At 72.8% G+C, this 57,671-nt stretch carries 45 protein-coding genes, 2 tRNA genes and 1 pseudogene (1 of these 48 running past the window's edge); 28 read left to right on the top strand and 20 right to left on the bottom strand.

All coding sequences use genetic code 11. The features are described from left to right. The 5 genes from MNY60_RS08760 to MNY60_RS08740 all read right to left on the bottom strand — a co-directional run. On the bottom strand, positions 1-52 hold the start of the coding sequence (locus MNY60_RS08760; protein WP_242336026.1) for an NAD-dependent epimerase/dehydratase family protein. The gene continues 983 nt to the left of window position 1, outside the view; only the first 52 of its 1,035 coding nucleotides appear in the window; its start codon is at positions 50-52; the stop codon falls past the left edge of the window. Then, positions 49-4,719 (bottom strand): AMP-binding protein, encoded by a 4,671-nt coding sequence (locus tag MNY60_RS08755; protein ID WP_242360434.1) that lies wholly within the window; start codon positions 4,717-4,719, stop codon positions 49-51. The genes MNY60_RS08760 and MNY60_RS08755 overlap by 4 nt, the downstream gene beginning before the upstream one ends. After that, on the bottom strand, positions 4,716-6,329 hold the full coding sequence (locus tag MNY60_RS08750) for a lactate racemase domain-containing protein (protein ID WP_242360433.1): 1,614 nt from the start codon (positions 6,327-6,329) through the stop codon (positions 4,716-4,718). The genes MNY60_RS08755 and MNY60_RS08750 overlap by 4 nt, the downstream gene beginning before the upstream one ends. A gap of 3 nt (positions 6,330-6,332) precedes the next feature. Beyond that, positions 6,333-7,010: an HAD family phosphatase gene (locus MNY60_RS08745; RefSeq protein ID WP_242360432.1), complete on the bottom strand. Its 678-nt coding sequence runs from the start codon at positions 7,008-7,010 to the stop codon at positions 6,333-6,335. Between the two features lie 82 nt (positions 7,011-7,092). Next, positions 7,093-8,064, bottom strand: a complete 972-nt coding sequence (locus MNY60_RS08740) for an NAD(P)-dependent oxidoreductase (RefSeq protein ID WP_242360431.1) — start codon at positions 8,062-8,064, stop codon at positions 7,093-7,095. A 197-nt stretch (positions 8,065-8,261) separates the two neighbouring features. On the opposite strand from MNY60_RS08740, the gene MNY60_RS08735 reads away from it, so the two are divergent. The 11 genes from MNY60_RS08735 (at position 8,262) to ccoS (ending at position 19,363) form a co-directional block, all read left to right on the top strand. Next, entirely contained in the window at positions 8,262-8,666 is a 405-nt protein-coding gene (locus MNY60_RS08735; protein WP_242336013.1) for a hypothetical protein, read from the top strand. Positions 8,667-8,738: 72 nt separating this feature from the next. Then, positions 8,739-10,739 (top strand): molybdopterin oxidoreductase family protein, encoded by a 2,001-nt coding sequence (locus MNY60_RS08730; RefSeq protein WP_242336010.1) that lies wholly within the window; start codon positions 8,739-8,741, stop codon positions 10,737-10,739. Between the two features lie 279 nt (positions 10,740-11,018). Further along, positions 11,019-12,452 (top strand): cbb3-type cytochrome c oxidase subunit I, encoded by a 1,434-nt coding sequence (locus tag MNY60_RS08725; RefSeq protein WP_242336007.1) that lies wholly within the window; start codon positions 11,019-11,021, stop codon positions 12,450-12,452. A 14-nt stretch (positions 12,453-12,466) separates the two neighbouring features. After that, positions 12,467-13,498, top strand: a complete 1,032-nt coding sequence (locus MNY60_RS08720; RefSeq protein ID WP_242336004.1) for a cbb3-type cytochrome c oxidase subunit II — start codon at positions 12,467-12,469, stop codon at positions 13,496-13,498. A 9-nt stretch (positions 13,499-13,507) separates the two neighbouring features. Continuing rightward, positions 13,508-13,819: a cbb3-type cytochrome c oxidase N-terminal domain-containing protein gene (locus MNY60_RS08715; protein ID WP_242353831.1), complete on the top strand. Its 312-nt coding sequence runs from the start codon at positions 13,508-13,510 to the stop codon at positions 13,817-13,819. Continuing rightward, the gene (locus tag MNY60_RS08710) at positions 13,816-13,962 is read left to right on the top strand and encodes an LPXTG cell wall anchor domain-containing protein (protein ID WP_242335999.1); all 147 of its coding nucleotides are present in this window, start codon (positions 13,816-13,818) and stop codon (positions 13,960-13,962) included. Before MNY60_RS08715 ends, MNY60_RS08710 begins: the two co-directional genes overlap by 4 nt. Continuing rightward, on the top strand, positions 13,946-15,172 hold the full coding sequence (locus MNY60_RS08705) for a 4Fe-4S dicluster domain-containing protein (RefSeq protein WP_242353829.1): 1,227 nt from the start codon (positions 13,946-13,948) through the stop codon (positions 15,170-15,172). The genes MNY60_RS08710 and MNY60_RS08705 overlap by 17 nt, the downstream gene beginning before the upstream one ends. Then, positions 15,169-16,014: a FixH family protein gene (locus MNY60_RS08700; RefSeq protein ID WP_242353819.1), complete on the top strand. Its 846-nt coding sequence runs from the start codon at positions 15,169-15,171 to the stop codon at positions 16,012-16,014. The genes MNY60_RS08705 and MNY60_RS08700 overlap by 4 nt, the downstream gene beginning before the upstream one ends. Then, entirely contained in the window at positions 16,011-16,673 is a 663-nt protein-coding gene (locus MNY60_RS08695; RefSeq protein ID WP_242335990.1) for a sulfite exporter TauE/SafE family protein, read from the top strand. Before MNY60_RS08700 ends, MNY60_RS08695 begins: the two co-directional genes overlap by 4 nt. Next, complete coding sequence (locus MNY60_RS08690) at positions 16,670-19,150, top strand: heavy metal translocating P-type ATPase (protein WP_242360430.1); 2,481 nt, start codon at positions 16,670-16,672, stop codon at positions 19,148-19,150. Before MNY60_RS08695 ends, MNY60_RS08690 begins: the two co-directional genes overlap by 4 nt. A 9-nt stretch (positions 19,151-19,159) precedes the next feature. Continuing rightward, positions 19,160-19,363 (top strand): cbb3-type cytochrome oxidase assembly protein CcoS, encoded by a 204-nt coding sequence (gene ccoS / locus MNY60_RS08685; RefSeq protein ID WP_242353806.1) that lies wholly within the window; start codon positions 19,160-19,162, stop codon positions 19,361-19,363. A gap of 21 nt (positions 19,364-19,384) precedes the next feature. Here the strand turns inward: ccoS and MNY60_RS08680 are convergent, their stop codons facing one another. The 3 genes from MNY60_RS08680 to MNY60_RS08670 form a co-directional block, all read right to left on the bottom strand. Beyond that, a complete protein-coding gene (locus tag MNY60_RS08680; protein ID WP_242353804.1) occupies positions 19,385-20,419 on the bottom strand; it encodes an endonuclease/exonuclease/phosphatase family protein in 1,035 nt (344 codons plus the stop codon). Positions 20,420-20,425: 6 nt separating this feature from the next. Then, a complete protein-coding gene (locus MNY60_RS08675; protein WP_242353778.1) occupies positions 20,426-21,151 on the bottom strand; it encodes a GNAT family N-acetyltransferase in 726 nt (241 codons plus the stop codon). 128 nt (positions 21,152-21,279) lie between these two features. Further along, positions 21,280-21,531, bottom strand: a complete 252-nt coding sequence (locus tag MNY60_RS08670) for an acyl carrier protein (RefSeq protein ID WP_242353776.1) — start codon at positions 21,529-21,531, stop codon at positions 21,280-21,282. Between the two features lie 703 nt (positions 21,532-22,234). Between MNY60_RS08670 and MNY60_RS08665 the strand changes: the two genes are divergently transcribed. Further along, positions 22,235-24,526 carry a choice-of-anchor D domain-containing protein gene (locus tag MNY60_RS08665; RefSeq protein WP_242353774.1) on the top strand — a complete coding sequence of 764 codons (2,292 nt, stop codon included), beginning with the start codon at positions 22,235-22,237 and terminating at the stop codon, positions 24,524-24,526. A 71-nt stretch (positions 24,527-24,597) separates the two neighbouring features. Here the strand turns inward: MNY60_RS08665 and MNY60_RS08660 are convergent, their stop codons facing one another. From MNY60_RS08660 to MNY60_RS08645, 4 genes are read right to left on the bottom strand one after another with little or no spacing between them, the layout of a single operon-like run. Continuing rightward, positions 24,598-25,872, bottom strand: a complete 1,275-nt coding sequence (locus tag MNY60_RS08660; RefSeq protein WP_242335969.1) for a glycosyltransferase family 4 protein — start codon at positions 25,870-25,872, stop codon at positions 24,598-24,600. Next, entirely contained in the window at positions 25,869-27,050 is a 1,182-nt protein-coding gene (gene wecB, locus MNY60_RS08655; RefSeq protein WP_242335966.1) for a non-hydrolyzing UDP-N-acetylglucosamine 2-epimerase, read from the bottom strand. Before wecB ends, MNY60_RS08660 begins: the two co-directional genes overlap by 4 nt. 26 nt (positions 27,051-27,076) lie before the next feature. Next, positions 27,077-28,318: an O-antigen ligase gene (locus tag MNY60_RS08650; RefSeq protein WP_242353772.1), complete on the bottom strand. Its 1,242-nt coding sequence runs from the start codon at positions 28,316-28,318 to the stop codon at positions 27,077-27,079. Further along, positions 28,315-29,676, bottom strand: coding sequence for a lipopolysaccharide biosynthesis protein (locus MNY60_RS08645; protein WP_242353761.1), 1,362 nt, complete (start codon positions 29,674-29,676; stop codon positions 28,315-28,317). Before MNY60_RS08645 ends, MNY60_RS08650 begins: the two co-directional genes overlap by 4 nt. 434 nt (positions 29,677-30,110) lie before the next feature. Between MNY60_RS08645 and MNY60_RS08640 the strand changes: the two genes are divergently transcribed. The 3 genes from MNY60_RS08640 to MNY60_RS08630 all read left to right on the top strand — a co-directional run bounded on the left by MNY60_RS08640 (position 30,111) and on the right by MNY60_RS08630 (position 32,615). Further along, on the top strand, positions 30,111-30,836 hold the full coding sequence (locus MNY60_RS08640; protein WP_308197121.1) for a sugar transferase: 726 nt from the start codon (positions 30,111-30,113) through the stop codon (positions 30,834-30,836). Then, positions 30,833-31,897, top strand: a complete 1,065-nt coding sequence (locus MNY60_RS24225; RefSeq protein WP_242335957.1) for a GNAT family N-acetyltransferase — start codon at positions 30,833-30,835, stop codon at positions 31,895-31,897. The genes MNY60_RS08640 and MNY60_RS24225 overlap by 4 nt, the downstream gene beginning before the upstream one ends. A gap of 76 nt (positions 31,898-31,973) precedes the next feature. Next, entirely contained in the window at positions 31,974-32,615 is a 642-nt protein-coding gene (locus MNY60_RS08630) for a hypothetical protein (protein WP_242335954.1), read from the top strand. A gap of 95 nt (positions 32,616-32,710) precedes the next feature. On the opposite strand, the gene MNY60_RS08625 is transcribed toward MNY60_RS08630, so the two are convergent. Genes MNY60_RS08625 through nadE form a run of 3 tightly spaced genes read right to left on the bottom strand, consistent with a single transcriptional unit; the run spans position 32,711 to position 36,007 of the window. Continuing rightward, entirely contained in the window at positions 32,711-32,998 is a 288-nt protein-coding gene (locus tag MNY60_RS08625; protein WP_242335952.1) for an acyl carrier protein, read from the bottom strand. Between the two features lies 1 nt (position 32,999). Then, positions 33,000-35,030: an asparagine synthase (glutamine-hydrolyzing) gene (asnB, locus tag MNY60_RS08620; protein WP_242360429.1), complete on the bottom strand. Its 2,031-nt coding sequence runs from the start codon at positions 35,028-35,030 to the stop codon at positions 33,000-33,002. A 2-nt stretch (positions 35,031-35,032) separates the two neighbouring features. Further along, entirely contained in the window at positions 35,033-36,007 is a 975-nt protein-coding gene (nadE, locus tag MNY60_RS08615; RefSeq protein ID WP_242360428.1) for an NAD(+) synthase, read from the bottom strand. 214 nt (positions 36,008-36,221) lie between these two features. On the opposite strand from nadE, the gene MNY60_RS08610 reads away from it, so the two are divergent. The 6 genes from MNY60_RS08610 to acnB all read left to right on the top strand — a co-directional run bounded on the left by MNY60_RS08610 (position 36,222) and on the right by acnB (position 47,879). Then, entirely contained in the window at positions 36,222-37,781 is a 1,560-nt protein-coding gene (locus tag MNY60_RS08610) for a class I adenylate-forming enzyme family protein (protein ID WP_242360427.1), read from the top strand. 33 nt (positions 37,782-37,814) lie between these two features. Beyond that, positions 37,815-38,978, top strand: coding sequence for a DegT/DnrJ/EryC1/StrS aminotransferase family protein (locus MNY60_RS08605; RefSeq protein ID WP_242360426.1), 1,164 nt, complete (start codon positions 37,815-37,817; stop codon positions 38,976-38,978). 53 nt (positions 38,979-39,031) lie between these two features. Further along, positions 39,032-40,351: a nucleotide sugar dehydrogenase gene (locus MNY60_RS08600; protein ID WP_242360425.1), complete on the top strand. Its 1,320-nt coding sequence runs from the start codon at positions 39,032-39,034 to the stop codon at positions 40,349-40,351. A 368-nt stretch (positions 40,352-40,719) separates the two neighbouring features. Then, on the top strand, positions 40,720-42,756 hold the full coding sequence (locus tag MNY60_RS08595) for a nucleoside-diphosphate sugar epimerase/dehydratase (RefSeq protein ID WP_242360424.1): 2,037 nt from the start codon (positions 40,720-40,722) through the stop codon (positions 42,754-42,756). Between the two features lie 17 nt (positions 42,757-42,773). Continuing rightward, positions 42,774-45,071 carry a polysaccharide biosynthesis tyrosine autokinase gene (locus tag MNY60_RS08590; protein WP_242360423.1) on the top strand — a complete coding sequence of 766 codons (2,298 nt, stop codon included), beginning with the start codon at positions 42,774-42,776 and terminating at the stop codon, positions 45,069-45,071. Between the two features lie 258 nt (positions 45,072-45,329). After that, complete coding sequence (gene acnB, locus MNY60_RS08585) at positions 45,330-47,879, top strand: bifunctional aconitate hydratase 2/2-methylisocitrate dehydratase (RefSeq protein ID WP_242335927.1); 2,550 nt, start codon at positions 45,330-45,332, stop codon at positions 47,877-47,879. A gap of 98 nt (positions 47,880-47,977) precedes the next feature. On the opposite strand, the gene MNY60_RS08580 is transcribed toward acnB, so the two are convergent. Together MNY60_RS08580 and MNY60_RS08575 are read right to left on the bottom strand one after the other, a co-directional pair. Next, on the bottom strand, positions 47,978-48,445 hold the full coding sequence (locus MNY60_RS08580; protein WP_242335923.1) for a ferritin-like domain-containing protein: 468 nt from the start codon (positions 48,443-48,445) through the stop codon (positions 47,978-47,980). 72 nt (positions 48,446-48,517) lie between these two features. Then, complete coding sequence (locus MNY60_RS08575) at positions 48,518-48,994, bottom strand: ferritin-like domain-containing protein (protein WP_242335920.1); 477 nt, start codon at positions 48,992-48,994, stop codon at positions 48,518-48,520. Positions 48,995-49,150: 156 nt separating this feature from the next. Here MNY60_RS08575 and MNY60_RS08570 point away from each other — a divergent pair, with 156 nt between their 5' ends. Next, positions 49,151-49,825 carry an NUDIX hydrolase gene (locus MNY60_RS08570; RefSeq protein ID WP_242353712.1) on the top strand — a complete coding sequence of 225 codons (675 nt, stop codon included), beginning with the start codon at positions 49,151-49,153 and terminating at the stop codon, positions 49,823-49,825. A 22-nt stretch (positions 49,826-49,847) separates the two neighbouring features. Here the strand turns inward: MNY60_RS08570 and MNY60_RS08565 are convergent, their stop codons facing one another. Both MNY60_RS08565 and MNY60_RS08560 read right to left on the bottom strand, forming a co-directional pair. Beyond that, positions 49,848-50,519 carry a hypothetical protein gene (locus tag MNY60_RS08565; RefSeq protein ID WP_242360422.1) on the bottom strand — a complete coding sequence of 224 codons (672 nt, stop codon included), beginning with the start codon at positions 50,517-50,519 and terminating at the stop codon, positions 49,848-49,850. A gap of 144 nt (positions 50,520-50,663) precedes the next feature. After that, on the bottom strand, positions 50,664-52,976 hold the full coding sequence (locus MNY60_RS08560; RefSeq protein ID WP_242360421.1) for an OmcA/MtrC family decaheme c-type cytochrome: 2,313 nt from the start codon (positions 52,974-52,976) through the stop codon (positions 50,664-50,666). Between the two features lie 366 nt (positions 52,977-53,342). Between MNY60_RS08560 and MNY60_RS08555 the strand changes: the two genes are divergently transcribed. From MNY60_RS08555 to MNY60_RS08530, 6 genes are all read left to right on the top strand, one after another. Further along, on the top strand, positions 53,343-54,788 hold the full coding sequence (locus MNY60_RS08555; RefSeq protein WP_242360420.1) for an aspartate ammonia-lyase: 1,446 nt from the start codon (positions 53,343-53,345) through the stop codon (positions 54,786-54,788). Positions 54,789-54,812: 24 nt separating this feature from the next. Continuing rightward, on the top strand, positions 54,813-56,084 hold the full coding sequence (locus MNY60_RS08550; protein ID WP_242360419.1) for a general secretion pathway protein GspE: 1,272 nt from the start codon (positions 54,813-54,815) through the stop codon (positions 56,082-56,084). Between the two features lie 38 nt (positions 56,085-56,122). Further along, positions 56,123-56,668 (top strand): hypothetical protein, encoded by a 546-nt coding sequence (locus MNY60_RS08545; protein WP_242360418.1) that lies wholly within the window; start codon positions 56,123-56,125, stop codon positions 56,666-56,668. A gap of 74 nt (positions 56,669-56,742) precedes the next feature. Continuing rightward, positions 56,743-57,084, top strand: a complete 342-nt coding sequence (locus tag MNY60_RS08540; protein ID WP_242336092.1) for a hypothetical protein — start codon at positions 56,743-56,745, stop codon at positions 57,082-57,084. A 5-nt stretch (positions 57,085-57,089) separates the two neighbouring features. After that, positions 57,090-57,163, top strand: a tRNA-Gln gene (locus MNY60_RS08535). Between the two features lie 67 nt (positions 57,164-57,230). Continuing rightward, positions 57,231-57,305, top strand: a tRNA-Glu gene (locus tag MNY60_RS08530). A gap of 128 nt (positions 57,306-57,433) precedes the next feature. On the opposite strand, the pseudogene MNY60_RS08525 reads toward MNY60_RS08530, so the two are convergent. Next, positions 57,434-57,671 (bottom strand): annotated as a pseudogene (locus MNY60_RS08525) (hypothetical protein); the annotation flags it as partial.

The following is a 57,671-nucleotide window of genomic DNA, read 5'->3' as shown; positions in this document are numbered from 1 at the left end:
GCACGAGGGCCGAGCCGAGGAACCCGGTCGCGCCGGTGACGAGGACGTTCATGGCTCGTCCTTCCGCCGCCGGGCGCGGGTACGCGTGGCGGTCGCGGCGCCGGTCTGGGTGGCGTGCGGAGTCGGACTCGGAGTCGGACTCGGAGTCGCGGGGGAGGGCGGGGCCGGCGCCGGCGTCGCGGTCGCCTTGGGGATCGAGGTCGCGATCGCGCCGCCGGTCGAGGCCTTCCGCTCGCCCTTCGCCGCCTCCCGCAGGGCGCGGACGGCGTCCTCGATCACCCGCGTCGCGACCTTGTACCCCTCGCTCCGCGGCAGGCCGGCGATGCGCTGGCGCAGCTCCTCGACGGCGATGGGGCGGCCGATGCGCACCTCGAGCTCGGCGTTGCGCGGGACGCTCTTGCCCGGCGGCAGCGCCTCGAAGGTGCCGTCGAGGTGGAGCGGCAGCACGTCCACGTTGCACTGCAGCGCGAGGTAGCCCGCGGTCGGGAAGAACGGCCGCAGCGCGCCGTCGCGGGTGCGCGTCCCCTCGGGGAAGATGAGGAGGTGGTACCCGCGGCGGAGCGCCTCGGCCGCGGCCTTGAGGCTCGCCTTGAGCGAGCCCTCGCGCTCCATCGGGATGAGGTTCGTGAAGTTCTCGAAGTAGGCGCGCTTCACGCGGGTGTCGAAGAAGTAGTCCCGCGCGGCGAGCGCGGCGAGGCGCCGGCCCTCCTCGCCGAGCGCGATCTTGACGAGCCCCATGTCGAGGTGGCTCGCGTGGTTCGCGACGACGAGCACGTTGCGATCGTGCGGGATGTTCGCGGCGCCGACGACCTTCGCCTCGTAGAGCCCGTGGTAGAGGGCGCGCTGGCCGAGCCCGAGCAGGCGACGACCGAGCTTCGCCAGCGCCGCCGGCACCGCGATCTCCGCGTCGCCGGCGGGCGGCGGCGGGGCGGCGCGCTCCGGCTCCGGCGCGTGGCGGTGGACCGCCGCCGAGACGACGCGCGCGAGCTCGCCCGCGGTCTGGACGTCCTGCAGGTGCTCGGCGGCGGACGCGGGCACGCCCGCCTCCTCCAGCGCGGCGGTGAGCTCGGTGAGCATCAGGCTGTCGAAGCCGAGATCGGTCGCGAGGTGCGACTCGTGCGTCACCTCGGCCCGCGGGCGGCGCGAGACCTCGGCGAGGAGATCGAGGAGCCAGCCCTCGCCCGCGCCGCGGTCCTTCGCCGACTCCCGCGCGCGCCGCCCCTTCTGCGCGGCCGTCTCGAGCCGGAGCAGCTCCTCGCGCACGAGGCCGCGCTTCACCTTCCGCGTCGCCGTCTTCGGCAGCTCGCCGTCCACGACGTGCCAGACCTTCGCGCGCTTCGCGAACGGGAGGGACGCCGACACCGCGCGCACGTGGGCCTCGAGGCGGGCGCGCACCTCCTCGCGATCGTCCTCGCCGTACTCGGGCACGACGATGAGCGCGACCTTCTCGCCCGTGCCGTCGGGGAGCCCCACGACGCACAGCTCCTTCACGAGCTCCGGCTCGCGGTAGGCGTCCTCGACCTCGTCCGGGTAGACGTTCTTCCCGTTGGCGTCGATGATGACGTCCTTCTTGCGCCCGACGAGGGTGAGGTTGCCGTTCGCGTCGAGCTTGCCGAGGTCGCCGGTCCGCAGCCAGCCGCCCTCGAGCACCTGGCCGGTGAGCTCGGGATCGACGCCGGCGTGCTCGCCGCCGCGCCAGTAGCCGAGCATGACGTTCGGCCCGCGGGCGAGCACCTCGCCGACGCCGTCCGCGTCCGGCTCGGAGATCCTGAGCTCGACGCCGGGCAGCGCCGGACCGACGCTCCCCTTCGGCGCCTCCTCCTCGGGCTGCGACACCGCGAGGACCGGCGCCGCCTCCGTGAGCCCGTAGCCCTCGTACAGGTCGAAGCCGAGCTCGCGGAACGCCTTCTGGACCTCGGGATCGAGCGCGGAGCCGCCCGACACGAGCAGGCGCAGGCGGCCGCCGAAGCGGCGGTGCACCGGCCAGAAGAGGAGCTTGCCGAGGTTCACCCCGAGCTCGGAGTCGCGCAGCGCGGCGTTGCCCTTCATGAGCGCGCGGAACGCGGCCTCGACCACGCCGGGCTTCGCCGCGAGCTCCTGCGTGATGCGGCGGTGGAGGAGCGACCAGAGCGCCGGCACCCCGATCATCGCCGTCACGCGCCCGGCGGAGAGCGCCTCGGAGATGCGGTCCGAGGTGAGCTCGTCGAGGTACTCGATCTCCGCGCCGCGCGAGAGCGGCACGAGCAGCCCGCAGGTGAACTCGAAGGTGTGGTGCAGCGGGAGCACGGACAGCATGCCGTCGCCCGGGCCGAGCTCGAACGTGCCGACGAGCTTCGCGACGAGGCTCGCGAAGTTGCGGTGCGAGAGCATGACGCCCTTGGGCGTGCCGGTCGTCCCGCTCGTGAAGATGAGCGAGGCGAGGTCGTCCGGGCCGATCTTCACGGGCGGCGCGCCCGCGCCGGGGGGGCCGCCCGCGAGCGCCTCCCCGAGGAGCGCGGTGCGCGCGCCGGGCACCGCCGCGGCGGCGAGCGCCGCGAGGCCGGGGCTGCGCTCGGCGGCGTCGTCGGAGAGGAGCGCGAGGCGCGCTCCGGCGGTCCGCCAGAGGTTCGCGAGCTCGCGCTCGGTGAGCTGCGGATCCACCGGGACCGCCGCCGCGCCGGCGCGGAGGATCCCGAAGTAGGCGATCGCCCACTCGGGCCGGTTCTCGCTCGCGAGCAGCACGCGGTCGCCCTTCGCGACCCCGGCCGCGTGCAGGAACGCGGCGACCGCGCCGGCGCCCCGCCGCAGCTCGCCGTACGTGACCCGCGTCTTCGCCGCGCCCTGCATCCGCAGCGCGACGCGGTCCTTCCAGCGCTCGCACCCGGCGTCGAGGAGCTCGAGCAGGTCGCGGTGGGCCTTGGGGGCGTGGACGCGCTTGCCGGACTCCTCCTCGAGCCCCGGGAACACCCACTCCTCCATGCCCTTCATGTGCACGTCGAGCCAGTAGCGCCGCCAGTCGAGCGCCTCCGGATCCCACGGCACGCGCGCGCGGTCCGCGTCGCCGAGCCGCGCGTACAGCGCGCGGATCGCGGCGCAGCGGAAGACGTAGCGGTTGTCCCAGACGAACGGCATGTAGAGGTCCCACATGGCCTTCGTCTTCTCGAGCCGGTTGCCGAGCTCGTCGAGGCTCTCGGCGGCCCCCTCGGCGAGCGCCGTGAGCCGCGGCGCGCCCCAGCGCGGCGACGCCTCCAGGAGGAGCCGCTTCGCCCCGCGGGCGAGCGCGGAGATCGCGGGCGCGCTCGCCGCCTCGTAGTGGGCGCGCGAGACGGAGTAGGGCTCGAGCCGGGAGAGGAGCCGGTTCCAGGTGCGGTTCCCCTCCTCGCGCTCGCGGAAGAAGCGGCGCCGGTAGAGCGCCGTGAGCTCGACCGCGCGCCGCGCCCAGAGGGGGTTCACGTCGCCCGAGGCGAGGTGGTAGACGCGGCCCTCCGGGAGCTCCCGGGCCCCGGACGCCCGCGAGGCGTCGCGGCGCTCCACGAGCTCGGCGGTCGCCGCGATCATCGCCGCCGCGACGAGATCGACCGGCACGACGTCCAGGATCGCCTTCTCCGCGGCGGGGAAGCTGCGGTGCCCCTTGAGCGCCATGAAGGCGAGCGGCGCGCTCGTCGTGAACCCCTCGTTCCAGCCGGGGAACGGGAAGCGGAGCGCGCTCTCGACGATCGACGGCCGGACGATCGACCAGACCACCCGCTCGCCCCGGGCGCCTCCGAGCGCGCTCGCGGCGATGACCTGCTCGCCGAGCGACTTCGTGTAGGTGTACGTGTTGGGCCAGCCCCAGTGGCGGGCGCGGGTCATGCCCGCCTCGACGAGCTGCCCGGACAGCCACAGCCGCCTCTCGCGGCCGACGGCGAGCCGCAGGGCCTTCTCGTCGCCCGCGCGCCCCTCGGCGCGGAGCCGCTCCAGCGCGCGATCGCGGAACTCGGACTGGAGCACGCGGTCGTCGGCGCGCGCGCGGAGCTCCTCGATGCGCCGCGTGGCGTCGGCGAGCTCGCCGTCCACGTCGAAGTCGGCGGCGGCGAGGGCGCCCGCCTTCGGCCGGCCCTCGACGCCCTCGCGGCGCGGGAAGTAGCCCGGGAGCTCCTCGTCCTCGTGGACGACGCCGTCGCGGTTCCCCGCGACGAAGCAGGTGGACACGTGCAGGAGCGCCGCGCCGGTGGTCCGGCAGAGCTCGACCGCGCTCCGCGGCCCGCGGACGTTCACGGCGAGCGCGAGCTCGAGCGAGGGGTCGAAGTCGACGAGGCCGGCGCTGTTCACGACCGCGTCGAGCCCCTCCAGGCGCGCGAGGTCCGCCTCGGAGAGGCCGAGGAGCGGATCGGTCACGTCGCCGGCGAGCGGCACGCACTTCTCGCGGAGGAAGGCCTCGAAGCCGGCCCCGTGGCGCGCGCGCAGCGTGTCGAACGGGCGGCTCGGGGCGACCTTGTCGAAGAAGCGGGCCTCGGCGGTGCCGCCGGTCCCGGGGCGGACGAGCACGAAGACCCGGCCGACGTCGGGGTACCGGTCGAGGAGCATCGAGAGCGCGACCTTGCCCACGAAGCCGGTCGCGCCGGTGACGAGGATCTTGCGCCCGGCGAGCGCGCGGCCGACGTCGAGGGGGTCGGCGGCGGTCGAGGCCGTGCGGCCGGCGCCCGGGCGCGGGCCCGGGTGCTGGTGCGCGGGGCGGGATCTGTCGCGGCGCTCGCTCATCCGAGGTTCTGCGTCATGACGATCGGCGGGTGGTGGAGGAGCGCGATGGACGCGCTGCGGCCGTGGATCGCGCGCGCCATGTCGATGGCCTCCGAGAGCGTCTCCGCGTGGTCCCAGCCCATCATGCGCGGCACGTGCGCGTTGTCCGCCCCCGCGGCGATCACCTTGCCGACGTGCTGGCGCCCGTTCTCGCCCCAGTACCACATGAAGAACGGGTGCGCCCCGTGGTACGCGTGGCCGGTCCGGTACATGTGGACGTAGGTCGGGTTCTCGGCGAGCTCGCGCTCGTAGCGCGCCTCGAGCACCTGCGCGTCGCGGGTCTCCGGCAGGAGCCGGTGGAAGAACTCGATGTAGCTCGGGTGGTGCTCGGGGTCGAACGAGTCCGAGCACGGGTGCGTGACGATGAGCGTGCCGCCCTTCTTCACGAGCGGCTTGCCCCGGTAGAAGTTGAAGAAGTACCCGCAGGCCATGACCTGGACGAGCAGCGGGTTCAGGATCGAGTTCACGTTGTACGGCGAGACGTACGGGATGCCGTAGATGAGCACGTCCGCCTGGAAGTCCACGTCCACGGCGTACTGCGCCCAGCTCTTCTCGAGGATCTTCGCGTGCGTGGGCTCGGTCAGGCCCGCGTGCACGGCGATCACGTCGTACGGCGCCGGCACGGCCTGGAAGATCTTGCGCTTCGCCACGGGCGGGAGCCGCTTCAGGGTCGCGCGCATACCCGCGAGCTTGAGCCGATCGAGCTCGGTGTAGTCCTCCTCCTTCTTCATGAGGAACTCGAGCTGCCCGTCGAACATCCGGTTGTTGATGGTCGTCTCGATGTGGAAGACCTGGAGGTGCTCGTCGACGTAGCGGCCGATCCGGTCCACGGAGCGGTGCATCTCGGAGCGCTCCGGGTCCATGTACGAGTGGCTCTTGCGGATGTGGTGCGGCGTGTGGTGCGCCTTCACGCCCTCGTAGTTCGTGAGCCCGGTCGAGACCGACTTGTGGCCGCCGTCCATGGGGACGAGGTTCAGGTTCACGTAGATGAGCAGGTCCGACTCCGCCGCGCGGCGGTTCACGATGACCTTCTCGCCGTGCGCGGTGGTGCCGAGGACGACGCAGCCGTCGGGGTCCTCGGCGTCGTGGTTGTAGTAGCGGTCGGGGTAGTAGGCGTCGAAGATCTGGTCGCCCACCATCCGCCGCATCTCCGCCTCGGTCATGCGGCGGTGGAGGGCGATCGCGATGACGAGGTGGACGTCGTCGACGCCGGACTCCGCGAGGAGCGGCAGGATCACCTCGAGCACCTGCTGGCGGACGTCGGGCGTCCGCATCGGGGGCAGGGGGAGCGAGATGTCATCGATGGCGATCGTCACCCGCATCCCGGGGCGCAGGAGCGCGTGCAGCGGATCGCAGCCCTCCGGCCGGTTGATCGCGCTCCGGATCGCCGCCTTCACGTTCGGCAGCCCCTCGAGCGGCGGCTTCGGGTAGATGACGCGGGTGCCGACGGGCAGGTCCTCGACGAGCAGGTCCTCGCCGGAGAAGAGGACGCGCGGGGGCGAGTCCTTGTCGATGGTGACGATCTGCTCGGTCGTCTCGTAGAACCGCGCGAGGCTCTTCGGGTCACGCATGCGTCACGCCTCCGTGGTCCTGAGGATGGGCCACTCGTAGGCCCGCGCGACGCGCGCGAGCCGCACGTCGGGGTTCACCGCGGCGGGGTGGCCCACGACGGCGAGCATCGGGTAGTCGGAGAAGGAGTCGGAGTACGCGAAGCTCTTCTCGAGCGCCAGCCCCTCGCGCACGCAGTAGTCGCGCATCGCGAGCGCCTTGTGCGCGCCCTCGATGATGGGCGGGATGACGCGGCCGGTGGCGACGCCCTGCACGAACCGCATCCGGTTCGCGATGAGGTCGTCGGCCCCGAGGTGCTCGGCGAGGCGCCGCACCGTGAAGTCGAGGGCGCCGGTCACGAGGACCACCCGGCAGCCGGCGCGGCGCGTCTCGTCGATGAGGCGCGGCGTGCCGGGGAAGATCGCCGGCCGGAGCACGTCCTCGAAGAGCTCCCCGGCGAGCGTCTCCAGGCGGTCCTCGCTCTGGCCGGAGTAGTACCGGTAGAAGACCTCGTTGAAGAGCTTCCGGTTCATCCGGTCCGCCGCCGCGAAGAGCGGCAGCGACAGCACCGTCCGGGCGGTCTGCCAGGCCGTGCCGAGGATGGAGCCCTGGTTCATCGCGTAGAACGCGAACGCGTGCACGATGTTCGTGCGCACGAGCGTCCCGTCCACGTCGAAGAAGGCGGCCCTCTCCGTTCCCGCCATAGGTGAGCCTCTGTAGACTGTCGTGGTGCGGCTTGGCAAGCGCGGCGAGGGGCCCCTCGGTGCGGTGCCGCGCCGTGATGCGTCAGAGCCACCCGCGGGCGCGGTACCAGGCGGCGGCGCGGGCGATCGAGTCGGAGAGCGGCGTCCTCGCCTCGAAGCCGAGCCGGGCGCGCGCCTTCCCAGGATCGCACACCCAGCCCGGCGCGAGGGCCTGCGCCGCGAGCTTGCGGTTCAGCGGGAGGCGGCGACCGGTCGTGCTCGTGACGAGCTCTGCGAGCGCCGCGGCGCCGCGCACCGCCGCGGGGGGCACCTTCACGGTCCGCGCGCGGACGCCGAGCGCGCGCGCGGCCTCGAGCTGGATCGAGAGCGCGTCGGTGGTGACCGGGGAGGCGAGGAAGAACGCCTCCCCGGCGGCCTCCGGCTTCTCGGCGAGCAGGATCATCCCGCGCGCGCAGTCGTCCACGTCGATCCAGGAGAGCGGCCGCTCCGGGCCGCGGAGACCGATCGCCAGCCCGGCACGCGCCAGCCGGAACAGGAAGAGGTTCTCGCGATCGCCCGGCCCCATGATCCGCGGCGGCCGGGCGACCGCCACCGGCAGGCGATCGGCGTAGGCGAAGGCGATCCGCTCCGCCTCCGCCTTCGACGCGCCGTAGGGCTCCACGGGCTCGAGCGGCTCGTCCTCGCCGCGGGGCGTCCGCGAGGGGCCCGCCGCGGCGATCGAGCCCGCGAGCACGAAGCGCGAGAGGCCCTGCGCCTCGGCGAGGCAGGCGTCGAGCGCCAGCCGGGTCGAGCCCGCGTTCACCCGCAGGAACTCGTCGGGAGCCGTCGCGCGGCGGACGCCCGCGAGGTGGAACACGACGTCGCAGCCGCGCACCGCGGCGCGCAGCGACGCCGGGCTCGTCGCGTCTCCGAAGAGGACGTCGACGCCGGGGAGGGCCTCGAGGGCGGGCGCCGGCGCGCGGACGAGGGCGCGCACGCGCTCGCCGCGCGCGGCGAGCCGGCGCACGAGCGCCGACCCGAGGAACCCGCCGGCACCGGTCACGAGCGCGCGCATCGCCGGCGGACGGAACCATGCGGCCGGGCGCCCGTCAATCCCTCCCGGCGCCGTGCGCCCCCGGTGCGTGCGTGCGTGCGCTGGGGTCCCTTGTCGCTCTCGGAGGGGCGTCCTTACAGTTTTTTACGAGGACGGGCCGGGGAGGCCCGGAAGGACGGGCCGGAGGGGCCCGGGGGAACGACAAAGGGGGGGAACGGATGAGGATTGCCAAGGCGCTGGTGGTGGCGGCGACGCTGCTCGGGTTCGGGGTGGCGCACGCCGACGAGGTGGTGCGAGTCGAGCGGCGGCACAGCACCGCGGGCATCGTCCTAAAGGACACGATCGCCGGCGGGCTCGTCGGCTCGGCCGTGTCGGGAGGCGTGATCCTCTACAACATGGGGATCCAGGGTGACGACAACTACGACTGGGGCCGCACGCTCGCGTGGGGCGCCGTGATCGGCCTCGGCGCCGGCCTGGTGTGGGGCATCGTCGACGCCGCGTCGGCCTCCGACACGACCTACGCGGCGCGGACACCGGTCCACGACGGCCAGTCGCTCACGCTGAACCGCGGCAGGGACCAGAGCAACAAGGTGACGATGGGGCTCCTGTCCCGGCGCTTCTGAGGCGCCGCAGCGGGAGGGGCCTTGGGGCGGGGCCGGCGGGAGCCGGCCTCGCCCTTTTGTTATCCTCCGGGGATGACCGCGCTCCGCTCCGTCTGCCCGTTCGACTGCCCCGACGCCTGCGGGCTCCTCGTCCAGGTCGAGGATGGACGTGCAGTGAAGGTGCGCGGCGACCCGGAGCACCCGTACAGCCAGGGCACGCTGTGCCCGAAGATGAACGGCTACGAGCGGAGCGTGGGCTCGCCCGATCGGCTGCTCCACCCGCTCGTCCGCACCGGCGCGAAGGGGGAGGGCCGGTTCCGGCGCGCGAGCTGGGAGGAGGCGATCCAGCTCGTCGCCGCGCGCTGGAAGGACCTCGCCCGCGAGCACGGCAGCGAGGCGATCCTCCCCTACTCGTACGCGGGGACGATGGGTGTCGTGCAGCGGAACGCGGGGCACGCGTTCTTCCACCGGCTCGGCGCGTCGCGGCTCGACCGGACCATCTGCTCTCCCGCGAAGGGCGCCGGCTGGAGCCAGGTGATGGGCGCGACCGCCGGCCCGGATCCGGACGAGGTGCTCGACTCCGACCTCGTCGTCCTGTGGGGCATCCACGCGGTCGCGACGAACCTGCACTTCGTCCAGCGCGTGAAGGAGGCGCGGCGCCGGGGCGCGAGGGTGCTGCTCGTCGAGGTGTGGCCGAGCGAGACCGCGGCGGTGGCGGACCGGACGATCCTCGTCCGGCCCGGGTCCGACGGCGCGCTGGCGCTCGGGCTCGTCCACGTCCTCGCGCGCGAGGGCCTCGCGGACGAGGCGTTCCTCGCGGCCGAGGCGGTCGGGTGGCCGGAGCTGCGCGCGCGGGCGCTCGCCGAGTACCCGCCGGAGGCGGTGAGCCGGCTGACCGGCCTCGCGCCGGCTGAGATCGAGGAGCTCGCGCGGGCGCTGGCGCGCGCGCGGGCGCCGTTCCTCCGGGTGGGGAGCGGGCTCTCGCGGTACGCGAACGGCGCGATGACGGTCCGCTGCATCGTCTCGCTCGCGGCGGTGCTGGGCGCGTTCGGGAGGAAGGGCGGGGGCTGCTTCGCCGACGCGAGCTCGTCCCAGGCGCTCGACCTGTCGCCGGTGACGCGGGAGGACCTCCTGCCGAGGCCCACCCGCGTCGTGAACATGAACCAGCTCGGCGCGGCGCTCGCGGAGCTCCGCGATCCGCCGATCCGCTCGATGATGGTCTACGCGGCGAACCCGGCCGCGGTCGCCCCGGATCAGAACGCGGTGCTCGCCGGGCTCGCGCGCGAGGACCTGTTCCTCGTCGTGCACGAGCGGTTCATGACCGACACCGCGCGCTTCGCCGACGTCGTGCTCCCGGCCACGTACTCGCTCGAGCACGCCGACCTGTACCGCTCCTACGGCCAGTACTGCCTGCAGCGGGCGCAGCCGGTCGTGCCGCCGCCCGGAGAGGCGAAGGCGAACTGGGAGGTGTTCCGCCTCCTCGCCGCCGCGATGGGCTTCGAGGAGCCGGTGTTCCGGATGACGGAGGACGCCCTCATCGACGCGGTGCTGGAGCGGCTCTCCCCGTCCTGGCGCGCGGGGCTCGACCTCGAGCGGCTCGCCGCCGGGCGCGCGGTGATGCTCCGGCCGCCGGCCGGGCCGCGCTGGCGCACCCGCTCCGGGAAGATCGAGCTCCGGAACGACGCGCTCGCCGAGCCGTTGCCGCGGCACCTCCCGACCCACGAGGAGCGGGGCCTACCGCTCCGGCTCGTCACCGCGCCCGCGATCCACACGCTGAACTCGACGTTCATGGAGCGGCCCGAGCTTCGCGAGCGCAACGGCGGCATGAGCCTCAGGCTCTCGCCCGCCGAGGCGTCCGCGCGCGGCCTCGCGGACGGCGCCGCGGTGGTCGCCTGGAACGGCCTCGGCGAGGCGACCTTCGCGCTCCGCGTCACGCCCGGCCTGCCCGACGGGATCGCGGTCGCCGAGGGCGTGTGGTGGCTCGCGCACGCGCCGGGTGCGCGGAACGTGAACGCGCTCACCGCGCAGCGGCTCACCGACGCCGCGGGCGGCTCGACGTTCTACGACAACCGGGTGGACGTGCGCGGCGCCTAGGCCCGAGCGCTCGCCGGGCGTCCACGTTCCCGCCGGCGCAGGCCGCGGGGGCTTCCGCCTGGCCGGTGCCGCTGTCATCGGACGCTGACTCCCATCAAGGGCGGCAACTTGCCGCAGCATTTGCGTCAGCGGACCTGCTGGCGCAAGGGTAAGCCATCAACGCGAAATCATTGCGTCTTGCGGAGAATTGCTGGCCCTAACGGGTGCGCAACGAGCCTCTACTCGGCGGCCGGGAGGTCCTGTATTCTTGCGCGCGATCAACCCACAGGGGACGTGCACATGAACGAGTATCGCTACGACCACCGGACGGTCCAGGGGTTCATCCTCTCGGCCATCTTCTGGGGGGTCGTCGGCATCCTCATCGGGCTGCTCATCTCGGTGCAGATGTGGCTGCCCGCCGCGAACTTCCCGCCGTACCTCACCTTCGGCCGGCTGCGGCCCGTGCACACGAACGGCCTCGCGTTCGGGCTGGGCGTCGGCGCGATCTTCGGGCTGAGCTACTGGATCGTGATGCGGCTCTGCAAGCGGCCGCTCCTGTTCCCCCGGCTCGCGCGCGTCCAGCTCTGGCTCTTCAATGCCGGCATCGCGCTCGCGGCGCTCTCGCTCATGGCGGGGTACACGCAGTCGCTCGAGTACGCGGAGCTCGAGTGGCCGCTCGACGTCGCGATCGTCGTCCTGTGGGTGATGTTCGCCGTGAACGTCTTCGGGACGGTGCTGAAGCGGCGCGAGCAGCAGATGTACGTGTCGCTCTGGTACGTCATCGCGACGGTCATCGCCGTGGCCGTCCTCTACCTCGTGAACAACCTCGCCCTCCCGGTGAGCCTCACGAAGAGCTACCCGGTGTTCGCGGGCGTGAACTCCGCGAACGTGCAGTGGTGGTACGGGCACAACGCGGTCGGCTTCGTGTTCACGACGCCGATCCTGGCGATGTTCTACTACTTCCTCCCGAAGGCGACCGGGCTGCCGATCTGGAGCCACCGCCTGTCGATCGTGGCGTTCTGGTCGCTCGTGTTCGCGTACCTCTGGACCGGCGCGCACCACCTCGTCTACACGCCGCTGCCGGACTGGATCCAGACCCTCGCGATCGTGTTCACCCTGTTCCTCATCGCGCCGAGCTGGGGCTCGGTCGTGAACGGCTACTACACGGTGGGTCAGGACTGGTCGAAGATGCGGTCGAACTACCTGACCAAGTTCTTCATCCTCGGCATCACCTTCTACGGCCTGCAGACCGTGCAGGGCCCGACGCAGGCGCTCCGCGTCGTCTCGCAGCTCATCCACTTCACGGACTGGGTCCCCGGCCACGTGCACATGGGCACGATGGGCTGGGTGACGATGGTGATCACGGCGTCGGTCTACTACGTCATCCCGAAGATCTACGGGACCGAGATCCACTCGGTGAAGCTCGCGAACGTCCACTTCTGGCTGGTCCTCGTCGGCCAGCTCCTGTTCTCGATCACCATGTGGATCACCGGCATCCGTCAGGGCTGGATGTGGAAGGCGACCGACGCGCAGGGGAAGCTCGTCTACCGGAACTTCGTGGACACCGTGGCGGGCAACTACCCGTACTGGCACACGCGCACGCTCGCCGGGATCGTCTTCACCGTCGGCATGCTCTTCTTCGTCTACAACGTCCTCATGACCATCCGTAAAGGCAGGGCGCTCGAGCGGCAGGCCGCGCCCGCGACGCCGGCGGCCCACGTCACGGCGGCGTAGGAGCGGAGAAGACCATGGCCGGAAAGATCTACTCGAAGCCGCTCGCCTTCTCGATCGCCGCGACCCTCGCCGTGCTCGCGGGCTCGATCGTCATGATGGCCTACCCGATGCTGCGCTCGGACATGCACCCGAAGGTCGAGGGCCTCGTGCCGCTCGGCGCGCTCGAGCTCGCGGGGCGCGCCATCTACCAGCGCGAGGGCTGCGTGAACTGCCACACGCAGACCGTCCGCCCGCTCCAGAGCGAGGTGGTGCGCTACAAGGGCAACCGCGCCGCCGAGCCGTCGGGGCGCTACTCGCTCGCCGGCGAGTTCGCCTACGACCACCCGTTCCTGTGGGGCTCGAAGCGGACGGGCCCCGATCTCGCGTTCGAGGGGTGGCTGAAGAGCGCCGCCTGGCACGTGGCGCACTTCGAGAACCCGCAGTCGGTCGTGCCGAGGTCGAACATGCCGGCGTACGCGTTCCTGAAGGACGCCGCGGTGGACGGGGACGACCTCCGCGCGCACATGCGGACGCTCCGGCGCCTCGGCGTGCCGTACACCGACGCGGACCTCGAGGGCGCCGCGGCGGCGCTCCAGGGCAAGACCGAGATGGACGCGATCGTGGCGTACATGCTGTCGCTCGGGAAGGCGGTGGACCGGGGCGGAAAGGGTGGGCTCGAGCTCGACCTCGAGGAGAAGAACCCCGTCGCGACCGACGTCGCCGCGATCACGAAGGGGCGCCAGCTCTTCGACGCGCAGGGCTGCTCCGCCTGCCACGGCGACGAGGCGCAGGGGCAGGAGGGCGTCGCGCCGAGCCTCATCGACGACGCGTTCCTCGGCGCGAAGGGCGACCTGCCCGACGCGGCGTACTTCGGGATGATCAAGGGCGGCAGCGACGTGAAGCGGCAGCTCGGCCGGCCCGGGCTCGCGGACGGCGGCATGCAGCCGTTCGGGAGCGAGCTGTCCGACGAGGACATCTGGTCGATCGTCGCGTGGCTCCGGAACCAGAAGGCGCACGAGGCCTCCGAGGGGCACCACGACGACGCGGCGGAGCACGGGAACCGCTAGGGAGACGCCATGGCCGAACGGCAGCAGCTCGATCCGCAGTTCGACGACGATCTCTCCCAGCTCGAGGCGCCGAAGGAGACCGCGAACAAGCTCCCCGTCGGCTGGCTCGTCCTGTTCTGGGGCCTCGTCGTCTGGGGCGTCTGGTACGCGTGGTCGTTCACCCCGGGGCTCGGCGGCTGGTCCCAGGCGCAGGACCTCGAGGGCGGCGGGGCGTCGATGGGCCTGAACGTGCTCGCCACGCTCGCCTTCACCGTGATCCCCGCGACCGCGGCGGTCCTCCTCGTCGCCGCCCAGCGCCGGAAGGGGAAGAGGCAGGCATGAGCCCGGAGACCGCCTACTTCGTCTTCGGCCTCACGCTCTGCGCCGCGCTCGCGGGGATCGCGCTCTTCTACTACTCGCGCAAGCGCAAGCACACGGTGGAGCAGGCGAAGTACCGGATGCTGGAGGATGACGACGAGCGGTAGCTTCCAGCGGTGGCGCCGGCTCGCTCTCGCCGCCCAGGGGCTCCTCTGGCTCGGGCTGCCCTTCGTCTCCGTCGGGGGCGAGAGCGTGCTGCGCCTCGACGTGCCGGCCGGGCGGCTGCACGCCTTCGGGGCGTCGTTCGCGATCGACGAGGCGTTCGTGGTCCTCGCCGCGACGCTCCTCCTCACCGCCGCGTTCCTGCTCGTGACGCTCGTGCTGGGGCGGGTGTGGTGCGGCTGGTCCTGTCCGCAGACGCTCCTCGGGGAGCTCACCCGCCTCGTCGAGCCGGACCCCCGGCGGAAGCGCCCGCGCTGGCGGCGCCCGGCGGGCCTCGCGCTCGTCGCGCTCGCGTCCGCCCTCGTCGCGGCGAACCTGCTCTGGTACTTCGTGCCACCCGGGGAGTTCTTCCGCAGGCTCGGCGCGGGCACGCTCGGGCCGGTGCTCGGCGGCGCCTGGCTCGCGATGGGTGGCGTCCTGTTCGCGGACCTCGTCTTCCTGCGCCAGACGTTCTGCGCCACGGTCTGCCCGTACGCGAAGCTGCAGGGCGTCCTCTTCGACCGGCACACGCTCGTCGTGGCGTACGACCGGCGCCGCGCCGCGGACTGCGTCGACTGCGGCGCGTGCGTGCGCGTGTGCCCGACCGGCATCGACATCCGCGACGGGCTGCAGATGGAGTGCATCGCCTGCGCCGCGTGCGTGGACGCGTGCGCGCCCATCATGGCGAAGCTCCGCCGCCCGCCGGATCTCGTCGGCTACTTCCTCGGCGAGCCCGGCACCCCGCGCAGGCTCGCGCGCCCGGGCGTCCTCGCGCTCGCCGGCGCGACCGCCGCCGCGCTCGCGCTCCTCGTCGCGGTCGTCGCGGGACGAGGGCTCGTGGACATGAACGCGCTCGCCGAGGCGGCGTTCGCGCCGCGGCGCGCCGCCGACGGGCGGGTCGTGAACGCCTTCAGCGTCGCGCTCGAGAACCACGGCCGCGCGCCCGTCACCGTCGGCCTCGCGCTCCGCGCCGGCGCCGCCGAGGTGGCCGTCCGCCCGGACGTCGTGGAGCTCGGCCCGGGCGAGCGGCGGCAGGTCCGGCTCGTCGCGAGCGCGCGCGGGCTCGACCGCGCGGGGCGCGTGCCGGCCGAGCTCGTCGCCGAGGTGCGCCGCGGCGGCGCGGCGGTCGAGCGCGACCGCCAGTCGGTCTCCCTCGTCGTCCCGGAGGTCAGGTGATCCACGCAACGAAGCTCGCGTTCACGGGGGCGGTGGTCGCCGGGCTCGGCGCCGTCGTCGGGACGATCTGGATCGGCGCCCGCGTGAAGGAGGAGACGATCGTCGCCGACCCCTACGAGGAAGGGCTCCGCTACGACGCCGAGCGCCACGCGCGCGCGACGCTCGGCTGGGACGTGTCGCTCGCCGCGAAGCCGTCCTCGCCGGGCGAGGTGACGCTCCCGTTCGCCGTGGCCGACGGGCAGGGCAGGCCGGTCGCCGGGGCCGTCATCGCGGTGAGCGTGGCGCGGCTCGACACGAGCCGGGGGGTGGAGACCGTGGCGGCGCGGCCGGACGGGATCGGGCGGTATGCGGCGGAGGTCGACCTCCCCGCCGCCGGCCCGTGGCTCCTGCGGTTCGACGTGCGGCGCGGCGGCGACCGGGTGCGGATCGAGAAGGTCGTCCACGTCGGCGCGCCCACGGCGGACCCCCGGCGCGCCGCCGCAGGGGAGAGCGCGGCCCCCTGCGATCTGGGCCGGGGCCCCTGCACGCGCCCGCTCGACGGCGGCGGCGAGGTGACGCTCGAGCTCGGCCCGCGCCCGCTGCGCACCATGCGCACGCTCGCGGTCGCCGCCGAGGTGCGCGGCGCGCCGGGCGCCGCCGTGGAGGTCTCCTTCGCGATGAACGGGATGGAGATGGGGCGGAACGCGAGCGCGCTCGCGCCCGCGGGGGAGGGGCGCCACGCCGGGAAGGCGGTGCTCGTGCGCTGCCCGAGCGGGCGGAGGGACTGGACGGCGGAGGTCAGGGTGACCTCGCCGGAAGCGCCGGCGCGGACGGCGAGGTTCGAGCTCACGGTGGCCGAGTGACCGACGCCGTCGCGATGGCGTTCGTGACCGGCCTGCTCGGCGGGTTCGGCCACTGCATCGGGATGTGCGGGCCGCTCGTCGGCTCGTTCGCGCTCGCGAGCGGTGCGCTCGGACCGCGCCGCTCGCTGGCGGGGCAGCTCGCCTACCACGCGGGCCGGGTCACCACCTACGCGACGCTCGGCGCGGTGATGGGGCTCACGGGCTCGTTCGTGAACGTGGCGGGCAGGCTGGCCGGGCTGCAGGACGTCGTCGCCGTCGTCGCGGGCGTGCTCATGATCCTGGTCGGCCTCGGCGCGGCGGGCCTCTCGGGCGGGCTGAAGCGCCTGGAGGCGCGCGCGTCCGCCCGGGTCGTGCGGCTCGTGCGCGGGCTCCTCTCCGGCGGCGGCCCCGGGCGGCTCTACCCGACGGGCCTCGCGCTCGGGCTCCTCCCGTGCGGCCTCTCGTGGACCCTGTTCCTCGGCGCGGCGGGCACGGGCAGCCCGTCCGAGGGGCTCCTCCTCGCGCTCGCCTTCGGGCTCGGCACCGTCCCGGCCCTGCTCCTCGCCGGCGCCCTGGGGGCGCTCCTCGGCGCGCGCGCGCGGGGCGTCCTCTACCGGGCGGGCGGGCTCCTCGTCGCGGTGCTGGGCGGCGTGTTCGTCGCCCGCGGGCTCGGCCTGTGAAGCCGGTCTGCGACCACTGCCTGCTCGAGTTCCCCGAGCGCGAGGAAGTCCGCGTCGAGATCGCGGGGCGGGCGCACGTGTTCTGCTGCGGCGGCTGCCGCGGCGTCTTCGAGCTCGTGCACGCGGAGGGGCTCGGCGCCTACTACGACACGCGGCGGTGGGAGGGGCCGGGCGCGCCAGTGAGGCCGGACGGGCTCGAGGCGGACCTGCCCGCGTTCCGCGAGGCGGTCCGCCACGGCGAGGAGGGCGACGAGATCGAGGTCTACGTCGACGGCATCCGCTGCGCGTCGTGCGTGTGGCTGAACGAGCGGCTCCTCTCGCGGACGCCGGGCGTCACCTTCGCGCGCGTGAACTACGCGACCCACCGCGCGCGCGTGCGCTGGGATCCGGCGCGCGCCGGGCTCGAGACGGTGCTCGGCCGCATCCGCGCCGCGGGGTACCTCCCGAAGCCGTGGTCCGACACGGAGCAGGCGGCGGCGCAGCGGGCGGAGGCGAGGGATCTGCTCGTCCGGCTCGGCACCGCCGGGTTCCTCGCCTCGCAGCTCATGATCTACCAGGCGGCCCTCTACGCCGGGTACTTCCAGGGGATCGACGCGGGGACGCGCCGGCTCATGGAGTGGATCTCGCTCGGGCTCACGCTGCCGGTCTTCTTCTACGCGGGCGCGCCGTTCCTCCGCGCGACCGCGAGCGGGCTCCGCCACCTGCGCTTCAACATGGACTCGCTGGTCGTCTTCGGCTCCGGCGCGGCGCTCGTGTACTCCGTGTTCCAGATGCTCCGCGGAGGCGAGGTCTACTTCGACACCGCCGCGATGATCCCCACCCTCGTGCTCGTCGGCCGGTTCGTGGAGGCGAGCGCGAAGGGCCGGGCCTCCGAGGCGGTGGCGCGCCTCGCCCGGCTCGCGCCGCGCGAGGCGCGGCGCCTCGCGCGCGGCGCCGGCGGGTGGGAGGAGCCGCGGAGCGTCCCGGTCGCGGAGATCCGTCCGGGCGATCGCCTCGCGGTCGTGCCCGGCGAGCTGATCCCGCTCGACGGCACGGTCGTCGACGGCGCGTCGGAGGTGGACGAGTCGCTCGTCACGGGAGAGTCGCGGCCGGTCGCGAAGGCGCCCGGCGCGGCCGTGATCGGCGGGACGGTGAACGGGACGGGCGCCCTCGTCGTGGAGGTCACGCGCGTCGGGAAGGACACCGTCCTCGCCGGGATCGTCCGGGCCGTCGAGGAGGCGCAGGTCGCGAAGCCGCGCATCCAGGCGGTGGCGGACCGGGTCGTCGGCGTGTTCGTGCCGGCGATGCTCGTCCTCGCCGCGGGGACGCTCGTCTTCTGGCTGGCGCGCGGCGCGCCCGTGGACCGGGCGCTCATGACCGGCATCTCGGTGGTGGTGATCGCCTGCCCCTGCGCCCTCGGGCTCGCGACGCCGATCGCGGTCATCGTCTCCACCGGGCTCGCGACGCAGCGCGGGCTCCTCGTGAAGGGGGGAGACGTGGTCGAGCGCGCCGGGCGGGTGACGGTCGTGCTGCTCGACAAGACGGGCACGGTCACGCGCGGCAGGCCGGTCTTGCGCGAGGTGGTCGTGGTGGACCCCGCGCTCGGGCGGGAGGCGGCGCTGGCGCTGGCGGCCGCGGTGGAGTCGCGCAGCGAGCACCACGTCGGCCGGGCGATCGTGGAGGCGGCAAGGGCGCTGCCCGAGGCCGCGGTCGAGGTGGAGGGGTTCCGGGCGGTGCCGGGGAGGGGAGTGGTGGCGCGGGTGCGGGAGATGGGCGGGTGGCCGACCCCGACCTCGACCCCGGCCGACGCCGCTTCCATCCTCATCGGCAACCGCGCCCTCCTCGCCGACCACGGCGTCTCCCTCGGCGCGGACGCCGACGCCCGCGCCCGGGGGCTCGAGGAGCGCGGCGAGACGGTGGCGTTCCTCGCGGTGCGGGGCGCGGTCGCCGCGCTCCTGTCGGTCGCCGACGTGGTGCGCGACGAGGCGCCCGAGGCGATCGCGCGCCTCCGGGCGCTGGGCGTCCGCGTCGCCCTCGTGAGCGGCGACACGCAGATCACGACCGGCGCCGTCGCGGCCGCGCTCGGGGTGGAGGCGATCGCCGAGGCGAGCCCGGTGGAGAAGCGCGCCGTGGTCGCCCGGCGCCAGGCGAAGGGCAGGCGCGTGCTCTTCGCGGGCGACGGCATCAACGACGCCCCCGCGCTCACGCAGGCCGACGTCGGAGCGGCGATGGGGCGCGGCACCGACGTGACGATGGAGAGCGCCGACGCGGTGCTCGTCCGCGACGACCTCCGGCTCGTCGCGGAGCTCGTCCGGCTCTCGCGCCGGACCCTGGCCGTCATCCGCCAGAACGTGTTCTGGGCCTTCTTCTACAACGCGATCGCGATCCCGCTCGCGATGGCGGGCCTGCTCCACCCGATCGTGGCGGCCGGGGCGATGGCGGCGAGCTCGCTCTTCGTCGTGCTGAACTCGGTGCGCCTGCGCGGCGCGCTGGGCTAGAGACCTTCCATGTCGATCGGCTTCCTCGTGGTCCTCTCGCTGGCGCTCGGGGTCGCCGCGTGGCTGTTCTTCATATGGACGGTGAGGAGCGGGCAGTACGACGATCCCGAGGGGCCGAAGTACCGGATGCTCGACGACGACGAGGGAGAGAGGCCGCCGCCGCACGAGCGCGGGGAGGCGCCGCGGCCGCCCCCCGGAGGCGGCGGCGGGTAGGGTCGCGCGGGCGAAACGCCCTCACGGGCGGCGTCGGGCGGCCGCGCCGAGCGCGCGGCCCGTCACGCCCTGCGGCTCGGCGGCGCGCGGCGCGAGCTCCGCGAGGACCGGCCGGTGGTCGGATCCGCCGCTGTCGTCGAGCGTCTCGGCCCGGATCGCGACGAGCGCCTCCGAGAAGAAGATGTGGTCGATGCGCACGAGCGGCACGGCGGGGACCGCGCCGAACGGGAGCCAGACGTGCGCCGGATACGTGAAGCCGAACCCGAACCCGCGATCGTCGTGGGCGCTGTGGAGCGCGCGCGTCACCATGCCGTAGAGCTGGGAGCGGTCGGGCGCGTTGAAGTCTCCTCCCAGGATCACGGGCCCCGTCTCCCGGAGCACGTCCTCCTGCAGGAGCGCCTCGATCTGCGAGTAACGGTCATGCCATCCGCCGCGGCGCAGCGGGTGGACGTTGTAGATGGCGATGGGACCCGCAGGGGATCGCAGCACCGCTCGTTGCGCCTTGCCCTTCGTCCTCATGCTGCCCGACGCCTCCACGGGGTACCGGCTCACGATCCCTTGCAGGAGCTGCGGGTCGTACGCGACGTGGACCTCCGCGCCGCCGCTCGCCTCCCGGAGCGCCTCGACGACCCCCGCGAAGATCTTCGGCCGGATCTCCTGAACGAGGAGGAGATCCGGGCGCTGTCGATCGATGGCGCGCGCGATCCGCTGCACGTCCAGGTTCCTCGACCAGGTGTTGTAGCTCATCACCCGGAGGGAGAAGCCGGAGGAAGCCGGAGGGGCGGGCTTCGATCGGAACAGCGGCGCATGGGCGGCGGTGATGATGGCGATCGAGGCGGCCGCCACGGCCGCGAGGGCCCGGTGGTGCGTGAGCCACGCGGCGGCGGCGCCGGGTACGAGGACGGCGAGCAGCCACGGCATCACGTAGCCGGTGTAGCGGGTGACGAGGAACGCGTCGCCGAACGCGGGGCGCAGGGCGAGCCCGGCGAGGATGGTCGAGCCGAGGAGCCACCCTGCCATGACGAGGACCGGACGCATCTCGGCGCGTGAGGCCATCATCCGTCAGGGCTGCGGGGTGTCCACGCCGGACGATGGCGAGCGCGCCGGGGGCGCAGGGGCCGCGTCGGGACCCGCCGGGCGCCCGGAGACGCGCGCGACCTTCGGGAACGCCGTCTCGAGCCAGAGGAACTTGTGGATCGTGACGCGCGGAAGCTCCCGGTAGCCGAGGAGGCGATGAACCCACAGCGCCGGCAGGTTGCCGGCGTCGTAGTAGCCGTACGCCCTGCGCACGCCCGCGGCGCGGAGGTGGTGGAGCGCGCGCGACATGAAGTAGGTGGCCATGCCGCCGCCGCGCTCGTCCGCGGCGAGGTGCATGTCGAACATGTAGACGTCGTCCTCGCCGAGGTCTATCCCGAACCACCGGAGGTGCGGGTGGATCCCGCGCGTCCGGGCCGTGCGCCGGCCCACGTACCAGTAGTCGGCGATCACCTTCCTGCCGCGCGTCATCACGAGGGTGCGGTAGCCGCGCTCGACGTAGCGCTTCACGCGCGCGCCGCGGCTTTCCTCCGGGTGGTCCAGCTCGAAGCGGTCCACGTTCTCCGGGCCGATCTCGAAGAGCTCGAGCCCGGGACCGGGCGGCGCAGCGACGGGCTTCAGGGCGGAGAGGTCCTTCTCGATCGGGACCGCCTCCTCGCTGCGATGGAGCGCGAACCGGCAGGCCGCGGCGAGGCCGTGGTCGCGCGCGTACTCGCGGAACTGGAGGTACCGGAACCGCCAGGCGCTGGTCATTTCCGTTCGTCTTCCGGCGGGACGCGCGCGAGGACCTCCGTGCGGTCGCGCTGTGAGGGGCCGAGCGAGGCGTGCCGTGCGACCGGGAGCGAGGGGGTCATGGTCGTTCCCGAGGAGCGGAGAGCGCCTCAGCGGTGGCGGGCCACGAAGGACGCGATCGCCTCCACCGAAGAGAAGTTCTCGGGGAGAATCTCGCTCTCCCGGACCCGGATCGCGAAGGTAGACTCCAGGAAGCCGATGAGGTGCATGATCCCCATCGAGTCGATGACACCTGCGGTGATGAGGTCGTCACGATCTCCGATCCGGAGGTGCTCGGAGGCCCTCATGAGCTCCCCCGTGATGAAGCCTCGGACCGCGTGACGCACCTCGCCTCCCGTCATCCGATTCTCCTCTTCATGCTCATTGCGTCGCCTCCGCGCCGGAGGCCGTGACTCCACCCTCGAGCCCGCCACGGGCGCGTGGAGTGGATGTTTGTTTCCGTCTCGCGTCCACGCCCGGCAAGCCCCCACTGCGGACGGTGCGCTTCGGGGCGCGGATGGCGCAGACGCGGACCCGCCGGGGCCCGGCGGGCGCGCGTCGTCGCTGCCAGGTCGCTGCGGCGTCCCCTCGCACCACCCCCGCATCGTCAAAGCTCGTCGGCGTCCTTCCGCCTGGCCGCCGCCCCGCACCGCGAGCGCCTTCTCGGCACGGGCTCCACGGATGAGGGAGCAGCGGGTCGTCAACTCACCGGTACCACGAGCGAATTCCTGAGTGCGCACGCACTCAGGGGTTCGTTTGTACCCGTACGATAAGTTTACGGCTATGACATTCAGATCAGGGCCTTTGCCAAAATCCTGAGCAATCTCCGCCATATTCGTACCTGCTACCCTTTCGCTCCTACACGGCTGCCGTGGTCTCTACGGCCCCAGGACCACGGAGCAAGCAGCCGTGGAAAGCCCTGCTGGGCCTGCAGCTGAGCCGCCAAGAGGGATGAAAGGGAACGCCCGAATGCACAAGTTCTTCGCCGGACACGCTGCCTTGCTGACACTCGCTGGACTGCTCGCTCTCGTCGCCTGCGGCGGCGGGGATACGTCGTCACAGCCAGTGACGGCGACCCCGTCGGAGGTGTCCTTCGGCGAGGTGGACGTGGCTGGCGACGCGGCGCAGACGGTCACGCTCACCAACACCTCCGCCGCTCCGCTCACGATCACCGACGTGACCCCCACCGGGAAGTGGGCCATCACCTCCGGTCGAGCGCTGCCGGTGACGCTCGCCCCGGGCGAGCAGACGAGCCTGTTCGTGGAGCTCGCCCCCGTGACGTCGGGTGACGTCGCCGGCGCGATCTCTGTGAGCAGCTCCGCCCAGACCGGCTCGACCACGCTCGTCCGGTTCAACGGAAGGGGCGTGAAGTACGCGAACCAGCTGGACGCGGCACCGGGTGCGCTCGTTTTCCCGGACGTGCCGGTCGGGGCGATCGCCCAGCAGGTCGTCACGGTGACCAACTCCTCGAGCCGCCCCGCCCAGGTCACGAGCATCTCGGTGCTCGGCCGGGACGTCACCGCCAGCGGGCTCACGCTGCCCGCCACCATCGCGGCGGGGGAGAGCGCCACCCTCACGGTCGCGTTCGCCCCGAGCATCGCGGGCGCGGTGGCTGGCAGCGTGTCCATCAACGGCACCCAGCCGCGTCCGCTCGCCGTCGTGGAGTTCAGCGGGAACGGGCTGTCCCCGGCCGTGTCGCTCGGCACGACGCCGACCGCCCTGGACTTCCGGGACGTGACGATCGGGAGCTACAGCGCGCAGAGCGTCACGCTCACGAACCCCTCCAGCGCGCCGGTGACCGTGTCCGAGGTCGCGACGACCGGGACGGGGTTCACGGCTTCCAGCGGAAGCCTGCCCACCACCCTCGCGCCCGGCGCCGCTGCGACGGTGACGGTGAGGTTCACGCCCACCGCCAGCGGGCCGTCGAGCGGCAGGCTCGTCGTGAAGAGCGCGACCCAGGCGGATCCGCTCGCCGCCGTCGACTTCGCGGGCACCGGCGTCCCCGCCGCGAGCATCACGAGCGTGACGGTACGTGATACCGCCGTGGCCGCGGGGCAGACGGTTCAGCTCGTCGCCGACGTGGTCGTGGTCGGGACCATCGATCGCTCGGTCCGGTGGGCCGTGGAGAGCGGCTCCCTCGGCACGGTGGACGCCCAGACCGGCGTCTACACCGCGCCCGCGACCGGCGGCACGTACCGGGTCTCGGCGACGAGCGTCGCCGACCCGACCCGGAAGGCCACCGGCTCCGTGACGGTGTCCGCGCCGGTGGTCGCCCCGACGCCCGCGCCGTCCGGCCCGACGACCCCCGCGGACCCGAGCCTGCGGACCGTGGCGCAGTGGGAGAGCCTGTTCCTGCAGAGCTGGGACAGCGAGAACGTGAACACGTACCTCCCGCTGAGCACCTCGGGGAACAGCTGGAAGTACTACAACCTCGCGTACGGCATCGACGGCCTGACCGCGATGTTCGAGGCGACGGGGAACACGAAGTACCTCGATCGCGCGCTCCTCTACATCCACAACGTCATCGCCAGCGCCGTCCCCTCCTCGTCCCTGCCGAACAGCCAGTTCAAGGACGGCTACCTGGGCTGGGGGGCGTGGGATCACCCGTACGACACGAGCCTGGTCGGCGGCGAGTACCCGCTCACGGAGAGCTACTGCTTCAGGTACGTGACGAAGCTGCTCCGGGTCATGCGCAACAACCCGGCGGTCTACGCGGATCCCGGCTACCGGAAGACCTACGACGACGTCCTCGCGTTCACGAAGAAGAACATCTTCGAGAAGTGGGCAACCCGCGGTTCGGAGAACCTGTACCGCAGCAGGACCCACATGGCGTCCCACTGGGCGTTCATCGCGGCGGATCTCTGGGTGCTCAGCTCGGATCCCGCCGAGCGCGCGACGTACCGGACCGTGGTGGACAACGTCAACCTCCACCTGCCCAACTACTCCTCGTCGCTGCGGCAGCAGATGAAGCCCGCCGCCGGAGACCCGGGCGCGTACTTCTGGAGCGACGTCTGGGGCTCCAGCGCCGCCCCCGGGCAGGACGTCAGCCACGGCAACAACGTCATCGCCTACATCGTGGAGGCGCACGACCTCGGCATCGAGTGGACCGACGCCGACGTTCACGCGCTGTCGAAGACGCTCCTCGACCACATCTGGATCTCCACCTCGACCGGCTACCAGTACGGGCAGTACGTGGATGGCAGCGGCGCGGGGAACGGCTGGTTCAACGACGGCTTCTGCAAGCTCGGCCGCTACGACGTCGCCGTCCAGAAGCGGCTCGAGTCGCATCCGGTCGGGCAGGGCATGCAGCTCTACGGGAACGCGGCGCTGAACGCGAAGATCCTCAACGGTCGGTAGCGGCTCGCGGGTCGTCCTCGATCCGCGATGAGGGCCTCCAGCGGCTCCGGTCGCTGGAGGCCCTCGCGCGTTCAGGTCTGGGCGGCGCTCTCGTGCGGCCGGCGGCCGGCTCGCGGCGTGCCGACCAGCTCCTTCATCGACTCGAGATACCGCGCCGCGAGCGCCTGGCGAGCGGCGTTCGCCTCGACCCAGGCTCGCCCGTTGCGCCCCATCTCCGCGCACGCCACGGGATCGTCGGCGAGCCGCCGGATCGCCTCGGCGATCGCCCGCCCGTCCTCCGGGGGAACGAAGACCCCGGCGCGCGCGTCCGTGCACACCATCGCGCGCGCCACGCCGTCGATGGCGAGGAGCGTCGGGCGAGCACAGGCCATGTAGTCGAAGACCTTGTTCGGGTAGACGGTGCGGAAGGTCGGGTTGTCCTGCAGCACCGCGGCGCCGACGTCGCAGGCGTTGACGAACTCGGGCATGCGCGCCTTCGGCTGCTCTCCGCAGAAGACGATGTTCGTCAGGCCCTTCTCGCGAGCCGCGCGCTCGTGCCTGGCGCGCTCGGTGCCGTCTCCGACGGTCGCGATGAGGATGTCGGGGCGGTCCCGCAGCCGCTCCGCCGCGTCGACGAGCTGGCCGAGGGCGTTGGCCCTGCCGTGGGCGCCGGCGTACATGACGACGAAGCGATCGCCCCAGCCCTGCTCGCGGCGCACCGCGTTCTCCCGGGGGCCCGGCCAGAACTGGTCGAGATCGGCGCCGTTCGGGACGCAGATGATCTTCTCGGCCGGGGCGAGGCCGCGGCGCAGGAGATCGTCGCGGAAGGCGGGGGTGAGCACGTTGATGCGGTCCGCCACCCGGCACGACCAGCGCTCGAGACGGTAGAGGAGGCGCGTCAAGACGGCCTTCTCGCGGAGCACGCCCGTCGTGACCGCGCTCTCGGGCCAGAGATCGCGGATCTCGAAGATGAGCCGCGCGCCGCGCGCCCTGGCTGCGAGCCAGCCCGGCACCGCCACCACGATCGGCGGCGAGGTGGCGATGACCACGTCGGGGCTTCCGGCGCGGAGCGCCGCCGTCGCGGCGGAGAACATGAAGGCGAAGAACCCCCACGCGCGCCCGAGATAGCCCTTGCCGTAGAGCTCCGGGACGTAGCAGCGCCAGACGTCGACCTTGCCGTCCCGCTCGCGGGTGTTCCAGCGCCCCTTGTACTGCTCGGGCACCTTGCCGGTGGAGTGCTGGATCGTCCCGGCCACGACCGTCACGTGGTGACCGGCCTCGGACCAGAGCCGCGAGAGCTCGTTGAAGCGCGACCCGCAGGCGCGCCCGGGCATGCCGTAGTACTGGTGGATGACGAGGATCCTCACGTTCCCCTCCCGTGCCTCACGCCGGCAGCCAGCCGGGGCGGCTCGCCCGGCCCGTCCGTCTCTCCGGCTCGTGTCCACGCGAGGCTCGCGATCACGCGGGCGATCCGTTCGCTCGCCTTCCCGTCCCAGAGGGCCGGGACGCGGCCCGGCCGGCTCCCTCCGTCGAGCGCGCGTGACGCCGCGGCGGCGATCGCCCCCGGGTCGGTGCCCACGAGCTCGTTCGTCCCCTCGGTGACGGTGATCGGGCGCTCGGTGTTCTCGCGGAGCGTGAGGCAGGGGATGCCCAGCGCCGTCGTCTCCTCCTGGAGACCGCCCGAGTCGGTGAGGACGAGCCTCGCCTGCGAGGTGAGCCCCAGGAAGTCGAGATAACCGAGCGGCTCGCAGAGGTGCAGTCCGCGCAGCGCCTCGACCCGCCCGCCGAGGCCGAACTCCTGGAGCCGGGCGCGCGTGCGCGGATGCACGGGGAACACGACGGGGAGCCGCCGCTGGACCTCCTCCAGGGCGTCGAAGATGCCCCGGAGCACCTCCGGATCGTCCACGTTCGAGGGCCGGTGGAGCGTCAGGACCGCGTAGTCGCCGGCCCGGACCCCCGCCCTCGAGAGCGCGCGCGTCTCGCGCGCCCTCGGCAGGTGCTCGAGCAACGAGTCGATCATCACGTTCCCGACGCGAAAGATCCGGGCCGGATCGACGCCCTCGTTCCGCAGGTTCTCGTCGCCGTCGGCCGAGGGCGTGAAGAGGACGTCGCAGAGGCGGTCGGTGACGATCCGGTTCACCTCCTCCGGCATCTCCAGGTCGAAGGACCGGAGCCCCGCCTCGACGTGCGCGCACGGGATGCGCAGCTTGGCGCAGTCGATCGCGCACGCCATCGTGGAGTTGACGTCGCCGGCGACCACGACGAGGTCGGGCCGCTCGTCCACGCACACGCGCTCGAACGCCACCATGACCCTCGCGGTCTGCTCCGCGTGCGAGCCCGAGCCCACTCCGAGGTGGAGGTCGGGCTCGGGGAGCCCCAGGTCGGAGAAGAACACGTCCGACATCGCCGCGTCGTAGTGCTGGCCGGTGTGGACGAGCCGCTGATCGGCGAACCCCGCGCCGGCGATCGCCCGCATCACGGGCGCGATCTTCATGAAGTTCGGCCGCGCCCCGACGACGTGCAGGATCTTTCTTCGTTCGCGCATGGTCCTCATCTCTACGCCGCGTCCGATCACGGACCGGCTCGGGAGGCGAGCTCCGCCCGGAGTGATGGCGGCCCGGCGGCGACCGGGGCCGCCGCCGGCGGCTGGACGCTGGACAGCAGGAGGAACGCGAACAGCGCCCGGCTGTCGAACAGGTCGCCGCTGAACTGCGCCGCGACGAGCATGAAGGCGAACCCCGCGAGCGCGGAGCCGTCCGGCCGGCGCTCCCCCCGGAGGGAGGCGACGGCGCCCGCCCCGAACGTCAGCGAGAGCAGCGCCACGCCGAGGATCCCGGCCTCGCAGAACGCCTCCAGGAACAGGTTGTGGGGGTACACCCCGAGCCGCCGCCCGGAGAACGCGGCGAGCCCGTCGCCGAACACCGGCTCCTTGAGCGCGAGCTGGTAGGCGGAGCGGTAGAGCCGGGTCCGTCCGGACGTGTACTGCTCCTGCAGCAGCAGCTGATTGACGCGGCGCTCGTAGGTCTCGAGCGCCGCCGCGCCGATGGGCGAGTAGGTGGCGGTGATCGCGAACACCACCGCGGCGAGCACGAAGCCGGGCACGAGGCGCCTCGCGTTCCGCAGCTCCGACACGAGGAACACGCCGACCCCGAGGACGAGCGCGATGAGCCCCCCGCGTGAGCCGCTCAGCATCACGAGCACGAGCGAGATCGCGGCGATCGGCATGAACAGCCAGGAGCGGCCGTGGCGCCTCCAGAAGAACAGCGCCGCCAGCGCGAGGTAGCCCATGAGCCGCGCGAAGGAGTTCGGCCCGCCGCCCATCACGGACAGGCGCTCCCCGACCGCGCCAGAGGTGACGAGACGCACCAGCGCGACCGTCGCCAGGAGCCCGGCCACCGCCAGCACGCCCGCCCACATCCAGCGCAGCACCCGCCCCGAGTCGTCGCTCCAGAGCGCCCGGGCGAGGCCGAAGGTGGCCGCCGCGACGAGCACGACCTCGTACAGCTTGACGGCGGCGAGCACGGGGTCCGGAGCCCACGCGGCCGTGGCCACCCAGTACGTGAAGAACACGAAGAGGGCCGGGACGGTCAGCCCTCCGCGGCCGCGCGCCCCCGCCGACGGCTGGGCCTTCGCCATGAGCGACACGCACACGAGCAGCAGCACCACCCAGAAGCGAACCTCGGTGTAGAACGGGTGCTCCGTGGCGGCGTCGCCGAGGCGGGAGAGCGTCCAGCGACCGACGAGCAGGTACACCGCGGTGAGCACGCCGCACGCGGCGGCAGCGAGCCTCGAGGTGCCAGGCGTGCCCGTCATGCCGCCGACCGGAGGTCCCGCAGCGCGACGCGGGTCGCCCAGGCGTTCCCCGCCACCTGGACGGCCGCCCCGCAGCACATCGCGACCGCCGCGCCCATGTTGCCGTGGCGCGGCACCAGCACGGCGCAGGCGAGCGCCGACACGATCGCGCTGGCGGCCAGGATGAGCGGCTGGATCCGGAGCGCGCGCAGCGCGGTCATGGCGTACTGGAGCAGCACGGCCGCGTAGCCCATGACGGCGGCGAGGATGAGGACGAGCAGCACGTACGCCTGCGTGGCGTACTCCGGGCGGTAGAGCGCCGCGAGCAGGGGCCGGCCCAGGAGCGCGACGACCGCGAGCGCGACGGCGCCGACGCCCGAGACGAGCCCGATCATCCGCAGGAGGAGGCGACGGAAGCGCCGCCCCTCGCCGCTCGCGTGGTACGACGCCAGCCGGGGGCTCGCGGACTCGCCGAGGGCCGTCATGAAGCGCGCCCCGATGATCATGAGGTACCCGGCCGCCGCGAAGAAGCCGAGCTCTCGCGCCCCGAGCAGCCGCTCGACGAAGAGGCGCGGGATGTTCGTCAGGAGCGACGACAGGAGCGCGGCGAACCCGAGCGGCAGCGCCATCCGGGAGAGCGTGCGCAACGCCGGCCACCGCCAGCGGGCGCGCAGCGGGCCGCCGTGCACGGCCCTCGCGAGCCGGTTGGCCTGGGGGATGTCGTAGAGCACCAGCACGGCGATCCAGGCGGCGGCCACGCCGACCACGGCCCACGTCAGGGACCGTCCGAAGCGGAGGCCGGCCGCGAGCCCGGCGAGCGACGACAGCCCCTTCACCATGTGGGAGCGGGAGATGAGGCTCATCCGCTCGTGGCGCTGCATGAACCCGAAGTACACGTCGCTCAGGGACTCCGCGCTCTTGGCCGCGGCGACGGTCACGATCGCGATCCCGGTGGCGCCGGGGTACACGACCACCGCCAGCGTCACGAGCAGCGCGACCGCAAGGGACAGCGAGAGCAGGCGGAGGGCGAGGTAGTCGCCGAAGCCGTAGGCCTCGCGCGCGTCGGTCGCCTGTACGCCGCGCAGGTTCAGGTTCGCGGCCATGATCACGGGGGCGGTCACCGCGAAGGCCAGCGCGAACTGGCCGACCATCTCGGGCGTCCCGAGCTTCGCGATCACGATCAGCATCGCCCACTGGCAGCCGCCGTAGACGCCGTTGCCGGCGAGGGTCCACAGCACGTTTCGCCGGAGGCTCATGCGGGCCCGGGGCACCGCCACGGCGGGCGCGGCCTGCTCCGGGGGGAGGGCGACGACGTGCGGTGCCGGCCGCCCGGACTCCGGCGCGTCCAGGCGCTCGACCGAGCGAGTGCCCGAGGTCATGCGCGTGTCCCCGGGGCTCGGGTCACGCTCGGTGCATGGGGAGCGCGTCCGCCGGGGGGCGTGCTGCCCGGCGTGCCGGAGACGAGCCGGGCGTGGATGGAGACGGGCGGCATGGGTCCTCGCGGCTGGCCCGAACTCGACGAGACCGCACCGCCGACGATCTGGGCGCGGCAGGCGAACGGCAATGAGCGCGAATGGGGCGGCGAGGAGGCGAGCTCGAGCGGGGCGACCGCTTCGGGCGGATCGCGCGCGGAAGCCCGGCCGCCGCGGAGCGCCGCTGGGCCGCGGTCCGCGGTCCGGTCCCATGATGGCTCGTGTAAGGGGAGGGATCCGGCAATACCGTCAAGTGCCGCGCAAGGGAACGCCGGGTGGAACAGGGCTCGCGCCCTCGCCTCCAGCGGCCGGTTCACCACGGCAGGGAGCCCGTCCTGAACGTGAGCAGGGGCATCGCGCTGAAGGTGAAGCGGGCGCTCGACGTCTGCGGAGCCGGGGTGGGGCTCGTGCTCGCCTCGCCGGTCCTCGCGGTCGCCGGAGCCGCGATCCTCGTCACGCAGGGGCGCCCCATCCTGTTCCGTCAGGCTCGGCCGGGGCTCGGCGGCGCGCCCTTCACGATCTACAAGCTCCGGACGATGCGCCCTCCGCGCGCGGACGAGGTCTGGTACCAGACGGACGCGCAGCGGGTGACCCGCCTCGGACGCTTCCTGCGCGCCACCAGCCTGGACGAGCTCCCCGAGCTCTGGAACGTCCTCCGAGGCGAGATGAGCCTCGTGGGGCCCAGGCCCCTGCTCGTCGAGTACCTGGACCAGTACACGCCGGACGAGCGGCGCCGGCACGACGTGCGCCCGGGGGTCACGGGGTGGGCGGCCGTCAACGGCCGCCATGCGCTCAAGTTCAAGGAGCGGCTCGCGCTCGACGTCTGGTACGTCGACCACTGGAGCCTCCGGCTCGACCTCCGGATCCTCGCGCTGACGGTGTATCAGGTGCTGCGCCGCTCGGACGTCCACGAGACTCAGGACATCGCCGAGATCGGGTTCCCGCTCCCAGGAACGGTCCGCACGAGCGGCGCTCCCGCGGGCGGCGAGCCCGCCGCCGCGCGCTCGCAGCCCGGGATGCAGGCGGGCGGGCGCAGCGCCCCGGGCGCGGAAGGTGGCCGCGGGTGAGGTTCCGGGTCCTCGACGCAGCAGACGCGGGCGACGTCGCCGCCTGGCTCGCGATCTGGAGCGCCTGGCCGGCCAAGGAGGTCGTGACTCGCCCCGAATACGCGCAGCTGTTCGCGCGGCCCGGGGATCGCGCCGTGTGCGTGGTGGGGGAGGACGAGGGTGGCGCCATCCTGTTCCCGCTCATCCTCCGGCCGCTCGCCCTCGAGCCCTGGGCGCGCCGGGGGGAGCTGCGCCGGGACGCGATCACGCCCTATGGCTACGGGGGGCCCTTCGTGTGCGGCGGCGGAGTGCGGGATCAGGCCGCCTTCTGGGCCGCGTACGGGGAGTGGTGCCGCGACGAGCGGATCGTCACGACCTTCGCCCGCCTGTCGCTGTTCGCGGAGCAGCTCGCCCCCATGCCGGGTCGGGTCGAGGTGAGATCGCAGAACGTGGTCGTGCGCCTCGACGGCGGCAGCGAGGGCCTGTGGCGCAACTACGAGTCGAAGGTGCGCAAGTGGGTGCGGCTCGCGGAGGCCGCCGGCGTGACGGTCGAGGTCGACCGCGACGGCAGCGGGCTCGACGCGTTCTTCGAGGTGTACACGCACACCATGCAGCGGCGGCGCGCGGACGAGTTCTACTTCTTCCCTCGGTCGTTCTTCGAGTCGATCGTGACGCGGCTCGGCGGCCGCTTCGTCTTCTTCCACGCGCGCGCCGGGGGGAAGGTGGTCTCCTCGGACCTCGTGCTCTGCGCGGACGAGCACGTGTACTACTTCCTCGGCGGCACGCTCGAGGAGGCGTTCGCGCTCGGACCGAGCTACCTCGTCAAGCACCGGATCGCCGAGTGGTCGATGGGCGAGGGGAAGCGCCGGTACGTGCTCGGCGGCGGGCACGAGCCGGACGACGGGCTGTACCGGTACAAGCGGGCCTTCGACCGGCGCGGAGCGGTGCCTTTTCGCGTCGCCGCGCTCGTCCACGACGAGGTCGCCTGCCGCGAGCTCGCCGACGCTCGCGCGGCGCACGCCTCACGCGAGGGGAAGCCCTGGCGCCCGAGGACCGGCTTCTTCCCTGCGTACCGCGCCTGACGCGCACGGAGAGGCGAAGAGGGTTCGCGCCCACCGGCACGACTTCCGGGCGCTGGCGAGGTGGAAGGTGGTCGACATGCCAGCTTCGTCGTCGCTCGACAGAGTCCGCCTGGTCGTGTCCAGCCTGGGGTTCACCGTCCCGCTGGTGTACCTGCTGAAGCGCGTCGCCTATCAGGATCACTTCTATCATCTGAGAGCGCCGATGGGACGCCTTCGCTTCCCTCGGCTGCGCTCCGACATTCGCTGCGAGCTGGCGACCGAGGCGGACCTCGACGAGATCGTGAGAGGTCTCGGAGCGCTCGACCTGGCCTCCCGCAAGGAGGTCGTCGCCCGCGTCCTCTTCCATCGGGCCGGGTTCTCCAGCTGCTACATCGGGCGGAGCCCGCAGAACGAGCTCGTCTCGATGCAGTGGTTGCTCCGCCCGCAGGACAACGCGCTGCTGGAGCGGCAGCGCCGGCGCCTCTACTACCCGCTGCGGAGCGACGAGGCCATGGTCGAGAACATCTTCATCTTCCCCCGGTTCAGGGGGCTGTCGGTGTTCCCCACCGTGAACCACTTCGTGCTCGACCTCGCGAAGCGCGAGGGGTTCCGCGCCTGCAACGCCTACATCCGCAAGGACAACGTCCCGTCGCTCAACGCGTTCATGGGGCTGGGCTTCCAGATCCAGAAGCTGCTCACGGGCTACAACCTGGCGGGGCTCTCGTGGAGGAACCTGTGAGCGTGCCGGCTGTTCGAACGGTGGCTGCGCCCCCGCCCCTGCCCGCCGGGTCCCGTGCGCCGCCGCGAGCGGCTTCGCCGCTTCCGCGGCGTCCCTCACGCCGCTGAGACGTCCCCGCTCGTGAAGGACGTCGGGCCGTTCGCCTGCCGCTTCCGCGCGACGAAGGAGGCGATCCGCTCGATGGACTCGAGGTTGTCGGGCGTCGTCTCGTCGTCGCGGACGCGGATGCCGAACTCCTCCTCGACGAAGGCGATGATCTCGAGCACCCCGGTGGAGTCCACCAATCCGCTCGTGACCAGGAGGGCGTCGTCGGCGAGCTCCGCCGGATCGCTCACGTAGAAGTTCTCGAGGATGAACGCCCTGATGCGTTGCTGGACCGTCACCTCACACCCCCGCTGCCATGCCCGATCCGGGCCGGCCGCACGCTCCGGACAACCTGTCGACGAACGTCCGGAACTCCACCCCCGGCGCCCGCGAAGGCACCTGCCGGATGAGTTGCTCATGGAGCAGCGCCGTCGAAAGCACGCCGACGAGGGCCATGTTGTCGAAATTGGAGAGCTGCCCGCCGGCCGCCGACGCCTGGCACTTGCGCCACAGGCGCGCGACCGCGCCGCGATCGAAGACGCCGGCGTCCCCGACTGCCCGCTCGCTCGTCAGGTCCTCGATCCAGCCCGGAGCGCCGGGGCCCACGAAGGCCTGCGCGTCGGGAGCGCGATAGGGCTGCTTGGATCGCTCGACGACTCCGTCCGGGACGAGGCCTCGCGCGACCCGCTTCAGGACGTGCTTCTCGTCGAGGCCGCGCAGCTTGAACGCGTCGGGCAGCCCGTTCGCCAGCTCCACCACGTGGGCGTCGAGGAACGGGAACCGGCCCTCGATCGAGTGGGCCATGAGCATCCGGTCGCCCTGCGACGAGAGCAGGTAGCCGGAGAGGAGGGTCCGCGCCTCCAGATACTGATCCTGGGCCAGGGAAGACCAGCCGGGGAACCCGGCGGGAACCGAGGCGAGCAGCCGCTCCACGACGTCCACGCGCCGCAGCCGATCTCGCAGCTCGGCGCTGAAGAGCCGCTGCAGGGCCGCCGCGCTCTGCCAGCGCGGCTGGTGCGCGAAGCCGGGTGTGTCCCACTGGGCTCGCCCGCGCCCGAAGAACTCGCGGGCGAGGGTTCGCTGCGAGACCGGTGAACGGACCAGGTAGGGGTAGAGCCGCTCGAGCAGGCGCGGGCGCAGCGCCGACTCGGGCTGGCGACCCCAGAAGCGCCGGATCTTTCCCTCCCGGAAGAGGTCGTACCCGGCGAACATCTCATCGGCGCCCTCGCCGGTCAGGACCACCTTGATGCCCGCCTCTCGCACCTGCCGCGAGAGCAGGAAGAGCGGCGCCGGACCGGTGCGGAGCAGCGGACGCTCCGCGTGCGCGACCACCGCGGGGAACGCCGCGCGGATGTCCTCGCGGCTGACGACGAGCTCGTGGTGCTCGCTCTCGAGGCGCTCCGCGACGGCGCGCTGGTAGGGCGTCTCGTCGAACTCGAGATCCTCGAACCGCACCGAGAACGTGCAGAACCTCCCGCCGCTCACGCGGCGTCCCAGCGCGGCGACGAGCGAGCTGTCGAGGCCGCCCGAGAGGTAGCTCCCCACCGGCACGTCGGCGCGCAGCATGCGCAGGCGCACGGCGTCCTCGAGGGCCGCACGGACGCGCTCCGCGGCCTCGCCGGGCGAGCTCGCCGGCGCGGCTCCCACGGCGTAGCGGGGCGTCCAGAACGCCCGGTCCACCGTGCCCCGCCTCGAGATCCTCCGCACGTGACCCGGCTCGAGCTCCGTGACCCCCTGGAACACGGACTGGGGAGGCACCACGGTCCAGAAGGTGAACGTCTCGGCGAGGCCCACGGGGTCGAACGCGCGCGTGAGCGCGGGAGCGCCGGCGAAGATCGCCTTCACCTCGCTCGCGAACCACAGCCGGCCGCCGTGCTCGCACAGGTACAGCGGGCGGACCCCGAGCCGGTCGCGGGCGAGGATCAGCGTCTCCTCCGCCGAGTCCCAGAGCGCGATGGCGAACTGTCCGTTGAAGCGCTCGAAGGCCTGCTCGGCCCACGACTCGTACGCGTGGACGATGACCTCCGTGTCGCTCCGGGTCCGGAAGCGGTGCCCCAGCGCCTCGAGCTCCGCGCGCAGCTCGACGTAGTTGAAGATCTCTCCGTTGAACGTCACCCACAGCGATCCGTCCTCGTTGCAGAGCGGCTGCTGCCCCGTGAGGAGATCGATGACCGAGAGCCGCGCGTGGCCCAGGCCCGCGTGCGCGTCCCGATACAGGCCGAACTCGTCCGGCCCGCGATGGCGCAGGGCGGAGACCATGGCCGTGAGCTCGTCGAGCGACTGCGGAGGCAGGCCTTCGCGCAGCGCCACGAAGCCGGCGATCCCGCACATCCCTACGGCCCCCGGCGGTCGTCCGCGAGCAGCGGAGCCTGGTGCAGGTACCGGCTCGCCCGGCGCTTCGCCTCGATGTCGCGATAGACCCGCTCCACCTGCTCGGCGGTGAGCCCGGTGACGGCGCCGACCTCCGCGGGCGCCGTGCCGCGGTCGTGCGCCCAGAGGCACAGATCCATGTCGGCGTAAGGCAACGCGAAGTAGAACTCCTCCTGGGTCTGGGCGAGGGAGAAGGTGTCCGTGGTGGGCGGTCGGCTGCGGACCTCCGCCGGCACCCCGAGGTGCTCGGCGAGCGCGTAGACCTGGGTCTTGTACAGGTGCGCGATGGGCTTCAGGTCGGCGGCGCCGTCCCCCTGCTTCACGAAGAAGCCCTGGTCGTACTCCAGGCGGTTCGGGGTGCCCGCCACCGCGAAGTTCAGGCGATCCGCGTGGTAGTACTCCACCATCGCGCGCACCCGCTGCTTGAAGTTCGTGGCGGCCACGAGCTGCAGGTAGGCGGCGGGCGGCATCCGCGAGCTCCGCTGCATCCCGCGCGGGTCCGCGACCGTCAGCGTCGTGACGTTGAGGCGATCGCCCTCGAGCAGGGAAGGCAGCGTGAGCTTGCACTGCCATCCGGGCCCGTACTCGGGGTAGACGGCCCGGATCGCCTCGAGCTGCCGCTCGTAGCAGCCGAGCGCCTCCAGGGCGGGGCCGACGTCCTCGACGACGTGGCGGATCCCCAGGCGGTCCGCCACCATCGCGCCGAGCCTGAGGGCGTCGCCCGAGGAGTCGCGCTCCGGCATCAGCAGCCCGACCACGCGATCCGGGCCGAGGGCGCGCGTGCACAGCGTCGCCACCACGGAGCTGTCGACCCCGCCCGACAGGCCCACGACGGCGCCACGACGGCGCAGCGACCCGAGGACCTGCTCCCGCAGGGTCGTCTGGATCTGCTCGGCGACACCGGCAGGGTCGATCCGCAGCACGTCTCGCGAGAACATCGTGCGGTCGAGAATAATCACGACGGGTTCGGCGACATGTCCCGGGCATCGGGGGAATGCGATCGCAATCCTGGGGCGCGCGGCGCGATGTCCCCGAGCGCCTCGGGCGAGCACGGGACTCCTCGCGAGGCGTGCACGCGAGCCGTTCCGGTGCACACGTTGGGACGCGTACGTACGCGGCGCGCGACGCGCTCGCGTCCGCGACGGAGGCCCGGTGGAATCCTCGCTCCTGCACGAGTGGCTCTTCTCGCACGCCGAGCGCCAGCCCGACGCGCCGGCGATCGCCACCCCCGCGGTGCGCCTCACCTACGGCGACCTCGCTGTCCGGGTGCGCGCCCTCGCGGGTCACCTCGCGGCGAACGGGGTCGGGCCGCACGATCGGGTCGTCCTCGCGCTGCCCAACACCCCCGCCACGGTCGTCGCGGGGCTCGCGGTGAACATGCTCGGCGGGACGTGCGTCGAGGTGAACCGGGAGTTCGGCGCCGAGGTGCTCTCGGGCGTGGTGGCGCAGAGCCGTGCCCGGCACGCGGTCGTCTGGGGCCGCGACGCGCGCCTCTGGGGGCAGGTGCTCGCGCAGGGACGGCTCGAGCACCTCTGGGTGCTGCAGGGCGACGCGACGCCGGCCGTTCCGGACGCGCTGCGCGGCGCGCCGGTGTCCCTCGTCCTCGAGGACGGCAGCGTCGAGCCCGCGCCGCCGCCGCCGCGGGCCGAGCCGCGCGCCGACTGGCCCGCGCTCATCCTCTACACCTCGGGCAGCACGGGGAGGCCACGCGGGGTCGTGCAGACGTTCCGGAACGTCGACGCGAACACCCGCTCGATCGTGCAGTACCTCCGGCTGTGCGCCGACGATCGCGCGCTGCTCGTCCTGCCGCTCTACTACTGCTACGGCCGCAGCGTGCTGCAGACGCACCTGTTCGCGGGCGGCTCGGTGTTCCTCGACAATCGCTTCGCCTTCCCGCGCGTGGTCCTGGAGTCCCTCGCGTCGGAGGGGTGCACGGGGTTCGCCGGCGTCCCGCTCACGTTCGAGATCGTCCGCAGGCAGGTGGACGTCTCGTCCATGGCGTTCCCGCGGCTGCGCTACCTCACGCAGGCCGGGGGCGCCATGGCGCCCGACACGATCGCCTGGGTGCGCGAGGCCTTTCGACCCGCGGAGCTGTTCGTCATGTACGGCCAGACGGAGGCGACGGCGCGGCTCGCCTACCTCCCGCCCGACCGCGCGGAGGAGAAGAAGGGCTCCATCGGCGTCCCCATCCCCGGCGTCGAGCTCCGCGTCGTGGACGACGCGGGCCGCGAGCTGCCGCCTGGAGCGGTGGGCCACCTCGTGGCGCGCGGCGACAACGTGACCCAGGGCTACCTCGACGAGCCCGCCGAGACCGCGGCCATCCTCCGCGACGGGTGGCTCTGGACGGGTGACCTCGCGCTGCGCGACGCCGACGGCTTCCTCTTCCACCAGGGGCGCTCGAAGGAGATCCTCAAGATCGGCGGTCACCGGGTGAGCCCCGTGGAGATCGAGCACGTCATCGCGACCCACCCCGCGGTCGCGGAGGCGGCCGTCATCGGCGTGAAGCAGGACCTGATGGGCGAGGTCGCCGCTGCGTTCGTCGTCGGTCGCCCCGGCAACACGCCCAGCGAGGCGGACCTGCGCCGGCACTGCCGCGAGCAGCTGCCGCCTTACAAGGTCCCCGCCACGTTCACGTGGGTGGAGGCGTTGCCTCGGAACGAGGCGGGCAAGCTCCTGCGGACGGAGCTCGCCGCGCGCCACGCCGCGGGCTGAGGGCGGGGTCGCGCGACGGGGGAGGGCGAGCGGATGACGCGGACGTACCTGTCGGTGCCGCACATGGGACGCAGCGAGGAGCGCTACGTGCGCGAGGCGTTCGCCTCGAACTGGCTCTCCACCGTCGGCCCGAACCTCGACGCCTTCGAGCGCGCGTTCGCGGAGCGCATCGGGCGGCCCGCGGTGGCGCTCGCGAGCGGCACCGCCGCCATGCACCTCGGCCTGCGGCTCCTCGGGGTCGCGCCCGGCGACGAGGTGCTCGTCTCGGACTTCACGTTCGTCGCGAGCGTGAACCCCATCCGCTACCTCGGCGCCACGCCCGTGTTCGTGGACAGCGATCCCGCGACCTGGATGATGAGCCCGGCGCTCCTCGCCGAGGCGCTCGAGGACCGCGCCCGTCGAGGGAGGCCGCCGCGGGCGGTCGTGGTGGTCCACCTCTACGGCCAGTGCGCCGACCTCGCGCCGATCCTGGAGGCGTGCCGCGCGCACGGCGTGCCGCTGCTCGAGGACGCCGCCGAGGCGCTCGGGGCGACGTACCACGGGGCGCCCGCGGGGTCGTTCGGCGACGTCGCCGCGTTCTCGTTCAACGGGAACAAGATCATCACCACGACGGGCGGCGGGATGCTCGTCGCCGCGCGACGGGACTGGGTCGACCGCGCGCGGTTCTGGTCCACGCAGGCGCGCGAGCCGGGCGCCGCGTACCACCACACGGAGGTGGGGCACAACTACCGGCTCTCGAACGTGCTGGCGGGGATCGGTCGAGGCCAGCTCGAGGTGCTCGACGAGCGGGTGGCCCAGCGCCGCGCCGTCGCGTTCCGCTACCGCGACGCCTTCGCGGATCTGCCCGGCATCTGGCTCATGCCGCAGGCGCCGTACGGCCTGCACACGAACTGGCTCTCCTGCTTCCTCGTCGCGCCGCGCGCGTTCGGCGCCTCCCGGGACGACCTGCTGCGTGCCCTCGAGGCGCGGGACATCGAGGCACGGCCGCTCTGGAAGCCGATGCACCTCCAGCCCCTCTACCGTACGTGCGAGCGGTACGGCGGCGAGGTCGCCGCTGCGCTGTTCGAGCACGGGCTGTGCCTGCCGAGCTCGAGCAGCCTCTCGCGCCAGGAGCAGGACCGGGTCGTCGAGGTCGTCCGCTCGGTCGCACGCCCCACCCTCGGTCAACACGAGACCCCCTGGGGCGCCTTCGCGTGAGGTGCGTCGTGCCCAGCTTCGCTCCGCCGCCGAGCGGCCTAGAGGAGGCTTCCATGCAACAGCTCCGGGAACGGATCCGATCGCGCACCGCGGTCGTGGGCGTGATCGGCCAGGGGTACGTCGGGCTGCCGCTCGCGCTCGTCTTCCGCGAGGCGGGCTTCCCGGTGATCGGGCTCGACGTCGACTCGGCCAAGGTCGAGGCGCTCTCCCGCGGCGGGTGCTACATCCGCCACATCGGCCCGGAGCGCGTCCGCGCGGCCGTGGCGAGCGGCGGGTTCACCCCCACGACCGACTTCGGCCGGCTCGCCGACTGCGACGCCATCCTCATCTGCGTGCCCACCCCGCTCGGCCGCCACCGCGAGCCGGACAACTCGTTCATCCACGCGACGGCCCGGCAGATCGCGCCCAGGCTCCGGCGTGGACAGCTCGTCGTGCTCGAGTCGACCACCTACCCGGGCACCACCGACGAGGAGGTGCGTCCGATCCTGGAGGAGAGCGGCCTCCGCACCCCGGAGGACTTCCTGCTCGCCTTCTCACCCGAGCGGGAGGACCCGGGCCGGAGCGACTTCACCACGAAGACCATCCCGAAGGTCGTCGGCGGCGTGAACCCCGCGTCCACGGAGATCGCGGCGGCGCTGTACTCGGGCGCGCTGGATCGGGTGGTCCCGGTGCGGGGCGCGCGCGTGGCGGAGTCCACGAAGCTCCTGGAGAACGTCTTCCGGTCGGTGAACATCGCGCTCGTGAACGAGCTGAAGGTCATCTTCGAGCACATGGGGATCGACGTGTGGGAGGTGATCCGGGCCGCGTCCACCAAGCCCTTCGGCTACATGCCCTTCCACCCGGGCCCGGGGCTGGGCGGCCACTGCATCCCCCTCGATCCGTTCTACCTCGCGTGGAAGGCGGCCGAGCACGGGGAGTGGGCGCGGTTCATCGAGCTCGCCGGGGAGATCAACTCGCGCATGCCGCGGTACGTGGTGGAGCGGATCGCGGAGGCCCTGAACGAGGACGGGAAGGCGCTCCGGGGCTCCGCCGTGCTGGTCCTCGGGCTCGCCTACAAGGCGAACATCGACGACGATCGCGAGTCCCCCTCGTACGAGATCCTGGAGCTGCTCCAGGAGCGCGGCGCGCGCGTGGCGTACTGCGATCCGCACTTCCCCACGGCGCGCAAGGTGCGGAAGCACGATCTCGGGCTCCGCTCGGTCCGGTGCGACGCGGCGACGTTCGCGAGCCACGACGCGGTCGTGGTCTCGACCGCGCACGACGTGTTCAAGGACCCCGCGCTCTACGAGGGGGTGCGCCTCGTCGTGGACACCCGGAACGCCGTCGCGCCGCTCTTCACGGGGCGTGAGGGCCCGCGCATCGTACGAGCGTGAGGACCGACGTCCACGCGCCGCCCGGATGGGCCCGGACGCCCTCGCCTCCGCGGGCGGGCCGCGTGCGCGCTCCCCGTTCGCGAACCTTCCCGGGGATCCGAGCAGGCGGGCATCCACCGAGCGTGCATGTGGTTCGTGGGACGCGCCCGCGTGGGCTTGCGTTCACTCACCGCGCGCGCCATCGCGCGGGAAACGAACGCTTCACCGCCGCCGTCGCGAGGGCACCGGACGAGGTCGGCCCCATTCAGATTGCGCCGGCCGGGCGAACTCTCATGCCCGAGGGCCAAAGGACTCGACGTGTGAGCACAACGCGCATACCTGCAAGCGTGCACCATCGAAGGACGGGTACGGGTTGGGAGGGCGGAAGGATGGGCCAAGGGGGATCCGTCCAGCTGGACGGCGCGGTGGCTTCCCTGCGCAGGCTGCGCGCCGTCGTGGCGGGAGCGATGCGCGTGACCGAGGCGGGCGCGCGAGCGTCCGCGGGGGCGCGCTACGCGGTCATGTTCGCCGTGGACGGCATCGCGGCGATGGTCGCGCTCCGGACCGCGATCTGGCTCCGCTTCGACGGCGAGATCCCCCTGCGGTACGAGCAGATGCTGCCGGTCGCGACGGCTGCGCTGATGGCGATCCGCCTCTCGTGCAACGGCTTCGCGCGGCTGCACCGCTGGTCCTTCCGGCTCGCGGGGCTCGCCGAGGCGCTCCGGATCGCCGCGGCCTGCGTCGCCGGCTCCGTGCTGTTCGTCGCCGCGACGAAGCTCCTGGAGCTCCCGCTGCCGCGGACCGTCTTCGCGCTCGAGCTCTTCCTCTCCGCGAGCGCCTTCGGCGCCACGCGCTTCCTGCCCCGGGCGGCATTCCGGTGGGCGGGGATCTGGTCCCAGTCGCTCGCCGGCGCGCCGCGCGCGGTCATCGTCGGCGCCGGTCACGCCACCGAGCTGCTCGCGCGCGACCTGCTCCGCTCCCCGAACCCGGGCTACCAGCTCGTCGGGTTCGTCGAGGAGGACGGGCACATGGCGCGCTGCCGGATCGCCGGGATCCCGATCCTGGGCGGGATCCAGCACCTCCCGAAGATCATCCGGCAGCATCGGATCGCGTCGGTGCTCCTCGCGGATCCGCGAACCCCCGCGGCGCGCGTACGCGAGATCATCGCGCTCTGCGCCACCTCGCGCGTCCGGTTCAAGATCGTCCCCGCCTCGTGGGCCGACCTCGAGGGGCGCCTCTCCGGGGCGAGGCTCGACGACATCTCGCCCGAGGACCTCCTCCCGCGCGCCGCGGTCGCGTTCGACGAGTCGGAGGTCCGGCGGCTCGTGGAGGGCCGGCGAGCCCTCGTCACCGGCGCCGGCGGGAGCATCGGCGGCGAGCTGTGCCGCCAGCTCGCGCGGAACGGCGTCGACCAGCTCGTGATGGTCGACATGAACGAGAACGAGCTCTATCTCCGCCGGCTCGCGCTCGCCGAGGACTTCCCGGGCCTCGACCTCCACGCCGAGGTGGCCGACGTGCGCGAGGCGGAGCCGCTCCGCCGGCTCGGCCTGCGCTACCGGCCGCAGGACGTCTTCCACGCGGCGGCGCACAAGCACGTGCCCCTCATGGAGGACGCGCCCGCGGAGGCGGTGAAGAACAACGTGTTCGGCACGCTCAACGCGGTGCGGATGGCGGACGCGTGCGGCGCCGAGCGCTTCGTCCTCATCTCGACGGACAAGGCGGTGAACCCGACCTCGGTGATGGGCGCGACCAAGCGGGTGGCCGAGCTCGTGGTGCGCGACCTGGCCCGGCGCTCCCGCGTGCGCGTCACCGCCGTCCGGTTCGGGAACGTGCTCGGGTCGGCGGGTAGCGTCGTCCCCATCTTCAAGCGCCAGATCGCCCGCGGCGGTCCGGTGACGGTGACGCACCCGGACTGCACGCGCTACTTCATGACCATCCCGGAGGCGTGCGGCCTCGTGCTGCTCGCCGGGCTCGGCGGCCACGGAGACCTCTGCGTGCTCGACATGGGCGAGCCGATCCGGATCGCCGACCTCGCGGGCAGCATGATCACGCTGTCGGGCCACGTGCCGGGCGAGGACGTCGACATCGTCTACACCGGCCTCCGCCCGGGCGAGAAGCTGTGCGAGGAGGTCCTCACCGAGCAGGAGGAGCGCTCGCTCGTGGTGAGGAACCGCATCCGGGTGACGCACAGCCCGGCGCCGCCGCCGGACCTCCACGAGCGGATGGACGAGCTGCAACGGCTCGCCGACCGCGGGGACGCCGCCGGCATCCTCGCCGCGCTGCGCACGATCGTCCCCACCTACCGCGGCCCGGCGCGGAACGGCCGCGACGGCACGAGCTCGCGCGCGACGACCGAGCGCGGCGGTCCACGCGGCCGCGTGGGCGGCCTGGACGGCAGGGACTCCGGGGTCGCATCGCCGCTGTGATGCGCAAGGAACCAGAGATGCCACACGATCGGGCGAACGACGACGCGGTCGTCGAGGTGAACTTCGGAGCGGGGACGATCGGCGACGTGGTGCAGCAGCAGCTGCCGCCGCCGCTGCCGCGGGCGCGCGAGGAAGTGCCGTTGACGGACGTGTTCCGCGTCCTGCGGGAGCGCCACCGCGGCGTCGTGGGCGTCGCGCTCGCCGTGGTCGCGCTGGCCGTCGCCTACCTCATCCTCGCGACCCCGGTGTACCAGGCCGCGCTCGTGCTCCAGATGGAGGATCGCAAGCAGACGTTGACGGGCCTCGAGGACCTCTCGGGGTTCATCGGCGACGCCGCGTCGCCGGCCGAGACGGAGATCGAGATCATCCGCTCGCGGACCCTCATCGGCGCGGTCGTGGACGAGCTCGGGCTCGACGTGCAGGCGGAGCCGCGCCGCGCGCCCCTGGTGGGCGCCACGCTCGCGCGCCACTGGCGCGGCGGCGCTCCGGCGGCGCCGCGGCTCGGGCTCGCGCATTACGGCTGGGGCGGCGAGCGCGTCCGAGTGCAGGAGCTCGCGGTCGGGGAGGATCTCGTGGACGTCCCCCTCGTGCTCACCGCGCTCGAGGGCGGGCGCTACCGGCTCGCGGCCGAGGGGTCGGCGCTCGTCGAGGGGGCGGTGGGCGCCCGGGCGTCGGGAGGGGATGGGGGCTCCGCCGTCGAGGTCGTGATCCGCGAGCTCGTGGCCCGGCCCGGCACGGAGTTCGTCCTCCTGAAGCGGGACCGGCCGGACGTGATCACCGAGCTGCGCGACGCGCTCACCGTGCGGGAGACGGCGAAGAAGACGAACGTCCTCGTGGCCGAGCTCGAGGGGCGGGACCCGCAGCAGGTCGCCGCGACGCTCAACGCCATCGGGGCGGCGTACCTGCGCCGCAACGTGGAGCGGAAGAACGCGGAGAACGGCCAGATGCTCGCCTTCCTGGAGTCGCAGCTTCCCCAGCTCAAGGGGAACGTCGACCAAGCCGAGGCGGCCCTCAACGCCTACCAGCAGCAGAAGCGCTCGATGGACATCTCCGCCGCGACCGAGGCGGTGCTCGGCCGCGCGGTGCGCATCGAGACGGCGCTGCAGGAGCTGCAGCTGCAGCTCATGGACCTGCGCCAGCGCTTCACCGATAGTCACCCCGCGGTCATCGCGGTCCAGCAGAAGATCGCGCGCATGCAGAAGGAGCACGTCTCCCTCGACGAGGAGATGCGCGCGCTGCCGGAGCTGGAGCTCGACGCGGCGCGCCTCGCGCGCGACGTCAAGGTCGCGTCGGAGCTCTACGTCCTCGTGCTCAACAAGGCGCAGGAGCTGAAGGTGGCCCGCTCGGGCGTGATCGGGAACGTCACGGTCCTCGATCCCGCCGAGACGGCGAAGGACCCGGCCCGGCCGAACAAGCCGCTCGTGCTCGTGGTCGCGCTGCTCGTCGGGCTGGGCCTCGGCGTCGGAGTCGCGCTCGCGCGCAACGCGTTCACGGAGGGCTCCGACGACCCGGACGAGATCGAGGCGCGCACGGGCCTGCCCGTGTTCGTGATGGTCCCTCACTCCGAGGTGGAGCTGCAGCTCGATCGGGAGGCGCGGCAGATCCCCGGCTCGTTCCGCGCGGCCCTCGCCCAGGCCGCCCCCGACGACCTCGCCATCGAGGGGCTGCGCAGCCTGCGCACGGCGCTCCAGTTCGCGCTCGTGGAGGCCCGGAACAACATCATCGCCCTCGGCGCGCCGGCGCCCGCGGTCGGCAAGTCCTTCGTGTCCGTCAACCTCGCGCACCTCCTCGCTGCGGCCGGCCGGCGCGTCGTGCTCGTCGACGGGGACCTTCGCCGCGGCCGGCTCCATCGCTACTTCTCGCTGGAGCGGGCCCCCGGGCTCTCCGACGTGGTGAGCGGCGCGGTCACCCTCGAGCAGGCGCTCCGGCGCACGTCCGTCGAGCGGCTCGACGTCCTCTCGACGGGGCGTATCCCGCCGAACCCCGCCGAGCTCCTGGCGAGCCACCGCTTCCAGTACCTGCTGGCCGAGCTCTCGAAGCGCTACGACCTCGTGCTGGTGGACACGCCGCCCGTGCTCGCCGTCACCGACCCCACGCTCGTGGCGCGCCACGCCGGGGTCAACCTGCTCGTCCTCCGGGCGGGGGCGCACTCGGTGCACGAGATCACGCTCGCGGTGAAGCAGCTCGGCCAGGGGGGCGTGCGGGTCCAGGGCGCAATCCTCAACCAGGTCGACACGAACCGCGGCCGCTACGGCCGCTCGGGCCGGTACCGCCGGTACGAGTACCGGTCGGAGACGACGCCGGGCAAGGCCTGACCCGGCCTCGGGGTCCCGTCCCTCCCGCCGCAGCTCGCCAGGGCGCGGCCGCGCCGGCCGGGTCCGCGCGCGCGGATCCGCTCGAAAGTGGACCGGTGGGGTCCCGCAAACACCCGTTCTCGCGAGGTTTTCGGCAGGGTCGCCGGTGACGCCGGCCGACCCGACGTGCTATACGGCCCGAGCTTTCCCGACCTGCGCTCGCCGCCGGCTTTCTCGCCCTTTGGCGGGCGCCACGTTCCGTCGGGAGGAGGAGCGACCGTGATCGAGGCGTACCTGAAGCACGAGGCGGAGCGGAAGGCGCAGGGCATCCCGCCCAAGCCCCTCGACCCCGCGCAGACGCGCGAGCTCGTGAAGCTGCTCGAGAGCCCCCCCAAGGGCCAGGAGGCCTTCCTCCTCGGGCTCCTGCGCGACCGCGTCTCCCCGGGCGTCGACCCGGCCGCGGAGGTGAAGGCCGGCTTCCTCGCCGACGTGGCGAAGGGCGCGAAGAGCTCGCCGCTCATCTCCAAGAAGGAGGCGGTGCAGCTCCTCGGCACGATGATGGGCGGCTACAACGTGCCGCCGCTCGTCGCGGCGCTCGCCGACCCGGCGCTGGCCGACGAGGCCGCGAAGGCGCTCTCCCACACGACCTACGTCTACGACGCGTTCGACGAGATCGTCGCGCTCGCGAAGACGAACGCCGCCGCGAAGAAGGTGCTCGACGCGTGGGCCAAGGCGGAGTGGTTCACGAGCCGCCCGGGCGTCCCGGCCCAGGTGAAGGTGAAGGTCTTCAAGGTCGACGGCGAGATCAACACCGACGACTTCTCTCCCGCGGGCGACGCGTCCACGCGGCCCGACATCCCGCTCCACGCGCTCGCGATGGGCAAGACCCGCTTCAAGGGCGGCCTCCAGACCATCGCGGAGTTCCGCGCGCAGGGCTTCCAGGTCGCCTTCGTGGGCGACGTGGTCGGCACCGGCTCCTCCCGCAAGTCCGCCTGCAACAGCGTGCAGTGGGCCATCGGCGAGGACATCCCGTTCGTCCCGAACAAGAAGCGCGGCGGCGTCATCATCGGCGGCGTCATCGCCCCGATCTTCTTCGCCACGGCGCAGGACTCCGGCGCCCTCCCGATCCGCGCCGACGTGACGAAGCTGAAGACGGGCGACGTCGTCATCGTCGACACCGTGAAGGGCGAGCTCCGCAGCGAGGCGGGCGAGGTCCTCTCGACCTTCAAGCTCTCCCCGAACACGCTCGCCGACGAGTACCGCGCCGGCGGCCGCATCCCGCTCACCATCGGCCGCGCCGTCACCGAGAAGGCGCGCAAGGCGGCGGGCCTCCCGCCGACCGACCTCTTCGCGAAGGTCACGAACCCCACGCCGAAGCCGGGCCAGGGCTACTCCCTCGCGCAGAAGATGGTCGGCAAGGCGTGCGGGCTCCCGGGCGCGCTGCCCGGCGGCTACTACGAGCCGCGGATGACGACGGTGGGGTCGCAGGACACGACCGGCCCGATGACGGCGGACGAGCTGAAGGAGCTCGCCTGCCTCAAGTTCCAGGCGCCGATGTTCATGCAGTCGTTCTGCCACACGGCGGCCTACCCGAAGGCGGCCGACGTGAAGATGCACCGCACGCTCCCGCAGTTCGTGCAGGAGCGCGGCGGCGTGCCGCTCCGCCCGGGCGACGGGGTCATCCACTCGTGGCTGAACCGCCTGCTCCTGCCCGACACCGTCGGGACGGGCGGCGACTCGCACACGCGCTTCCCCCTCGGCATCTCGTTCCCGGCGGGCTCCGGCCTCGTCGCCTTCGCGGGCGCGCTCGGGTTCATGCCGCTCGACATGCCGGAGTCGGTGCTCGTCCGCTTCAAGGGCAAGCTCCAGCCCGGCATCACGCTGCGTGACGTCGTGAACGCCATCCCGTTCTGGGCCATCCAGCAGGGCCTCCTCACCGTCCCGAAGAAGAACAAGAAGAACGTCTTCAACGGCCGGATCCTCGAGATGGAGGGGCTGCCGGACCTCACCGTGGAGCAGGCGTTCGAGCTGACCGACGCCGCGGCGGAGCGGAGCGCGGCGGCTGCGGCGGTGAAGCTCTCCGAGAAGAGCGTCGCCCAGTACCTGCGCTCGAACGTGGCGCTCATGAAGAAGATGATCGCCGACGGCTACGGCGACGCGAAGACGCTCGCCGGCCGCATCGCGGCCGCCGAGGCGTGGCTCGCGAAGCCGGAGCTCCTCTCCGCCGACGCGAGCGCCGAGTACGCCGCGGTGATCGAGATCGACCTCGCCCAGATCACCGAGCCGATCCTCGCCTGCCCGAACGACCCGGACGACGTGAAGAAGCTCAGCGACGTCGCGAACACCAAGATCGACGACGTGTTCCTCGGCTCGTGCATGACGAACATCGGCCACTTCCGCGCGGCCGGCGAGCTCTGGAAGGGCCAGAAGTTCAACCCCGCGGTGCGCACCTGGATCTGCCCCCCCACGCGCATGGACCAGCAGCAGCTGAAGGACGAGGCGTACTACTCGACCTACAGCGCCGTCGGCGCCCGGATCGAGATCGCCGGCTGCTCGCTCTGCATGGGCAACCAGGCGCGCGTGCCGGACGCGGCGACGGTCTTCTCGACCTCGACCCGCAACTTCGACGACCGCATGGGCAACGGCGCCAAGGTGTTCCTCGGCTCCGCGGAGCTCGGCGCCGTCGCGGCGACCCTCGGGCGCCTGCCCACGCCGGCGGAGTACTTCGCGGCGTACCAGGAGAAGATCGCCCCGAAGGCGGGCCAGGTGTACCGGTACCTGCAGTTCGACGAGCTCGAGGGGTATCAGGGTCTCCGCGTCGTCGCGTAGCCTGCGGCACACGATACCGGGCCTGCGATCTTGAGCGGCGCGCCGTCCAGGACGGCGCGCCGTTCTCGTTTCTGCGACGCGCACCTGCGCGTCGAGGGTCAGGTCGCCGCGCCGGGCTGGTGCTGCTCCCAGGTCCTCTGGTCGATGGCGCGCTCGATCCAGGCGAGGTGCCGCTGCTCGTCGGCGTAGCCCCTGCGCACGAGCTCGAGGATTTCGTCCGGGAACGGCTTGGCGACGGCGCGGGCGTAGGTGGAGGTGGTGAGCTCCTCGTTCGGCTTCATCGCGCGGAGCGCCTGCTCCATCCCGAGCCGGGCCCGCAGGCCGGTGACGCTGCCGAGGAGGGCCCCCTTCATGTCGGGCTTCGCCCCGGGCGGGCGCACGTTCATGTCGAGCAGCGCCTTCGAGAGCTCGAGGATGTGGCGCTGGTGGTCGAGCCGGAAGCGCGCCAGCTCCGTCGCGATCCAGCCGTCGCCGATCGCCTCGATGGCGCGGTCGTAGGCGACGACGGCGTCGGCGTCGAGCTGCAAGAGGTTCGTCAGCTCCTCGGCGATCTCGTGCACGTTCATCTGCGGTCCTCCCGTCGAGAAGCTGGTGACGCGTCGCGGCGGGCGCATCGCGCCTCGGACGGGCGCCCCCGGCTACGGCAGGGCGGCGACGGGGGACGTCTGGAACCAGAGCGCGCGGGCGAGCGCCTCCTCGATCCAGGCGAGGTGGCGCTCCTCGTCCGCGTACGCCCCTTCCACGAGCGCGCGGACGTCCTCGGGCAACGGCACGGCGAGCACCTTGCGGTGCACCGCAGTCGTGAGCTGCTCGTTGTTGCGCATCGCCTCGAGCACCTCCTGCGGGTTCAGGCGCCGCCGCGGCGGGGTGAGCGCGCCGATGACGACCCCCTTCACGTCGGGCTCGACCTCCGGGGGGCGGGCACCCATCCCGAGCAGCGCCTCGTGCAGCGCGAGCGCGTGCCGCTGGTGCTCCACCTTGAACAGCGCGAGCTCCCCGCCGATCGCGCTGCTCGGCCCGCCCACCCAGGCGATGGCCGCATCGTAAGCGTGGAGTGCGTCGATCTCGAGCGCCAGCAGCCGCGCAAGCTCCCTGCTCACCTCCGACTGCTTCATCGGTTCCTCCTGCGGAAAAGGTTGTCATCGATGGATCCAGTCCACTACCCCCCGGCGGGGAGACGGAGGGACGCTCGGACGATCGCGAAGAGCAGGGCGGGTGCCCCGGCGAGGTCTTCGCTTGCGCGTGGGCGGAGCGCGTGCAGGCTTTCCCGCATGCCGAAGATCGCCGCCATCGAGATCGTCGAGGACTACACCGGGCGCGCCCGCTGCGACGAGGGCTTCCTCCGCCTGAAGCGCTACCGGGCCCAAAACCGCCGCGCCGACGGGACGACCTCGCCCGTCTACCCGATCGACGTCATCGACCGGCCGACGCTGGACGCGGTGGCCGTCGTGCTCTGGGCACGGACGCCGCGCGGGATCGAGATCCTCACGCGCCGCGGGCTGCGGCCCGCCGCGTACTTCCGTCGCGGCAAGCCGGCCGCGCTCCCCGAGCCCGAGTACCTGCTCGTGGAGGAGATCGTGGCGGGGGTGCTCGAGCCTGGAGAGCGAGGACTCGAGGCGCTGCGCCGCCGCGGCGCGGAGGAGGCGCGCGAGGAGGCCGGCGTCGAGATCGCCCCGGAGCGCCTCGAGCTGCTCGGCGGTCCGTTCTTCCCGCTGCCCGGGATCGTGTCCGAGAAGATCCACCTCCTCGCCGGCGAGGTGCCGCGGCCCGACGTGGACGGGATCCACGACGCGCCGCACGAGGGAGACGGCTCGCCGCTCGAGGAGGGAGCGCTGCTCGCCTGGCGCGAGCTCCACGCGGCGATCGCGGCGTGCGAGGCCGGGGAGATCGAGGACGGGAAGACCGAGCTCGCGCTGCGGCGGCTCGCGGCGCGCCTGGGCGCCTGAGCCGCGCCGCCGTCTCCGGAGCTCAGTCGTTCTTCGCCCCCTCCTGGATCCACGTGAGCAGCGTCTGGGCGTCCGCGTCCGAGAGCCGTTTGGCGTGGCCGCTTCCGCCGGTCCCGCGCACGTAGAGCGCGCTCTGCGTGGGATTCGCCGTGTCCACCTTCTGCAGCGCCGCCGCGTACGAGATCGCGGTGTCGTTCGAGCCCCACGCGCTCCCGTGGCAGCCGCCGCAGCTCGCGACGAGGAACGGGTGGACCTGCGTCGAGAACGAGACGGTCGGCGTGGTAGGCGTCGTCGGCGTGGTCGGTGTGGTCGGTCCGTTCGCCCCTTGCTGGATCCACTCCAGGACGAGCTGCGCCTCCGCGTCGGAGAGCACCTTCGCGTGGCCGCTCCCGCCCGTGGGACGCACGTAGAGCGGGCTCTGGGCCGGACTCGCGGTGTTCACCTCGCCGAGGGCCGCCTGGTACGACGCGTTCACGTCGCTGGAGCCCCAGGCGCTGCCGTGGCACGCCCCGCACTTCCCCTGCAAGAGCGGGTGGATCTGCTGCTCGAAGGACGCCTGCGCCCCTGGCGACGGGGTCAGGTCCCCCGCGTTGGAGCCGCCGCCGTCGGACACCTCGCGGGCGTCGCCACACGCCGCGCCCACCGCGAGCGCCGCCAGCGCCGCCATCCACGACCCGCTCCGTCCCGTGCGCATGTGCCCCTCCGCGGCCCCAAACGCTCGTGACGGCGCCTACCGAACGCCATCCCCGGTCGGGCAGCTCGTGCCGAAAAAACACGAGAGCCCGGCCGGATGTCCGGCCGGGCCCTCGCCGCCCCCGCGGCTCGGGGGTCCTTCGCGCTACGGCTTGATGTCGTGGAACTTCACGATGTCGAACGGCGCCCCCTTGCCGTGGCAGGCGACGCAGGTCGTTCCGACGGTCGCCTCGCCGCCCGTGTGCGCGCACGGCTCGCTGTTCACGGTCGCGAGCGAGCTGCACGAGGGCAGCCCCGCCGTGGCCGTGAACTTCGCGTTGTCGTGGCAGGCGGTGCACACCGCGATGACGGCCGGGGTGGTCGTGTCGTCGGTCTGGTCCGCCACGACGTTCGCGACATAGGTGGTGTCGAGCGGCACCGTGCTCCCCGCCGGCGGGACCTGATACGTCTCGCCCGTGTGACAGAGGGTGCAGTTCTGCACCGTGTCGAGCTGCGGCACCTCCGCACCCGCCTCGAAGGTGATCGGGTTGCTACCGAACCCGCAGATCGTCAGGTCGTTCCCGCGGATGGACCCGCCGTGGATCTCGTGGATCATGCGCTTGAAGTCGATGGACTGCTCGGTCGTGGTGGCGGCGCACGCAGGGTTCGTCGCCGTCGCCGTGCGCCGGCCCTTGTCGGTCGCGCGCGGGTTGTGACAGACCGCGCAGACCTGGATGACGTCGTTCCGGTTCGCGCCGTGCGCCGAGAGCTGGCCGTGGCACGAGTCGCACTTCGCGATGTCCACCACCTGGCGCCGCGCCGCCGCCTGGCCGCCGCCGATCGCGTAGTCCTGGATGACGTTCTTGACCGGGAGCTCCTCCCCGTTCTCGATGGGACGGCCGTCGATGAAGACGGAGTAGGTGGTGACGCCGTCGGTGATCGCCGTGGGCGAGGTCACCTGGTACACGTTCGTCTGGCCGGAGACGGGCGTGGCCGCGGGCGTCAGGCCGGTCGCGCCGACCACCGGGATGTCCACCGGCTGCCCCGGCGACGTCGCGCCGCTGCCCACGTTCGTGTAGTCCGCGGCGCCCGGCTGGTGCCAGCCGATCTTCACGTTGAGCCGACTCAGCGTCTGCTTGTAGGCGGGGTCCGCTGCGAGGTCGACCGGCGTCCCGTTCTTCGTGACCCGCACCTGCACGACCGGCTTACGGTCCGCGCCGGTGGTCACGTTGACGATCTCGTACTTGTACGCCTCGGCCTTCTTGGCGAGCGGCACGTGCACGGTCGCGACGCCGATGCCGGCCGCGTCCGCCGTGTGGCACGTCGTGCACGCGGTCGCCCCGACCTGCGCGTGGTTGCACGGCGCCGTCTCGGTGGTCCCGAGCGCGCACGCGGCGGCGCCCGACCCGTCGAACTTGACGGTGTCGTGGCAGGAGGTGCACGCCGCCTGGTTGGCGTTGGTCTTGTAGCGGTCGGCGTCCGTGCCCTTGTGGCACACGGTGCAGTCGCGCACGTCGTGCATCCACGACTTGTCGAACTCGAACACGTTCTGGCGGAAGCCCACGATCGTGTACGGCTGGCCCGTCGCGCCCTGCGCCGAGGGCAGGTCGCCGCCCATGTGGATCTTGTGGACCATCACCTTGAAGTCGACGCTGTTGCCCGACTCGGGATCGGTGGACTGCGGGGAGTGGCAGGTCTGGCAGACGGTCGCGCCGAGCCGCTCGTCGTGCGCGGCGATCGCGGGAGCGTGGCACGCGTTGCACGCGTCGTTGCTCACGATCTGCAGACGCTTCGGGGTCCCGCCCGCCGGGATGAAGTTCCGGGTCGAGGTCGCCGACGACGTGCCCGGCTCACCAGCGGCCGTGTGCCGGGTGAGCCAGATCCCTGCCGTGTGCGTCTTCGTCCGGTCCACCTGCGCGCCGGCGGGGATGGCCGCGAGCGTGTACTTGTACACGCCGTCGCCCTGGTGCGTGAGGCGCTGATCGAGCGTGGCGTCCGTGGGTCCCGCGTCGAAGGTGGCCTGCGTCGCGGTCGCCTGCTTCGGCTGCTGCGCGGTGCCGCCCGGTGGCGTGAACGGCTGACCGGTCGCGTTCACGGTGTAATAGGAGGTGAACTCGGACGTCGTGGGGTCGTACTTCGAGAGCACGACGCGGATCGGGCTCACCCACGGAAACGTCGTGGACGGGGGCGAGCCGGAGGGGACGACGCCGTTCTTCACCTCCTGTGCGAGGTCGGTCACCGCGGTCCCGTCGGAGGTCACGCGGAACGTGAGCACCGGCGCGCCGCTCTCGGGCACCTCGACGTTCTGGATCTCGACCTTGAGCGCGCCGTTCTGGTTCGAGGACGTGTCGCCCGTGCCGCCGCCGCCGCCGCCGCCTCCACCTCCGCCCTTGTTGTTGTTGTTGTCGCCGCACGCCATCGCCGCGATCACCACCGCAGCGGCGATGCTCCACGCCGCGCCTCGCACACGCCACGTCATCGAGTCCTCCTTACGTGCACCGTGGGTCACGTGACGCGGAGAGAAGCGCTGGAGCGCCGGATGCGCGACGTGCCCCGCAGGCGAAAGTTGCCCCGCGTTCACGCCACGTTGCACCACCTTGGGGAGAGAAGGCAGACCCCGCGGCGGGGCGAGACGCATGCGGAGCTAATCGCCGGGCCGCGCTTCGGGCGGGCGAACGGGGCGCGTTGTCGCGCGCCCACCACGCGAGGTGAATGTAGGCGCAGAACGTGCGCACGCAACCCCGCTGCCGGCGCCTGCCCGGCTCCCGGCCCACCGAGCGCCGAGCCCCTTCGCGGCGCGCGTGCGCGATTGCGCGGGACGCGACGAACCGTGAATATCCGTTTCATGCCGACGACCCGATCCTCGCGCCGCCCCGCGGCGCGCCCCGCGCCGCGGGCGAGCCCGCGCACGCGCATCGAGAAGGACACCCTGGGCGAGGTGCCGGTCCCCGCCGGCGCGCTCTACGGCGCGCAGACGGCGCGCGCCGTGGAGAACTTCCCCATCTCCGGGCTCCACGCCCACCCCGCCTTCGTGGACGCGACGGTGCGCGTCAAGCTCGCCGCCGCTCGCGTCAACGCGAGGCTCGGCCTCCTCCAGCGGGCGAAGGCCCGGGCCATCGAGGCCGCCGCGCGCGAGGTCCTCGCGGGCCGGCACCGCGACCAGTTCGTGGTGGACGTGTACCAGGCCGGGGCGGGGACCTCCCACAACATGAACGTGAACGAGGTGCTGGCGAACCGCGCCAGCGAGCTCCTCGGCGGGCGCCGCGGCGCGCCGCTCGTCTCCCCCAACGACGACGTGAACATGGCGCAGTCGACGAACGACGTCGTGCCGACCGCGATCCGGCTCGCCGCGCTCGAGCTCGCCCCCGCCGTGATCGAGGCGCTCGCCGGCCTGGCCGGCACCTTCGAGGAGAAGGCGCGGGCGTGGGACGGCGTCGTGAAGTCGGGTAGGACGCACCTCATGGACGCGACACCCATCCGGCTCGGCCAGGAGGTCTCCGGGTGGGCGGCCGCGCTCCGCGCCGCGGGCGGACGGGTCCGCGACGCGCTGCCGGAGCTGTCCGTCATCGGCCTCGGCGGTACGGCCGTGGGCACGGGGCTGAACGCACATCCGCGCTACGGGCGGCTCGTGGTCGGCGAGCTCGAGCGGCTGACCGGGATCCCGCTCACCCCCGCGCCGAACCTCTTCTACGCCATGCAGTCCCTCGCCCCTGCCGTGGCGCTCTCCGGCGCCCTCCGCGCGGCCGCGCTCGAGCTCCTCCGCATCGGCGGAGACGTCCGGCTCCTCGGCAGCGGCCCGAACACCGGCCTCGCCGAGCTGCGGCTCCCGCCGGTCCAGCCGGGCTCGTCGATCATGCCGGGCAAGGTGAACCCCTCGATGGCGGAGATGCTGGCGATGGTCTCGTACCAGGTCGTCGCCATGGACGCCGGCATCGCCTGGGCCGCGAGCGGGGGCCAGCTCGAGCTGAACGTCATGATGCCGCTCGTGGCCGCCGATCTCTGCCACGCGCTCCAGATCCTGGCGAACGCGGTGCGCGCCTTCGACGAGCGCTGCGCGCGGGGCCTCGAGGCGGACGAGGCCCGCTGCCGGCACTACGCCGAGCGGACCGTGAGCCTCGCGACGGCCCTCGCGCCGCGGCTCGGCTACGCCGCCTCCGCGGAGATCGTGAAGGAGTCGGTGCGGACCGGGCGGTCGATCGTCGAGGTCGCGGTGGAGCGCGGAGGCCTCCCCGCGCGGCAGGTGCGCCGGATCCTCGACGCGGCCAAGCTCACGCGGCCGGGGAGGGCCTGACCCGATCCGGGGTATCATCGCGCCGTGCCCCGGCTCGGCGAGATCCTCTTGCAGGACGGCGCGTGCGATCCCGAGGCGATCCGGGGCGCGCTCGAGAACCAGGTCATCTTCGGCGGGCGGCTCGGCACGAACCTGCTGGAGATGGGCGCGGTGACGGAGGAGGCGCTCGCGGCCGCCCTCGGCAGGCGTCACCGGCTGCCGGCGCTCTCGGGCGAGCTCCCGCTCGATCCCAAGGCGCTGGCGCTCCTGCGCGCCGACGTCGCCGACCGGCACGACGTCGTCCCGTACCTCGTCGCCGATCGCCGCCTCGCGATCCTCGCCTGCGATCCCTCCGATCTCGCGATGCTCGACGAGGTCGCCTTCGCGACGGGCAAGCAGGTCCACCCGATCGTCGCCCCCGAGGCGCGGATCTGGGCGCTGCTCAAGCAAGGCTACGGCATCGAGCGGCAGCTCCGCGGCATCGAGGTGGAGTTCGGGTCGCTCCGGCGCCGGCTCACGGCCGAGGTGCCGCTCGAGGGCGCCGCGGCGCCCGTCGCCGAGGCGCCGGAGGACCTGCTCGGAGAGGGGCAGTTCGACGCGCTCTACGCGGGCACCGGCGCGTTCGCGCTCGCGCCGCCCTCGGCCGCCGCTGCCCCGGCCGTCCCCGCCGACGACGAGGAGATCATCGAGCTCGACGACCTCGTGCTGCCGGACGACGCCGTTGCGCCGCCCTTCGCGGCGGAGGTGCTCGCGTCGCTCGCGGGGGCGCCCGGGCACGCGCCGCCGGTCCGCTTCGTCGCGCCCGCGCCGCGGCGCGCGGAGCCCGAGCCCTCACCGCTCGGCTTCGACGAGGCGCTCCGCTCGCTCGAGGGCGTCACGGAGCGCGACGCCATCGCCCGGATCGTGCTGCGCCACGCGCGCTCCCGCTTCCGGCGGGCCGTGCTCCTCACCGTGAATCGAGGCGAGCTGCGAGGCTGGGCGGGGCTGGGCGAGGGGGTGGACGCGGAGCAGGTCCGCCGCCTGCGGCTCGCGCTCGGCGCCCCGGGCGTCGGCGACACCGTGGTCCGCACCCGGGCGCACGTCCTCGGGCCGCTCCCCAAGACCGAGGCGAACATCCGGCTCCTCAAGCGGCTCGGCGGCGGCGTGCCGGGGAACGCGTTCCTCGTCCCCATCCTGGCCCTCGGGCGGGTCGTGAACGTCTTCTATGCGGACAACGGGCGGGGCGGCCTCGTCGACGCGGGCGGCGTGGGGGAGCTCCTCATCCTCGCGACGCGCATCGCGAAGAGCTACGAGACGCTCGTCGCCCGCGTGCGGTAGAACGGGCCCCCCGGCCCCTCGCCGGCCTCCGGAACCCCATGGCTGCGACCCTCCACTACTTCATGCTCCCCGACGACGAGCGGGCGCTCTTCCGCCACCTCGAGCGACGCGACCTCACGGTCTACCCCGAGCTCGTGCCGCCCGGCTACACGGCGCCTCGCGTCGAGCCGGACCTCGTCGCGAACCTCGACCAGTCCGCCTACTACCTCGCCATGGAGCGGCTCGGGCCCGTGATCGTCCACCCGGTGAAGCGCGGGCGAGACAGGGGCATGCTGGCGATCGAGGAGGTCCCCTCGCCCGTGCTCCACTACGAGCGCTCGCTGCCCAACGCGGAGGGGGAGCTCGTCGCCGGGAGGGTCTGGGCGGAGCTCGACGTGACCGACGACGCGAACACCAAGCTCGGCAAGCCGCTCGCGCTGAAGGCGCTCTTCCAGGAGATCCACGACCTGTTCCGCAAGAACTGGCGGCGCAGCGATCCGAAGGGCTTCTGGGTCGGCCCCCACGCCGGCGCGGCCTTCAAGCGGGGCGAGCTGAAGCTGCGGGAGGCCGGCCACAAGGGCAAGCTGGTGGGGGTCTGGCGGTGAGCGCGGGCCGCTGGCCGGGGCCGATCTCGGCGGTTGACGCGGGCGGCCCGGACCGGTACACGTGCCGCTTGACTGTGCCCCTTCCGCCTCGCTATAAGGCCGCGCTCGCAGCGGTTCTCCTCACGCTGCCGGGCGTCGCGCTCGCGGAGCGAGTCGCCGGAGCGGTCCTCCCCGACGAGGCGGTGAAGGTCGGCGAGAACCGGTACCGGGTCGCGAAGAGCTACGACGACACGCTGAAGTTCTTCCGGTCGGTCTACTCGCCGGGGAAGTTCAGGAGACGGCCGATCGCGGACCAGCCCGCCGTGAAGGCCGTGCACATCGAGAACCCGGACTCGAAGCCGGGGCAGTGGGAAGGGCTGAACGTCTACGAGCTGAAGGGCGAGACCCGCGTCTTCGTGCTCGTGAAGGGGAAATAGGTTTCTGGGGGATCGTCTAACGGCAGGACGCCAGACTCTGGATCTGGCTATCTAGGTTCGAATCCTAGTCCCCCAGCCAGCATCAAAAAGAAGCACGGCGAGCGTTGACTGCCGAACCGCTCGCGGATACATAAGCGCCCGCTGTTGGCCCGTTAGTCTAGCGGTTAGGACATCGGCCTCTCACGCCGAGAGCATGGGTTCAAGTCCCGTACGGGTCACCATTTGCCCCGCCTCCCTTGTCCAGGAGGCGGGGTTTTTCTTTTGGTGCTGAGCGCCTGCCGGCGACGCCAGAAGAAGAGCAGCCCCGCCCCTCGGGCAGAGGAGGCGGGGCTCGACTCTCGGGACCGCTCTAGAGCTGGTAGAAGCTGGCCGCGACGCCGGGCTGCCCCGCGATCCCCGGGCCCGCCCCGCCGGCGCCCCCCGAACTGATCGTGAAGTCGACGTTCTGGCGCGTGCTCGCGCTCGACGGGTCCTGGAAGATCCCGATCGACGGCCCGCCCGCGCCCCCGCCGCCGGCGCCTCCCGCTCCGCCGGCGCCCCCGGCGCCGCCGTCGCCGCCGCGCCCGCCCGTAGCCGTGCCCGCGGTT

The organism is Anaeromyxobacter sp. SG17 (assembly GCF_022690695.1).
In the GTDB taxonomy this organism is placed as follows: Bacteria; Myxococcota; Myxococcia; order Myxococcales; family Anaeromyxobacteraceae; genus Anaeromyxobacter; species Anaeromyxobacter soli.
This window is presented reverse-complemented; position numbering and strand designations above follow the sequence as displayed.

Coding starts and splice junctions, on each gene's coding strand:
- MNY60_RS08755 (WP_242360434.1), bottom strand. CDS start 4,719: ATGAGCGAGCGCCGCGACAGATCCCGCCCCGCGCACCAGCACCCGGGC.
- MNY60_RS08750 (WP_242360433.1), bottom strand. CDS start 6,329: ATGCGTGACCCGAAGAGCCTCGCGCGGTTCTACGAGACGACCGAGCAG.
- MNY60_RS08745 (WP_242360432.1), bottom strand. CDS start 7,010: ATGGCGGGAACGGAGAGGGCCGCCTTCTTCGACGTGGACGGGACGCTC.
- MNY60_RS08740 (WP_242360431.1), bottom strand. CDS start 8,064: ATGCGCGCGCTCGTGACCGGTGCCGGCGGGTTCCTCGGGTCGGCGCTC.
- MNY60_RS08735 (WP_242336013.1), top strand. CDS start 8,262: ATGAGGATTGCCAAGGCGCTGGTGGTGGCGGCGACGCTGCTCGGGTTC.
- MNY60_RS08730 (WP_242336010.1), top strand. CDS start 8,739: ATGACCGCGCTCCGCTCCGTCTGCCCGTTCGACTGCCCCGACGCCTGC.
- MNY60_RS08725 (WP_242336007.1), top strand. CDS start 11,019: ATGAACGAGTATCGCTACGACCACCGGACGGTCCAGGGGTTCATCCTC.
- MNY60_RS08720 (WP_242336004.1), top strand. CDS start 12,467: ATGGCCGGAAAGATCTACTCGAAGCCGCTCGCCTTCTCGATCGCCGCG.
- MNY60_RS08715 (WP_242353831.1), top strand. CDS start 13,508: ATGGCCGAACGGCAGCAGCTCGATCCGCAGTTCGACGACGATCTCTCC.
- MNY60_RS08710 (WP_242335999.1), top strand. CDS start 13,816: ATGAGCCCGGAGACCGCCTACTTCGTCTTCGGCCTCACGCTCTGCGCC.
- MNY60_RS08705 (WP_242353829.1), top strand. CDS start 13,946: ATGACGACGAGCGGTAGCTTCCAGCGGTGGCGCCGGCTCGCTCTCGCC.
- ccoS (WP_242353806.1), top strand. CDS start 19,160: ATGTCGATCGGCTTCCTCGTGGTCCTCTCGCTGGCGCTCGGGGTCGCC.
- MNY60_RS08680 (WP_242353804.1), bottom strand. CDS start 20,419: ATGGCCTCACGCGCCGAGATGCGTCCGGTCCTCGTCATGGCAGGGTGG.
- MNY60_RS08675 (WP_242353778.1), bottom strand. CDS start 21,151: ATGACCAGCGCCTGGCGGTTCCGGTACCTCCAGTTCCGCGAGTACGCG.
- MNY60_RS08670 (WP_242353776.1), bottom strand. CDS start 21,531: ATGACGGGAGGCGAGGTGCGTCACGCGGTCCGAGGCTTCATCACGGGG.
- wecB (WP_242335966.1), bottom strand. CDS start 27,050: ATGCGCGAACGAAGAAAGATCCTGCACGTCGTCGGGGCGCGGCCGAAC.
- MNY60_RS08650 (WP_242353772.1), bottom strand. CDS start 28,318: ATGACGGGCACGCCTGGCACCTCGAGGCTCGCTGCCGCCGCGTGCGGC.
- MNY60_RS08645 (WP_242353761.1), bottom strand. CDS start 29,676: ATGACCTCGGGCACTCGCTCGGTCGAGCGCCTGGACGCGCCGGAGTCC.
- MNY60_RS08630 (WP_242335954.1), top strand. CDS start 31,974: ATGCCAGCTTCGTCGTCGCTCGACAGAGTCCGCCTGGTCGTGTCCAGC.
- asnB (WP_242360429.1), bottom strand. CDS start 35,030: ATGTGCGGGATCGCCGGCTTCGTGGCGCTGCGCGAAGGCCTGCCTCCG.
- nadE (WP_242360428.1), bottom strand. CDS start 36,007: ATGTTCTCGCGAGACGTGCTGCGGATCGACCCTGCCGGTGTCGCCGAG.
- MNY60_RS08605 (WP_242360426.1), top strand. CDS start 37,815: ATGACGCGGACGTACCTGTCGGTGCCGCACATGGGACGCAGCGAGGAG.
- MNY60_RS08600 (WP_242360425.1), top strand. CDS start 39,032: ATGCAACAGCTCCGGGAACGGATCCGATCGCGCACCGCGGTCGTGGGC.
- MNY60_RS08595 (WP_242360424.1), top strand. CDS start 40,720: ATGGGCCAAGGGGGATCCGTCCAGCTGGACGGCGCGGTGGCTTCCCTG.
- MNY60_RS08590 (WP_242360423.1), top strand. CDS start 42,774: ATGCCACACGATCGGGCGAACGACGACGCGGTCGTCGAGGTGAACTTC.
- MNY60_RS08580 (WP_242335923.1), bottom strand. CDS start 48,445: ATGAACGTGCACGAGATCGCCGAGGAGCTGACGAACCTCTTGCAGCTC.
- MNY60_RS08575 (WP_242335920.1), bottom strand. CDS start 48,994: ATGAAGCAGTCGGAGGTGAGCAGGGAGCTTGCGCGGCTGCTGGCGCTC.
- MNY60_RS08570 (WP_242353712.1), top strand. CDS start 49,151: ATGCCGAAGATCGCCGCCATCGAGATCGTCGAGGACTACACCGGGCGC.
- MNY60_RS08565 (WP_242360422.1), bottom strand. CDS start 50,519: ATGCGCACGGGACGGAGCGGGTCGTGGATGGCGGCGCTGGCGGCGCTC.
- MNY60_RS08560 (WP_242360421.1), bottom strand. CDS start 52,976: ATGACGTGGCGTGTGCGAGGCGCGGCGTGGAGCATCGCCGCTGCGGTG.
- MNY60_RS08555 (WP_242360420.1), top strand. CDS start 53,343: ATGCCGACGACCCGATCCTCGCGCCGCCCCGCGGCGCGCCCCGCGCCG.
- MNY60_RS08545 (WP_242360418.1), top strand. CDS start 56,123: ATGGCTGCGACCCTCCACTACTTCATGCTCCCCGACGACGAGCGGGCG.